The 57671-nt window shown below is 33.6% G+C and carries 48 protein-coding genes (2 of these 48 only partly in view); 30 read left to right on the top strand and 18 right to left on the bottom strand.

The features are described from left to right. Positions 1 to 2541 carry the 5' portion of a putative LPS assembly protein LptD gene (locus tag MST30_RS14400; protein WP_243472107.1) on the bottom strand. Its footprint begins 261 nt before the window's first position, so only the first 2541 of its 2802 coding nucleotides appear in the window; it begins with the start codon at positions 2539 to 2541; its stop codon lies off the left edge, out of view. A 109-nt stretch (positions 2542 to 2650) separates the two neighbouring features. On the opposite strand from MST30_RS14400, the gene MST30_RS14395 reads away from it, so the two are divergent. The 10 genes from MST30_RS14395 to bshA all read left to right on the top strand — a co-directional run bounded on the left by MST30_RS14395 (position 2651) and on the right by bshA (position 14062). Continuing rightward, positions 2651 to 3781, top strand: coding sequence for an N-acetylmuramoyl-L-alanine amidase family protein (locus tag MST30_RS14395; RefSeq protein ID WP_243472106.1), 1131 nt, complete (start codon positions 2651 to 2653; stop codon positions 3779 to 3781). Positions 3782 to 3835: 54 nt separating this feature from the next. Next, complete coding sequence (locus MST30_RS14390) at positions 3836 to 4777, top strand: MlaD family protein (protein WP_243472105.1); 942 nt, start codon at positions 3836 to 3838, stop codon at positions 4775 to 4777. Between the two features lie 5 nt (positions 4778 to 4782). Then, entirely contained in the window at positions 4783 to 6096 is a 1314-nt protein-coding gene (locus MST30_RS14385; RefSeq protein ID WP_243472104.1) for a 4Fe-4S dicluster domain-containing protein, read from the top strand. A 7-nt stretch (positions 6097 to 6103) separates the two neighbouring features. Continuing rightward, positions 6104 to 6886, top strand: coding sequence for a (Fe-S)-binding protein (locus MST30_RS14380; protein ID WP_243472103.1), 783 nt, complete (start codon positions 6104 to 6106; stop codon positions 6884 to 6886). A 10-nt stretch (positions 6887 to 6896) separates the two neighbouring features. Next, positions 6897 to 7103, top strand: a complete 207-nt coding sequence (locus MST30_RS14375; protein WP_243472102.1) for a hypothetical protein — start codon at positions 6897 to 6899, stop codon at positions 7101 to 7103. Between the two features lie 89 nt (positions 7104 to 7192). Beyond that, a complete protein-coding gene (locus MST30_RS14370; RefSeq protein ID WP_243472101.1) occupies positions 7193 to 7831 on the top strand; it encodes a hypothetical protein in 639 nt (212 codons plus the stop codon). Position 7832: 1 nt separating this feature from the next. Beyond that, positions 7833 to 8318, top strand: a complete 486-nt coding sequence (locus MST30_RS14365; RefSeq protein ID WP_243472100.1) for an ABC transporter ATPase — start codon at positions 7833 to 7835, stop codon at positions 8316 to 8318. Positions 8319 to 8457: 139 nt separating this feature from the next. Beyond that, complete coding sequence (gene serB / locus MST30_RS14360; RefSeq protein ID WP_243472099.1) at positions 8458 to 9678, top strand: phosphoserine phosphatase SerB; 1221 nt, start codon at positions 8458 to 8460, stop codon at positions 9676 to 9678. Positions 9679 to 9799: 121 nt separating this feature from the next. After that, complete coding sequence (locus MST30_RS14355; RefSeq protein WP_243472098.1) at positions 9800 to 12757, top strand: serine hydrolase domain-containing protein; 2958 nt, start codon at positions 9800 to 9802, stop codon at positions 12755 to 12757. 165 nt (positions 12758 to 12922) lie between these two features. After that, positions 12923 to 14062 carry an N-acetyl-alpha-D-glucosaminyl L-malate synthase BshA gene (bshA, locus tag MST30_RS14350; protein ID WP_243472097.1) on the top strand — a complete coding sequence of 380 codons (1140 nt, stop codon included), beginning with the start codon at positions 12923 to 12925 and terminating at the stop codon, positions 14060 to 14062. On the opposite strand, the gene MST30_RS14345 is transcribed toward bshA, so the two are convergent. The 8 genes from MST30_RS14345 to MST30_RS14310 all read right to left on the bottom strand — a co-directional run bounded on the left by MST30_RS14345 (position 14055) and on the right by MST30_RS14310 (position 20751). Further along, positions 14055 to 14405, bottom strand: a complete 351-nt coding sequence (locus MST30_RS14345; RefSeq protein WP_243472096.1) for a ribose-5-phosphate isomerase — start codon at positions 14403 to 14405, stop codon at positions 14055 to 14057. The two genes, bshA and MST30_RS14345, sit on opposite strands and share 8 nt — an antisense overlap. Before the next feature lie 17 nt (positions 14406 to 14422). Then, positions 14423 to 14794: a DUF2200 domain-containing protein gene (locus tag MST30_RS14340; RefSeq protein ID WP_243472095.1), complete on the bottom strand. Its 372-nt coding sequence runs from the start codon at positions 14792 to 14794 to the stop codon at positions 14423 to 14425. A 69-nt stretch (positions 14795 to 14863) separates the two neighbouring features. After that, positions 14864 to 15970: a hypothetical protein gene (locus tag MST30_RS14335; RefSeq protein WP_243472094.1), complete on the bottom strand. Its 1107-nt coding sequence runs from the start codon at positions 15968 to 15970 to the stop codon at positions 14864 to 14866. A gap of 28 nt (positions 15971 to 15998) precedes the next feature. Then, entirely contained in the window at positions 15999 to 17213 is a 1215-nt protein-coding gene (locus MST30_RS14330) for a hypothetical protein (RefSeq protein ID WP_243472093.1), read from the bottom strand. A gap of 10 nt (positions 17214 to 17223) precedes the next feature. Then, a complete protein-coding gene (locus tag MST30_RS14325) occupies positions 17224 to 17754 on the bottom strand; it encodes a hypothetical protein (protein ID WP_243472092.1) in 531 nt (176 codons plus the stop codon). Positions 17755 to 18180: 426 nt separating this feature from the next. Next, on the bottom strand, positions 18181 to 18777 hold the full coding sequence (locus MST30_RS14320) for a TIR domain-containing protein (protein ID WP_243472091.1): 597 nt from the start codon (positions 18775 to 18777) through the stop codon (positions 18181 to 18183). Positions 18778 to 18796: 19 nt separating this feature from the next. Further along, positions 18797 to 19288, bottom strand: coding sequence for a TIR domain-containing protein (locus tag MST30_RS14315; RefSeq protein ID WP_243472090.1), 492 nt, complete (start codon positions 19286 to 19288; stop codon positions 18797 to 18799). A gap of 2 nt (positions 19289 to 19290) precedes the next feature. Then, entirely contained in the window at positions 19291 to 20751 is a 1461-nt protein-coding gene (locus MST30_RS14310; RefSeq protein WP_243472089.1) for an SIR2 family protein, read from the bottom strand. Positions 20752 to 21186: 435 nt separating this feature from the next. Here MST30_RS14310 and MST30_RS14305 point away from each other — a divergent pair, with 435 nt between their 5' ends. Then, complete coding sequence (locus MST30_RS14305; protein ID WP_243472088.1) at positions 21187 to 22566, top strand: alanine/glycine:cation symporter family protein; 1380 nt, start codon at positions 21187 to 21189, stop codon at positions 22564 to 22566. Here MST30_RS14305 and MST30_RS14300 read toward each other — a convergent pair. Next, entirely contained in the window at positions 22556 to 23476 is a 921-nt protein-coding gene (locus tag MST30_RS14300) for an AraC family transcriptional regulator (RefSeq protein ID WP_243472087.1), read from the bottom strand. The genes MST30_RS14305 and MST30_RS14300 overlap by 11 nt on opposite strands. A 172-nt stretch (positions 23477 to 23648) precedes the next feature. Here MST30_RS14300 and MST30_RS14295 point away from each other — a divergent pair, with 172 nt between their 5' ends. The 13 genes from MST30_RS14295 (at position 23649) to MST30_RS14235 (ending at position 37870) form a co-directional block, all read left to right on the top strand. Next, positions 23649 to 25145 (top strand): aldehyde dehydrogenase family protein, encoded by a 1497-nt coding sequence (locus MST30_RS14295; protein WP_243472086.1) that lies wholly within the window; start codon positions 23649 to 23651, stop codon positions 25143 to 25145. Between the two features lie 69 nt (positions 25146 to 25214). Continuing rightward, on the top strand, positions 25215 to 25577 hold the full coding sequence (locus MST30_RS14290; protein WP_243472085.1) for a DUF779 domain-containing protein: 363 nt from the start codon (positions 25215 to 25217) through the stop codon (positions 25575 to 25577). A gap of 192 nt (positions 25578 to 25769) precedes the next feature. Further along, complete coding sequence (locus MST30_RS14285) at positions 25770 to 26189, top strand: IS1/IS1595 family N-terminal zinc-binding domain-containing protein (RefSeq protein ID WP_243472084.1); 420 nt, start codon at positions 25770 to 25772, stop codon at positions 26187 to 26189. 108 nt (positions 26190 to 26297) lie between these two features. Further along, positions 26298 to 27521 (top strand): hypothetical protein, encoded by a 1224-nt coding sequence (locus MST30_RS14280; RefSeq protein WP_243472083.1) that lies wholly within the window; start codon positions 26298 to 26300, stop codon positions 27519 to 27521. Positions 27522 to 27561: 40 nt separating this feature from the next. Further along, positions 27562 to 27822 (top strand): DUF4212 domain-containing protein, encoded by a 261-nt coding sequence (locus tag MST30_RS14275; protein WP_243472082.1) that lies wholly within the window; start codon positions 27562 to 27564, stop codon positions 27820 to 27822. Positions 27823 to 27856: 34 nt separating this feature from the next. Next, the gene (locus tag MST30_RS14270) at positions 27857 to 29647 is read left to right on the top strand and encodes a sodium:solute symporter family protein (RefSeq protein ID WP_243472081.1); all 1791 of its coding nucleotides are present in this window, start codon (positions 27857 to 27859) and stop codon (positions 29645 to 29647) included. 70 nt (positions 29648 to 29717) lie between these two features. Further along, on the top strand, positions 29718 to 29912 hold the full coding sequence (locus MST30_RS14265) for a hypothetical protein (RefSeq protein WP_243472080.1): 195 nt from the start codon (positions 29718 to 29720) through the stop codon (positions 29910 to 29912). Further along, the gene (locus MST30_RS14260) at positions 29905 to 32595 is read left to right on the top strand and encodes a sensor histidine kinase (RefSeq protein ID WP_243472079.1); all 2691 of its coding nucleotides are present in this window, start codon (positions 29905 to 29907) and stop codon (positions 32593 to 32595) included. Before MST30_RS14265 ends, MST30_RS14260 begins: the two co-directional genes overlap by 8 nt. Before the next feature lie 20 nt (positions 32596 to 32615). Further along, the gene (locus MST30_RS14255; protein WP_243472078.1) at positions 32616 to 32978 is read left to right on the top strand and encodes a response regulator transcription factor; all 363 of its coding nucleotides are present in this window, start codon (positions 32616 to 32618) and stop codon (positions 32976 to 32978) included. A gap of 67 nt (positions 32979 to 33045) precedes the next feature. Beyond that, positions 33046 to 33267 carry a hypothetical protein gene (locus tag MST30_RS14250; protein ID WP_243472077.1) on the top strand — a complete coding sequence of 74 codons (222 nt, stop codon included), beginning with the start codon at positions 33046 to 33048 and terminating at the stop codon, positions 33265 to 33267. Positions 33268 to 33270: 3 nt separating this feature from the next. Beyond that, on the top strand, positions 33271 to 35172 hold the full coding sequence (locus MST30_RS14245) for an acetate--CoA ligase (protein WP_243472076.1): 1902 nt from the start codon (positions 33271 to 33273) through the stop codon (positions 35170 to 35172). Between the two features lie 6 nt (positions 35173 to 35178). Beyond that, positions 35179 to 37086, top strand: a complete 1908-nt coding sequence (gene acs, locus MST30_RS14240; protein WP_243472075.1) for an acetate--CoA ligase — start codon at positions 35179 to 35181, stop codon at positions 37084 to 37086. A gap of 130 nt (positions 37087 to 37216) precedes the next feature. Beyond that, positions 37217 to 37870: an HAD family hydrolase gene (locus tag MST30_RS14235; protein ID WP_243472074.1), complete on the top strand. Its 654-nt coding sequence runs from the start codon at positions 37217 to 37219 to the stop codon at positions 37868 to 37870. Here the strand turns inward: MST30_RS14235 and MST30_RS14230 are convergent. Continuing rightward, positions 37867 to 39342, bottom strand: coding sequence for a helix-turn-helix domain-containing protein (locus MST30_RS14230; protein WP_243472073.1), 1476 nt, complete (start codon positions 39340 to 39342; stop codon positions 37867 to 37869). The genes MST30_RS14235 and MST30_RS14230 overlap by 4 nt on opposite strands. A 120-nt stretch (positions 39343 to 39462) precedes the next feature. Between MST30_RS14230 and aceB the strand changes: the two genes are divergently transcribed. From aceB to MST30_RS14210, 4 genes are all read left to right on the top strand, one after another. Further along, positions 39463 to 41061 (top strand): malate synthase A, encoded by a 1599-nt coding sequence (gene aceB, locus MST30_RS14225; protein WP_243472072.1) that lies wholly within the window; start codon positions 39463 to 39465, stop codon positions 41059 to 41061. Positions 41062 to 41140: 79 nt separating this feature from the next. Continuing rightward, the gene (locus MST30_RS14220) at positions 41141 to 42772 is read left to right on the top strand and encodes an isocitrate lyase (RefSeq protein WP_243472071.1); all 1632 of its coding nucleotides are present in this window, start codon (positions 41141 to 41143) and stop codon (positions 42770 to 42772) included. 257 nt (positions 42773 to 43029) lie between these two features. Further along, on the top strand, positions 43030 to 43857 hold the full coding sequence (locus tag MST30_RS14215) for a tetratricopeptide repeat protein (protein WP_243472070.1): 828 nt from the start codon (positions 43030 to 43032) through the stop codon (positions 43855 to 43857). Between the two features lie 4 nt (positions 43858 to 43861). After that, on the top strand, positions 43862 to 46789 hold the full coding sequence (locus MST30_RS14210) for a T9SS type A sorting domain-containing protein (RefSeq protein ID WP_243472069.1): 2928 nt from the start codon (positions 43862 to 43864) through the stop codon (positions 46787 to 46789). An 86-nt stretch (positions 46790 to 46875) separates the two neighbouring features. Here MST30_RS14210 and MST30_RS14205 read toward each other — a convergent pair whose 3' ends face one another. The 7 genes from MST30_RS14205 to MST30_RS14175 all read right to left on the bottom strand — a co-directional run bounded on the left by MST30_RS14205 (position 46876) and on the right by MST30_RS14175 (position 55432). Beyond that, positions 46876 to 47538: a 3'-5' exonuclease gene (locus tag MST30_RS14205; protein WP_243472068.1), complete on the bottom strand. Its 663-nt coding sequence runs from the start codon at positions 47536 to 47538 to the stop codon at positions 46876 to 46878. A 2-nt stretch (positions 47539 to 47540) separates the two neighbouring features. Beyond that, positions 47541 to 49430: a DUF294 nucleotidyltransferase-like domain-containing protein gene (locus MST30_RS14200; RefSeq protein WP_243472067.1), complete on the bottom strand. Its 1890-nt coding sequence runs from the start codon at positions 49428 to 49430 to the stop codon at positions 47541 to 47543. A gap of 80 nt (positions 49431 to 49510) precedes the next feature. Continuing rightward, a complete protein-coding gene (locus tag MST30_RS14195) occupies positions 49511 to 51997 on the bottom strand; it encodes a TonB-dependent receptor (protein WP_243472066.1) in 2487 nt (828 codons plus the stop codon). Positions 51998 to 52116: 119 nt separating this feature from the next. Then, complete coding sequence (locus MST30_RS14190; RefSeq protein ID WP_243472065.1) at positions 52117 to 52581, bottom strand: hypothetical protein; 465 nt, start codon at positions 52579 to 52581, stop codon at positions 52117 to 52119. Positions 52582 to 52583: 2 nt separating this feature from the next. Continuing rightward, positions 52584 to 52925 (bottom strand): arsenate reductase (glutaredoxin), encoded by a 342-nt coding sequence (gene arsC / locus MST30_RS14185; RefSeq protein ID WP_243472064.1) that lies wholly within the window; start codon positions 52923 to 52925, stop codon positions 52584 to 52586. Between the two features lie 53 nt (positions 52926 to 52978). Continuing rightward, positions 52979 to 54077 (bottom strand): peptide chain release factor 2 gene (prfB, locus tag MST30_RS14180; RefSeq protein WP_243472063.1). Its coding sequence is split into 2 segments (ribosomal slippage): positions 52979 to 54013 and positions 54015 to 54077, totalling 1098 coding nucleotides; the frame shifts between segments, so codons are not numbered across the junction. Between the two features lie 149 nt (positions 54078 to 54226). Further along, positions 54227 to 55432, bottom strand: a complete 1206-nt coding sequence (locus MST30_RS14175; RefSeq protein ID WP_243472062.1) for a hypothetical protein — start codon at positions 55430 to 55432, stop codon at positions 54227 to 54229. A gap of 297 nt (positions 55433 to 55729) precedes the next feature. Here MST30_RS14175 and MST30_RS14170 point away from each other — a divergent pair, with 297 nt between their 5' ends. Beyond that, positions 55730 to 56902: an ATP-grasp domain-containing protein gene (locus MST30_RS14170; RefSeq protein ID WP_243472061.1), complete on the top strand. Its 1173-nt coding sequence runs from the start codon at positions 55730 to 55732 to the stop codon at positions 56900 to 56902. Between the two features lie 31 nt (positions 56903 to 56933). Continuing rightward, a protein-coding gene (locus MST30_RS14165) for a threonine aldolase family protein (protein WP_243472060.1) crosses the window boundary here: on the top strand, positions 56934 to 57671 show its 5' portion. Its footprint extends 282 nt past the window's final position; only the first 738 of its 1020 coding nucleotides appear in the window; it begins with the start codon at positions 56934 to 56936; its stop codon lies beyond the right edge, outside the window.

Below are 57671 nucleotides of genomic sequence, written 5' to 3'. Positions count from 1 at the left end.
GTGCGAGGTTATTTCGTCTTGTCGTCTATTGTTGTTATAGTTGGCAGCATAAGACAATCTCAGACTCCAAGGCATTTTATAGTTGTAGAACTCATTATTTTCTTCATCTTCTTTGCTTTTGTCTTTTTTCTGGTCACCGAGTCGCTGATCTGCAAAATCTTGAGATACACCAAAGAGGTCGTCTGCTCTTGCATTGGCGGTTGCAGAACGACGGTCTGCTTCTTCGTCTCTTTCTTCCTCTTTATCCTTTCCAGAAAATGTATCGTTATTTAAGCTGTAGCTAAGATTTAAATTAGCTGATGTCATACGGAATAAACTTCCACCATTATTAATATTGAACTTATTGATGAGATTATTGTTGCTGTCTAAAGCATACGGATTTAAGGTCATGCCAAAGTTAATATTCATCTTCTTATTAAGAATTTGGGTTCCTCCGGTAACTCTTAGTGGACTCCAGTTTAAGGAATCTGCTGCTAAATCGTAAGATGTAGTTAAGTTAAGGTTATTTAATAGAAAGATTTTTTTAGGCTCTGTTTCGGTTGAATCTTTAGCACGTATTTTGGCTTCAAAATTATTACCAACTGTAAGACCGATACTACTAGAGTAGCGGTTACCAGGTCTTCCGAAGAGTGAATTCTCAAAGCGCGTGTATTCTACTTGATCGCTTGTGGTGCCATCGGCATCTATAACATCGTAAGTTTCATAGTATTGATCAAAAGCAGGAGAAACATTATAGCTTATAGACGGACGCATAACATGTCTAATAGCTTGTATTTTTGGATCTTTTCCCTTTTTCTGAAAGTTGTACATACCATACAAAGTTGTACCAATACTTGCACCAAAGTTGTAGGTTAAATAACGGTCAAAACCATTTTTTACAATTTCAATTTCTTCCTGATTGACAATGTCCCAAGACTTGTTTACCGTTTTTAGGGTCCAGTTTTCTTCAAAATTAGCATTAACACTTGCGCTAAAATGATCAAAAACCTTAAAGTTTGTGGTTACTGGTATAGAGTAACGCATACCAGCACGAGCATCATCAAACATTTCACTTTTTCCGAATAGGGAATCGGTAGTGTTAATACGGTATTCACCTCTGGCATTTACCTGAAAGTTAACGTTTTGAATTATCCCTTTTTTAGTACCAGATTTAGGTGCAAACGGATACACTCTGGTCATGGACGCTTGCATGGTTGGCAAGGTTAAATTGATGGCTTCGGTATTGGTGTTTTGGTTGTGCGTAGCAGATAAACTTAGATTTACCTGAGGTTCTCCCTGAAATGTCTTAGAATACGATACCGAAGAGGCTAGGGTATTGGTTAAAAAATTTGACTGATTAATTTGATTGATAGACTGTGTAAAATACTGGCTACTACCTAAGTTTACCGATGCTGAAAATCTTGAATTCGGATTGGCTTTGGCGTCTTGGCTATGCGACCATCTAATATTGTAAATGGTACTTTTTGAAAAATCTGGGAAACCACGCTCGCTATTAATCAGGTTCTCGTATCTAAAGCTAAAATTACCTCTAAATTTATAACGTACAGCATAGTTGCTTTGTAGCCTTAAGCCATAACTACCATTGGTATAATAATCTCCTAATACTGCTAAATCTAGATAATCACTTATAGCAAAATAGTAACCTCCGTTTTGTAAAAAATAGCCTCTGTCGTTACCAGTATCTTCACCAAACGAAGGAAAAATAATACCAGAAGTTTGCTTTTTAGACATTGGAAAATATGCAAAAGGAATGGCAATAGGTGTAGGTACATCATAAATGTACATTTGGCTCATACCAGTTACAATCTTTTTGTTTGGTACTATTTTAGCCCTATTCATTTTAATATAATACTCAGGGTCTTCAATGTTTTCTGAGGTGGTAAATTTACCTTGCGAAATAAAATATACAGAGTCGTTTTCTCTCTTTGTTCGCTCGGCAATTACCGTTCCACCACTTTGTTCGGTTACAGAGTTAAAAATTAATGCTTTTCTAGAGTCGGTATTGAAAATAATAGAATCTGGTTCTATAACATTAGCACCTTGTGTAAATACAGGTTTTTGCGAATAGCCTGTAGAGTCTTTAATTCTACCAGCATATACAAGGTTTTTGCTGTAATCAATGACTATAACACCAGCAGTAATCTCCATGTCTTCGTACTTTACTTCAGCCTTATTGTATAACCTAATTTGCTGTTTCTTTTGGTTTACAGCCACATAATCTTGTGCCTTGTAGGTTACGATATCTTTTAAGAAGCCTTCCTTTTTTACGGAGTCATTTTTGGTAGAGTCAACTACTTTTGTGTTTGGTGGTGGGTTTAATAGCGAATCGGCATTAATTTCAATCTTATCCTTAGCAACAACAGTAGAATCTGTTTTTTGCTCAGAAAGAATTGCTTCGTTCTTTTTTGGTAATTCTTGAGCCAAGCTAAAAGTGTTGATAAACACTGTAAAACTCAAGGCAAAAAGTATGTGTAAGCTATTTGTACGCAATCCTTTTAAATGTATTTTTGTAAAAGTATGGCTCGGTTTTTGAAACGCCAAAAGTACAGATATTTTTTTGTGATTATCTTATTAAATTTCTAAAGTTTAAAAATAGATATTACTAACTATACTGCGTAATAATTCGAGTTTATAAACCGTTAGATTAAATATGCAAACGAAACGAAAATATATAATAGTATTCATAGTTCTCACTTTTATCACTTCTTTAACATGCTTTACATCATTACATGCACAAGACGATAAGTTTGTTGTGGTTTTAGATGCAGGTCATGGTGGTCATGATCCTGGGAGACCTACAGAGAATGGTTACAAAGAAAAAGATATAGCATTAAAAATAACATTATTATTAGGAGCAGAACTAGAGAAGAATAATGATTTCAAGGTTATATATACGCGAAAAACAGATGTATTTGTAACGTTAAAAAACAGAGCAAAAATAGCTAATAAGGCAGATGCTGATCTTTTTGTGTCTATACATTGTAATGCTCATCATTCTCAAGCTTCTGGAACTGAAACTTTTGTTTTAGGAGCTAAGAATTCAGAACGAAATATGGCAGTAGCTAAAGCTGAAAACGAAGTAATCTTTTTAGAGGATAACTATGAACAGCATTATGAGGGCTTTGATCCAAGCTCGGCAGAATCTACCATTGCTTTAACTATTGAGCAAGAAGTTTACGTTGAACAGAGTATTGTATTGGCACGAAAAATTGAAGATAATTTTAAAGGTAAAGCCAAGCGAAAAAGTAGAGGTTTAAAACAAGCTAGTTTATGGGTTATGCATAATACATATATGCCAAGTGTTTTAATAGAGACAGGTTTTATTACCAACAAAACTGAAGGGGCTTTTTTAAATTCAAAAAGTGGTCAGGTAAAAGTTGCCAATGCAATAAAAGATGCTATTATAGATTACAAGAAAGAGCTAGATGATAATGTAGGCAGCAGTATTTTAGGCACCGAAAAACTAGATACCGAAACGGTAGAGACTTTAGAGAATTTACCATTGGTGTATGAAGGCATTACCTTTAAAGTACAGATTGCTGCGAGTTCTAAAGACTTAGAAACGAAATCTTATAATTTTAATGGGTTATCAGATATTAGTAAACTCAAAGTAGGCAAACTCTATAAGTATTTTTACGGAAGCACTTCAGATTACAATAAGGTAAAGCAACTACAAGAAGAAGCAAAGTCTAAAGGGTATACCTCTAGCTTTGTGGTTGCCTATAATAAAAAAGGTGAGCAAATAGAGCTAGACGAGGCTTTAAAATCTGCCACTAATTAGAATTATTATTTATAATTTTATTCCTAATTTTGTTTTCAATCAAATCTAAGCCCATTGAAAATTTCTAGAGAAGTTAAAACAGCAGTATTAGTATTATCTGGTATTGCCCTTTTCGTTTATTTATTTACGTTTTTAAAAGGAGATGATCTTTTCTCCAATACCAATACGTATTATACCGAGTTTGATTATAATGCGCTCAGTCCATCATCTTCTGTAACCGTTAAAGGTAATAAGGTAGGTAAGGTAGAAGAGATTAAATACGATTTTGAGACTGGTAAAACTAGGGTGTATTTTTCCGTAAATCCTAAATTAAAGTTTTCTAAAAGTAGTGTTATTAGACTCTATGAAACAGGTTTAATGGGAGGTAATGCGCTTGCTATTGTAAATTCAAACCAAGGAGAATTAGCTAAACCAGGTGATTTTATTCCATCTGAAGTACAACCAGGCTTAATCACCTCATTAAAAAGTAATTTTTCAGGTCTAAGTACAGATTTAGACAGTACTCTTCGTTCAGCAGATACATTAATGACCAATCTTAATAAGATGGTAGTTGATGACTCAGAAGCTGGATTAAAAAGTACTATTGAAGAATTAAATGCTACGCTTAAATCCTTTAAGTCTTTATCTTATTCTGTTCAAGGTGTTATAAAAGAAAATGACAATAAAATTGCAGAGATTCTGAGTAGCTTCAGTGTAACAAGTGAAAACTTATCGAAGCTTTCAGATGATATAAAAGATATAGAGTTGGCTAAAACCATTTCAAAGTTTGATGAGTCTTTAACTTCAATAAATACATTATTGGCAAGTGTAAACAGTAATGATGGTACACTTGGTAAACTACTTAATGACGATGCCCTTTATAATAATCTTGAAGCAGCGTCTAAAGAAATGGAGGAGTTATTACTCGATATAAAATTACATCCTGCACGATACAGAAGGATTTTATCTAAGAAAGAAATTCCGTATCAACCACCAACAGAAGACCAAAAGAATTAATTTTTATGGAATATATACCAAATATACTTTTTGCAGTTATCCTGGTTTTGGGTATCGGTTATTTTGCAAAAAATATTAAGACACTTATTCGCAACATTAAGCTTGGTAGAGAAGTCGATGCTAGTGATCATAAGAGCGAACGCTGGCGAAATATGGCCAGAATAGCTTTAGGGCAAAGCAAAATGGTAAAACGACCAATAGCAGGCTTTCTGCATATTGTAGTTTATATTGGTTTTATCATTATTAATATTGAAGTTTTAGAAATCATTATAGATGGTCTTTTCGGTACACATCGTATAGGACTTAAAGTTTTACCAGAGTCTGTTTACGGTTTTCTAATTGGTGCCTTCGAAATTTTAGCGGTATTGGTACTCGTTGCTGTAGTTGTGTTTTGGTTACGACGTAATGTCATTAAACTAAAACGCTTCCTTAGTTCAGAAATGAAAGGTTGGCCAAAGAATGATGGTAACATTATTTTGTATTTTGAAGTGGTATTAATGTGTTTATTTCTAGTAATGAATGCCACAGACACAACGTTTCAAAATTTAGGGCATGGTAATGTTATTTCGCAGTTTATAGCACCATGGTTTGGAGATAATACTGATACGTTACATATTATAGAACGTTCAGCTTGGTGGTTACATATTGTGGGTATATTAATCTTTTTAAATTACCTCTATTTTTCTAAACACTTGCATATCCTTTTGGCGTTTCCAAATACTTATTTCGGAAGTGTAGAACCAAAAGGAAAGTTCAACAACTTAGAAGCCGTTACTAATGAAGTAAAGCTAATGATGGATCCTAATGCAGATCCGTTTGCAGCAGCACCTGAGGGAGCTGAGGAAGAGGTGCCAGCCAAGTTTGGTGCCAGTGATGTTATGGATTTAAACCAAATTCAGCTTCTCAATGCATACACTTGTACAGAGTGTGGTCGTTGTACATCCTCATGTCCTGCTAACTTAACAGGCAAGAAATTGTCGCCACGTAAGATTATGATGGATACGCGTGATCGTTTGGAAGAAGTAGGTAAGAACATCGATGCAAATGGTGGAGAATTTAAAGATGACGGAAAACAACTTCTTGGAGATTACATAACTAATGAAGAACTTTGGGCATGTACCACGTGTAATGCTTGTGTAGAAGAATGTCCTGTAAGTATTAATCCATTGTCTATAATTTTAGAAATGCGTCGTTATTTAGTCATGGAAAAGAGTGCTGCACCAATGGAGCTGAATAATATGATGACTAATATTGAAAACAACGGTGCACCTTGGCCTTATAACCAAATGGATCGTTTAAATTGGGTTAACGAAGATTAATAGAACTATGAGCGAACAACTAAAAGTGCCAACAATGGCAGAGCTTATGGCAGAAGGGAAGCAACCCGAAATTTTATTTTGGGTAGGTTCTGCTGGTAGTTATGATGATAGAGCAAAAAAAATATCAAAGGCTTTTGTTAAAATTTTAAACAAGGCCAATGTAGATTTTGCTGTATTAGGTGAAGAAGAAAGCAATACAGGTGATGTTGCAAAACGTGCTGGTAATGAGTTTTTATTTCAGATGCAAGCCATGATGAATATTGAGGTTTTAAATGCCTACGAAGTAAAACGCATCGTTACTTGCGATCCGCATTCTTTCAATTGCTTAAAAAACGAATATCCAAGTCTCGGTGGTAATTACGACGTGGTGCACCATACACAATTTATAAAAGAGCTTATAAGTTCTGGTCGTTTAACCTTAGAAGGTAATACCTATAAAGGCAAACGTATAACATTTCACGACCCTTGTTATTTAGGTCGTGCCAATAGTGAATATGATGCTCCAAGAGAAGTGCTAAAAAATACCAATGCCAATTTAGTAGAAATGAAGCGTCATAAAAACACGGCATTATGTTGTGGAGCTGGTGGCGCGCAAATGTTTAAAGAACCAGAAAAAGGTAATATGGACATTAACGTTTTAAGAACCGAAGATGCTCTAGAAACAAAACCAGATATTATTGCTACGGGTTGTCCGTACTGTAATACCATGATGACCGATGGTGTAAAAGCTAAGGAGAAAGAAAACGAAATCTCGGTATTGGATATAGCAGAGTTAATTGCTAATTCTTAGAGGTAATACTATGAAAAAACAACCTGTTCCCTTAAAAAAAGTGATTATAAATGGCTTATTAAATGGGTTGATTTTTACCCTTTTAATGGAGGTGTATTATCACTATTTTACAGATGATAAGTTTTCTCTTCTAAGAGTATTTTATTATTTTTTTGCTTTTGGTGTTTTTTCTGCGCTAACCTATAGGTATCAGTACCAATACAGAAACAAGAAATAATGTTAAGAAATTTTATACCCAACAAAAATCACAAGGAGTATTGATTTTTTTGATAATCTATTTGATTGTAAATTCCCAATAAAAAATATATGATAAAGAAAACAGCACTTTTAATACTAGTTATACTTTTTGGTGTAAATAGTTATGCTCAAAAGAAGTCAAAAGAAGAAGTTGTAGAGCTAATGGCAGAAGACACATGCGAATGTATTGCTAAGAAAAAAATAAGCAAAACAGATAAAATGGAAGATAAGGAAGTGGCTTTAGGACTTTGTTTAATTGAAAGTTTTAATGCACACAAGTCTAAATCTAGATATTACAGTAAAAAAACATTAGAAGACATAGAAGAAGTTGGTGAGGATGTAGGTGTTGCTATGGCTGGTATTTGTGTAGAAGATTTTTTATCTATTTTTTCGTCAGAAGAGTTGGTAGATATTGTGTCTGATGACGATGATGACGTTGGCTTGGACGATTCTACTGATATAGGATTAACCATAGAGGTAGAACTAATCTCTATGAACAATGATGCTATTTCCTATTTTGAAGCTAAAGACGATTTTGACAAAACACATATTTTTTTAATCACTGAAGAGTTTGAAGGGTATGAGCTTCTTAAGAAATCTAACTTTGGTAAATCGTATACAGTGACATTTAAAGAGGTAGAATTGTTTGATTTAAGTGAGAAGCAATACATAACCAAAAAAGTAATTACCAAGCTAGAAGCCCTTTAATATGTTAGTAGACTTTGATACATTACCAGAAGAATCACGAGTTTGGATTTACCAAGCCAATCGAAGCTTTTCTGAAGAAGAAATAACCGAGTTATCCTCTAAACTTGAAACCTTTATTGAAGCTTGGACTGCACATGGTAAAGACCTGCAAGCTGCATTTAAGATTGTTTATAAACGCTTTATTGTTATTGCCTTAAATCAAAATCTTAATATGGCAACAGGTTGCTCTATAGACGCTTCTGTTCATTTTATTCAAGAGTTAGAGAAAGATTATAATGTAGACTTAATGGATAAGATGAATGTGTCCTTCAAACAAGGAGAATTCATTGCATATAAGCCATTAATGGATTTCAAAAAAATGGCTAAAAACAATTCCGTATCTAAAAACACCATAGTCTTTAATAATCTGGTAACTAATATCGCAGAGTTTAAGGAGAACTGGGAAGTTCCTGCAAGTGAGAGTTGGCATAGCAGATTTATTAAGTAGTTTTTACTTATTGAATTCTCAGTAAATACGCCTAAAAATTACGGTATTTGTATGTTTAATAATTTTCATTTCTTAGAAAGAATGTTGATTTTTACAGTACCAAATTCGTCATTCTAAAATTGTAAATCTTCAATAGAAAGTGGGTACTGATATTTTCTTATTAAACATCTCAGGGCAAGATAAACCAGGCTTAACATCGTCTTTAACTAGTGTTTTAGCAGCATATGATGCTAAAATTTTAGATATAGGTCAGGCTAATATTCACGATACCTTATCGCTTGGGATGCTATTTGAAATAAAGTCTGGAAAGAAATCAGCAGCTGTACTAAAGGATTTATTATTCAAGGCTTATGAATTGGGTATTACAGCCAAGTTCACTCCAATTTCCTTAGAAAACTATGAGCATTGGGTAAGTATGCAAGGTAAGGATCGCTATATCGTTACCATTTTAGGCGAAAAGCTAAAAGCCGAACAAATTTCTGAAGTCACTAAAGTTATTTCAGAAAAAAACCTGAATATAGATTCTATTAAACGATTAACGGGTCGTACTTCTTTAATCAAAGAAGAGGAATATCCAAGAGCATCCATTCAGTTATCCATCAGAGGAAAGCTGAATGATAAATCTGAGTTTACATCAAGATTTATGGAGATTTCACAAGATTTAGATGTAGACATTGCTTTTCAGGAAGATAGTATGTTTAGACGTAATCGTCGTTTGGTGTGCTTTGATATGGATTCTACATTAATTCAGACTGAAGTTATAGACGAACTTGCAGAACGCGCAGGAGTAGGAGAAAAGGTTAAAGCCATTACGGAATCTGCCATGCAAGGCGAAATCGATTTTCAGGAAAGTTTCAAAAAACGAATGAAGCTTTTAGAAGGTCTTAGCGAAGATGTTTTAAAAGATATCGCAGAGAATTTGCCAATTACTCAAGGCGCAAGACGACTAATAGATACGCTACATAATTACGGTTATAAAACCGCTATTCTTTCAGGTGGTTTTACCTATTTTGGTAGATATCTTCAGGAAAAATTAGATATAGATTTTGTTTTTGCAAATGAGTTAGAGATTAAAGATGGAGTATTGACTGGCGGTTATATTGGTGATATTGTAGATGGTAATAAAAAAGCAGAGTATCTTCAGTTATTGGCGGATAATATGGGTATTGATATTCAACAAACCATAGCTATTGGTGATGGTGCTAACGATTTGCAAATGCTTAATCTTGCTGGTTTGGGCATTGCCTTTCATGCCAAACCAAAAGTTAAGGATAATGCTCAAAATTCAATATCAAGTATTGGTCTAGATGGTGTTCTTTATTTGTTGGGCTATCACGATCGCCATATAGATTTGGTATAACGACCTTTAACTGTTAATTATACGGTTTATAAAACTATCCTAAAGTCTTTTTTACTTCTTATTAAATATGCTATTTTGGCATGGTATTCGTTATTTAATTTAGAAACGATAAAAGATTTTCATGCGATATTTGTCCCTTATTCTTATAGCTTTTTGTGTTCAGCTTAATTTTGCCCAAGAAGCAACACCCAATCCATTGTTAACTAAAGATGCTGCTCAACAACAAAAATGGGTAGATAGTATTTATAAATCTATGACCTTAAAAGAGCGTGTAGGTCAGCTTTTTATGGTTCAGGTGTTTTCTAAAGATAATGATAAAGCTAACAATAAGATTGTTAATTTAATTAAAGATCAACACATAGGAGGTGTTATTTACTCAACAGGAGGACCACATAGACAAGCTAAATTAAACAACCTTTTACAAGCAGCATCAAAAGTACCATTATTAGTAGGTATGGATGCTGAATGGGGTTTGAGTATGCGCTTAGATTCTACCTACGCTTTTCCTTGGAATATGACACTTGGAGCCATTACAAATGATAGTTTGGTAGAACAAACCGGAAGACAAATAGGAGAACACTGCAAGCGCTTAGGTGTACACTTTAATTTTGCTCCTGTGGTTGATATTAATACCAATCCAAAAAACCCTATCATTGGCAACCGATCTTTTGGAGAAGACAGAGATAATGTTACTGCTAAAGGTTTAGCCTTTATGAATGGTATGCAAAGTGCTGGTGTATTAGCCAATGCTAAGCATTTTCCTGGTCATGGTGATACCGAAGATGATTCGCACAAAACCTTACCAACTGTGTCTTTTAGCGAAAAACGAATAGATTCTATTGAGTTGTATCCTTATAGAAAACTCATAAACGAGGGTTTGTCTAGCGTTATGGTTGCGCACCTTAATATTCCAAGTTTAGAAAAGCAAAGAGGGTTTCCGTCATCTTTATCAAAACATATTGTAACAGATATTCTAAAAGGCGAATTAGGCTTTAAAGGCTTAATTTTTACAGATGCTTTAACCATGAAAGGTGCAGCGGATTATGTAGCAAAAAACGTTGATGGCATTACTACCGGAACACTTTCTACTGGTGGAGAAATAGATTTAATGGCATTTCTTGCAGGGAATGATGTTTTATTAATGTCTGAAAATCCTGAAAAAGGCATCAATAGGATTATAGATGCTTATGAAAATAAAAAAATAACCGAAGAGCGCTTATCTCATTCGGTTAAGAAAATCCTTATGGCAAAGTACAAGGTTGGTTTGCATAACTACTCTCCAATTGGTTTGTATGGTTTAGATAATGATTTAAACAGAATTAAAGACGATGTGCTTTACGAAAGCCTTATGGAGAATGCAATTACGGTGGTGAAGAATAAAAATAATTTGTTGCCACTTAGAGATTTGCAGACCAAAAATGTGGCTTATGTAGAATTAGGAGATGTTAGTGGTTCGGCATTTTATAACGAACTAAAAAAGTACACTAAAGTCCATCATATAAAAGGTGAAAAGCTAGACGAAATTATTACCAAACTACAGAATTATAATACTGTGGTGATCGGTTTTCATAAGTCTAATGACAACCCTTGGAAAGCTTACGAGTTCTCACAAAAAGAATTGGCTTGGTTGTATGAAATTTCTAGAAAGACTACCGTAATTTTAGATGTATTTGCCAGACCATATGCGTTAAATGATTTGCTTTCTGTAGAAAATATAGAAGCCATTGTAATGAGCTATCAGAATAGTGATATTGCACAACAAAAATCTGCACAACTTATTTTTGGTGGTATAGATGCTAAAGGTAAACTGCCTGTAAGTGCAGGAGCGTTTTTTCCGGTAGGCACTGGTATTACCTACAATTCATTATCGAGTCTTAGTTATGGGTTACCAGAACGTGTTGGTATGGACTCTGAGCGTTTAAGTAGAATAGACTCTGTAGCTAATCATGCCGTTAAAAACAGAATGACTCCAGGTATTCAGCTTTTGGTGGCTAGGCGAGGAAAAGTCATTTACAGCAAGAATTTTGGGTATCATACCTATTCAAAAAAGAACAAGGTAGATTTTGATGATATTTATGATGTGGCATCTTTAACAAAGATTCTCGCTACTCTTCCTGTGCTTATGGAACTAGAGCAGCAAGGTTCTGTGTCTTTAGATTCTAAGTTGGGCGACTTGCTTCCTGAGTATAAAAAGTCTAATAAGAAGAACATCACATTAAAAAAGATGTTGTCGCACTATGCGCAGTTAAAACCTTGGATTCCTTTTTATTATGCAACTTTAGATTCTGTAACCAAAAAACCAGACCCTAAATACTACAGAACCAAACCTACAAAAGGTTTTGAGGTAGAAGTTACCAATACGCTTTTTATGCGCAATGATTACAAGGATTCTATTCAAGAAATTATAAAAGAAAGTGATTTGTTATCTAGTCTTCGTTATCGTTACAGCGATTTACCATATTATATTTTGAAGAAATATCTAGAAGGCTTCTATGATAAATCTTTACATGAAATCACTCAAGATCGGTTTTACAAATCACTAGGTGCTAACTACACAACATACAATCCAAGACAAACATTCAGTCTTAAAGATATTGTACCAACAGAAGTAGATAACTATTATAGATACAAAAAAGTACATGGTTATGTGCACGATATGGGAGCAGCAATGCAAGGAGGAATTGGTGGTCATGCAGGTATTTTTAGCAATGCCAACGATGTGGCTAAAATTATGCAGATGTATTTACAAAAAGGTTTTTATGGTGGCAAACGCTACTTTAAATCCGAAACAATAGATAAGTTCAACACCTGTTATTATTGCGAAAGTGATAATAGGAGAGGTATAGGTTTTGACAAACCACAATTAGGAGAAGAAGGTCCAACCTGTGGATGTATTTCTATGACTAGTTTCGGGCATTCAGGATTCACAGGTACCTATGCTTGGGCAGATCCTGAAGAAGAAATCGTTTATGTCTTTTTGGCTAATAGAACCTATCCAGAAGCTGGTAAAAATCTATTACTCAGAGAAAACATAAGAACAGAGATTCAGCGCCTAATTTACGAAGCTATAATTGACTAATCGTATAAGTTAAAAAGTGCTAAAAATTAGCCTTTGGGCTGTAAAAAAGATAACTTTATCCTTTGATTTTATTGTCAGGTTGAGCGCAGTCGAAACCTTTTACTAAAAACTCAGTTTGACCTTTCGACTGCGCTCAAGGTGACATGGATTATTGCTTTTTAAAATATGAAAATAGGAATTGTTTGTTACCCAACATTTGGCGGTAGTGGTGTAGTAGCTACAGAATTAGGTTTAGAACTCTCTAAGCGAGGGCACGAAATTCATTTTATAACCTATAGTCAGCCAGTACGTTTAGAATTGTTGAGTAATAACGTACATTTTCACGAAGTACACGTGCCAGAATATCCTTTGTTTCATTATCAACCTTATGAACTGGCGCTTTCCAGTAAGTTGGTAGATATGGTACAACTTTATGGTATAGAGTTGTTGCATGTTCATTATGCAATTCCTCATGCTTATGCTGCTTATATGGCGCAACAAATGCTCTTAGAAAAAGGCATTCTAGTACCAATTGTTACAACACTTCACGGTACAGATATTACACTAGTTGGTAGTCATCCGTTTTATAAACCAGCTGTAAGCTTTAGCATCAATAAATCTGATGCAGTGACTTCAGTTTCAGAAAGTTTAAAAAAGGACACCATGCGTCTTTTTGATATTAAAAAGGACATTTATGTGGTTCCTAATTTTATAGATTTAGACAAGCATGTCAATAATTTTACCGATTGTCAACGTGCTATGATGGCAAAAGATGATGAGTTTATTATTACACATATCAGTAATATGCGAGAAGTAAAGCAAATACCAGATGTGATTAAGGTTTTTTATAATGTTCAGAAAGAATTACCAGCTAAACTTATGATGGTAGGTGAAGGTCCAGAGAAGGAAACTGCTGAAAATTTGGTTGAAGAATTAGGCATTAGCGATAAGGTTATTTTCTTTGGAAATAGTAATGAAATAGATCGCATCCTTTGTTTTAGCGATTTATTTTTGCTACCATCGCAAACCGAAAGTTTTGGTTTAGCTGCACTAGAAGCTATGGCAAGTGGAGTGCCAGTAATATCTACTAACACAGGCGGATTACCAGAAGTGAATATTGATGGCTATTCAGGGTATTTAAGTGATGTCAACGCTGTTGCGGACATGTCTGCCAATGCTATTAAAATCCTTAAAGACGCTGATACTTTAAAAACCTTTAAAGCAAATGCGAAAGCCCAATCCAAGAAGTTTGATATTCATGCTATTGTGCCACAATACGAAGCTATTTACGAAGAAACTTTAGATAAGCTATTAGTATCTAATTAAACCAAACAGCATAACGTTCTCTACGCAACTCTAGAGCAATTGCTTTTTCGGCAATTAAGGCCTCTTTTCGGGTTAAAAAAGGATCTATGTGATTATAAAGACTTGGCCTAAGATACAAGCCGTATTTTTCTACAATATTAGAAGATAGTTTATGTCCTTTTTTATTTCTGTAGCCTGTTTTATGTTGTTCAAAGCGTTCTTTAGGACTTTTGCTTGTCATACCAACATACAAGCACTCCAGCACACCATTGTATTGTGGGTTAGCAGTTCTGAATTTTGTGTTCTCAGTAAAGACACGTTTAGAGAGTTCTACAACATAAATGCGATATAAGGTTTTTGGCATGTTTTGAATTGGAAAATTTAAGCTTGACGCAAGATTTTTTCCATTTTCTTACCCTTAGCCAACTCGTCAACCAATTTGTCTAAATACCTACACTGACGTGTTGTATTGTTAGCTATCTCCTCAACTCTATAACCGCAGATAACGCCTTTTATAAGATGAGCATTCTCGTTAAGATTAGCATTTTCAAAAAAGGCTTTAAAGTTAGTTTTCTGCTCAATAATTTCTTTAAGTTTATGCGCATCATAACCCGTTAACCATTCTATCACTTCGTGAAGTTCTTCTTGGGTTCTACCTTTCTTTTCAACTTTGGTAACGTAATGCGGATACACAGACGCAAAGCTCATATTAGCAATACGCTCATCGTGGTGGCTGGTGTCAGATTTATTCATTCGTTTATTTGCTTTTATGAAGATATTGATTTTGAGAACTACGCTTTAACGTCATTAATAATACCGCTATTATATTTTTAATTCATCTTTTCTTCTTTTTATTTCGTTTAAAAGAGCTTCTTTAAAATTTAAAAACCTTTTTTTATCCTCAGTGTCATCAAAATAATCATAGTATATATATTTAGCTTTGTCATCAAAATTTAGATACTCTGTCTCAATATATTTCAGTTGGTATTTGGTTCTAGATTTATTTATGCGTTTAAGGATTTCGTTTTTATTGGCAATTAAAACCTCAAGATGTTGTTTTTTATAAAGCGTTATAATTTCTTCAAACAAATCAACTCCAAGACGATAATCAAAATATTTGACAAAAAAAGCAGAAGACTCTGCATCTATTACTTTTATATCTTGATAAAGTGAATACTGTTTACTTTTTTGAGTTTTTAATATAGCCGTAAGTTCTACTTCTAAAACTTTATTTGTTTGGTCTTGAATAGCTTGGTTTACAATGTTTTTTTGTTCGTTACTTAACTTGGATAGAAACCATTCATTGCCGCTCTTTATAGTTGAAATTTTATCTAAAGTAGAGGCGTTGTTTATGCTCAGAATTATTGAATTTATTCTTGATGCTTCTGTATTAGATTTTCTTTTTTCTTGTTCTCTAGTTAGTAAATTTATTAGAGAATCTGTTTTTGAGGGAAATAATAATTTGTACTTAAACCTTAAAGGATTTAAAAATTTGTTTAAGTCTAATGTGCTTATGTCACTTTGCAATATCTCATTTTTTAACTCATTATACTCATTATTTAGTTTTCGTGCTTCTAAGACCATTTTTGTAGTCTCTCCAAAATTATCTCTAAAATAACTTAATAATGAGTTGTTGGCCTGCCAAGTTAATCCGTCTTTATTTTTACATTTTTCAAATCTTTTTTCAAAACCTGTTTGTTGCATTTTATATAGTTTATCAAATGGTTTTTTGAAGTAAGGTTCAAAATATTCGTCTGAAAACAAATTAAAAGCTACTCTTTTTACAAAAGCGTAATCGTGTTTATCTAAATTTCTTTCTGGAAATTCCTTTAATACTACATTGGTCCATTCTTTTAGTTTATTACACTTTTGTGCAGGTGACAGATTACATGCTAGCAAAATGGCAAAAATGATTATATGCTTTATCATGTTGATTGTATTGATTTTTGTTTTGAACTTAATCGAAATAACATTCTTCTCCTTTAGGAAGTTTGTTCAATGTTTGTATAGATTCTTTGTTTTGTGATAACTGATAAAGATTTTCTTCTATTTGGTTTATTTCTTTACAATCGCACCCCAATTTTTTAATCATATCTTCCATATCCTTTAGGCATAAATCAACATAAGAATAGCTAGAGTAGTTACTGTTAAAATATTCTTTAAAACGAATAGGTACTTTAATTGAGCCCAAATCCTCAGTCCACGAACCTCTAACAGCACCATAGTTGTTAACTTTAGTAACTGTATTGGTAAGCTTAAAATGTTCATAGTCCCCTAAATAGTCCTCGCAATTTTTTGAATATGTAAAAAGAAATGCAATGATGTATTCTTTAATATTGTGTCGTTTTTGGATTTTCTCAAAGTTTCCATGAAATATATGTTTTAATATATTTGTTCTATAATCTATTGCAGCTTCATTTGCCATAGCACTTAAAATACCTTTGTTGGGGTAATCCCATAGCCAGGACTTTTCCCAAAACGTATTGTCGTGATAAATGAAACCTTCTTTTTGAAAATCTTCTGCTACATCACCATTTTTTACAAATTCAGCAGTGGCCATTTCTAATTTTATCCTTTCTTCGCCAGAAATTGGATTTTTCTCTAACCGTTCTCTTAAAGCTTTTGCTTCATTTACGGTCATAGCATATTCTGTGTCCATGTGATAATGTGCTAAAGTTTCATGGCCATTTCCATAACTAGCAATGGTTAGCTTAATTAATTCTCCTTCATATTTATTCATCCAGTCTATTGGGTTGATTCCGGTTAAATGTACTCCTTTAACATAATTCCTAATTATCAATCCGTAAGTATCTGGCTTTCTTTCTTTTACCTCAGGGAGTAGAGAGTTACATATATAATCTACGGCCTGTTTTTCAATAACAATACCATGCTTCACTTTTTTATAAGGGTATAATGGTGTGTCATCGTCTTTTACAGTGTGTATGGCTATTAGGTATGCCATACGACCAAAATCTGAAGCCCGAGTATTTAACCGCAGGTAATATTCAGTTTGTGTGTCTTTAAAAATCAGTTCCCATTTAGAGTCTTTATAGTAATCCCAATTTTTTATGTTTTCTTGAAAATAATTGTCTTGGGAAAAAAGCTTGTTTGAAGATAGGATTGATGCAAATACTATAAAAGCTAAACAATAAAACAGTTTGAAATTTTTCATGTTGTTAGTTTTAGGATATTTTATAATCTAAAACCTTGCTAATATCACTCAGCAAAGCATATGCCGTTGGTTCGTTTATTCCACCAGCTAGTGTAGTGGGATATCCTCCACATTCTATATCTACTCTGTAAGAAACATTTATTAGCTGCTGTCTTAGTTTTAAAGCACCAGCAGTAGAAGCAGGATTATGATAACTCTGATAATTAGATATAAATACATATTCCTCATCTACATGGTTTCGTATTATTATACGATGAATATCCTCTTTGTTATAATCATTACCTTGTTTTGTTATTTTATCCGAGGTTACAGTAAATGAGCTTGGCTGTCTGTGTAAAGTATACTTGGTGCTTTTTTGCATAAAATAAATAATTGCACCTATTATTACAGTAGAAGTTATAACAACTATTGGTCCTGAGCACATTATTAATAACAAGGGTATTATCAATAAAGGTAGAAGTATTTTTGCAATTGAGGGTGCTTTTTCGGGTTGTACATTAAACTCATACCCATTATCGATGTTTCTTTTGGTGTAAGGCATATTAGTTTGATTAGGATTAATATAAATAAAGCAAAGCTAATTTAAGGTTTTATTTTTTGATAATCAATGGCTTAAATAAGTTGCATGTATTTGTTTTAATACTAATGAATGTTCATTTTGAAGTAAATGACCGTTTAGATAGCACATTCCGATATCCACAGATAAGGGAATTTATTTTTTGAAAACATTGTTTTAAACAGATACACTTGCACCAAGTGTTGAATGCAATATGTTTCATCTTGGGTGGTTTTTGGAAGTTACGCTTATCGTTGAGTATATGAAAAGTAGGCGATTTCGAAGCACCAAATTTTCGGTTATGCACAAAGTTTGATACGAGCCACAACCCTCGAATTTACTACTGTTTCGCCTATTTTTTATATGTATTATTGTGTTTTCGTACTTCTTTTTCTTTTGTTCTTTCTTGAATTATCTGTTTGCATTTATTGCCGCTTCTTCAATCCAATTTTGAAAATTTTCTTTACCGTTATTCCATTCATAGCTATAACGATTATAGATTTCATCTAAGGTATATTCTTTACCAAAATCATTCTCTTTGAAGTGTGAATTCTTAATTCTAGGTAAATCTTTATATTTAATCCAATTGTCTTCTTTGTATTCAAACAAATCAATGAATTTTCCGTCTGCCGTTACTCTTAGAGAAAGGTAGCTGAAAGGATTTTCTCCTCTCCAAAATTTGGTTTTGCCGTACTTATCTTTTATCCAATTTATTCCTACACCCACTTGCCCTTTTTTCATTTGGAAGCTTTTGAATATTTCATATCTCACCCAACGTCTAGAATAGGTTTCTGAGCCAATTAAAACGCAGGTTACGCTTGAGCCTTTCAATTCAGAATCTATAAGAGATTTAATCTTAAGGACTTGTTTTTCTTTTGCTTCTTCCCAAATTGAAGAATCACGGAAAACATCACCGCTTTTTCTAAACCTTCCACTATTGCGAACAACATTTGCTCGAAAGTCAACCACATCTTGATAGTGAAATGAAAAATAAACGTTTCTTGCCATTCAAATGTAACTAATCCAACTAGTTATTAGCTCTTATGTCTATAGCTTCTTCTATCCAATCTTCTATGTTGTCTTCAATATGTGAATACACATTTGTACTGGTTGAGTAAGGCGGATTATAACACTTGACAATAGAAGAAAGAGATTTACCATTTACGGTAAAATCTTCAAAAGGATTTCTGCCCTTTTCAGCTTGGTTGCCATCACTATCTTTCAAATTGTGAACGTGTATCCCAACTAAACCCTTACCATCTTTCCAAGCCTTTTTTATTTCGTGTTTTATCCATTTTCTACCTGCAGTTTTTTCTCCGACAAACACTACTACACAAGATTTACCATACATATTGTTGTCAATCCATTTTTCAATAGCAGAATCACCGCCATTAGTGACTTCTTCCCATTTGTTAGAGGTTACTATACTGTTACCTTCAATTTTACCCATATTTCTAACTTGGTTAGCCCTCCAATTATCAGGAACGTAATGAAAACTTGTAAATACTTTTCTTGCCATAATTATATTTTTTGTAAAATGTTAATTGCTTTTATTGTGTTATTTATTATTTCTTTTTTTGTGGAATTATCTTTTCCAAGCTCCCTTATGGCATTATACAAATCTGTGTTATGCGGATAATAATTATGTAATTTGCTCGTAACTTCAGCCCAAAATGTCTTCGAAACCGAGCCTGTTGCACCGATTGGGATTGGGATAACATTATGTTTGAGGCAGATTTGGAATTCTTCTTCCATACCATTTGAGCTAACTAATTCACCGTTAACCATTTTATTACCAAAGACAAAAATTGCAATACCTGCTTTTGAAATCATATCATTTCTATATTCCGTCCATATTTCGGGAATGCTTTTTGTGCCTGATTGCATTTGAGGAAATGGTCTTAGAATTAATAAGTCATCTAGATTTCTGTAATTAGAGTTTAACTTAAAATCAAGAGCACCATTAATAACTATACTTCCTATTCCTAATCCATATCCTGAAACTATTTTATATTCATCTTGAGCCAACCTATAACTTAAAGAATGGATTAAATCTTTTGCATCTGACTCTGTATATGGTGAATAGTCGTGTGCAGCACCTGAAACAAATATATTTCGTCTTTTGATTCTCTTCTCTATCTCGGATAAAATTTCGGTTATTTCCGAATATTCCTTAATCATTACAGCGTGAATACCGTATCTAATTAAATCATCAATTTTTAACTCTTGTTTGATTTTGGCGTAAAGAAAATCTTCCTTGTTCTCCTCGTCAGACTTATCAGAATCATTGAAATCTGTTTGACTTAGCTCCTTAAAAAAACAATAATGTGTTGGTGTATTGTCTTTTAAAAGCACTTTGATTCTACTTAAAATGTATTCTAAATTTGGGTCATCAAAACTGAAGCCAATAAATAAGAAAGTTTGAGATAACAAATCTCCTCTAAGTGCAGTCGAAAAAAATTCTCTTTTATCACCATATGTTTCGTAATCGTCTTTAGTTAGAATTGCGTCATCAGGGGAATCTTTATCTCCGTGCATTTTATAAACAATAGCATCTTTTTTCTTAATGTTTCTTGAAAAATCAAGATTTCTAATTTTAGTCTCTACTGTTTTGCCTTCCGCTTCTAAACTTCGTTCAATAAGTTTGTCATAGTTTGTTGTCCAATAGGTGTCAATGTCAAGTCTAGATAGGATTTTGTGATTTTCATTTCCCGTTGTCAGACTAGTAAATTCGTTAATAATTTTATTGTTTATTTTTCCTCTTTTGAATTTGTTAAAATGGTATTGAGCAAGCGATATTAAGTCGTGTTCTTTTTCTATATCTAAATCTAGTTCTTCTGCTAAATCCCTTAATAATTCTTTCCAATTAACAAAACCCGAAGCGGCAGATAGTCCTGCACCTGCGAAGATTGCTGCATCTCCACTATTAATTTCAGTTATGAAATCATTCATAAACTTCATTTGGCTTTGTGTGAACTTCATTTTATTTTATGTTTTCAGTTTGTTCTTAGCTTTTTCTGTATGAAACACAACGCTAAGATATAGTTCCGTTTCAATGAACTATAGCGTTTAATACCTGTCTGCCGACAGGCAGAAGCAAAGTTCGCACTTTTAAAGCAACAAGTCAATACGTAACTTTACGTAGTTTTTATATATTACATAGCATCAACACCAAACACCCAACACCAATATCCTTAACCTCAAAAAACACAATCCCTTTCTGCATAGCTATAACACACATAGTTTCACTAGTATAATCATATAAATATCCTATTACTAAGCTACATTTATACCATATATATACCGACTATATGCCGACTTTATACCGTAGTAAAGGTAGGTTTCCTTGGGATATCATTAAGGTGAGAGACCAAAAAACCCCAAACCATAAGCTTAAGATTCATTATTTTTAACCTCATGAAAGCTTTAGAAGATTTTACAGCAGCCTTTTCATCCTTTGCTTGGGGTTTACCATTGCTTATCTTACTAGTTGGTGGTGGCTTGTATTTATTAATCCGTTCGCAGTTTTTACCATTTCGGTATTTAGGGCATGCAATTAGCGTGTTGAGAGGTAAGTATGATAATCCCAATGATGCTGGCGAAATATCGCATTTTAAAGCCTTAACAACAGCGTTGTCCTCTACAATAGGTATGGGAAATATAGCTGGTGTGGCTTTAGCAATTTCGGTTGGTGGACCTGGTGCTATGTTCTGGATGTGGGTAAGTGCCATTGTTGGTATGAGTACCAAATACTTTACATCGACTTTAGCGATTTTATACAGAGGTAAAGACAGTGATGGAAATATACAAGGTGGACCAATGTATTTTATTACTGAAGGCCTTGGCAAAAACTGGAAATTCTTAGCCGTGTTATTTAGTGTGTTTGGGATGCTGGGCGCATTGCCAGTGGTAAATGTTAATCAGCTAAAACAGGCTATTAATGATATTATATTAAGACCTAATGGAGTAGAGGTGTCTTTTGGTAGTAACCTTATTATTGCTATTGTTTTGGTAATTCTTACAAGCATTGTAATTCTTGGCGGTATACAACGTATTAGTCGTTGGGCTTCTAAAATGGTACCTGCTATGGTAGTGTTGTATTTTGTGTTGGTCATGATTATACTAGGCATCTATATTGAAGAAGTTCCTAAGTATTTGTCTATGATTGTAACAGATGCTTTTGCTGCGGATTACTTCCCTAAAGACAAACCTTTTTTAGGAGGTGTTTTGGGAGCATTGATATTGCATGGTATAAAACGAGGAGCATTTTCTAACGAAGCTGGTTTGGGTACAGCACCAATGGCACACGGAGCAGCAAAAACCGATGAACCAGTAAGAGAAGGTTTGGTAGCAATGCTTGGTCCTGTGATTGATACTTTAATTGTGTGTACATTAACGGCTTTAGCGATTTTGGTTACAGGTGTTTGGCAAACCACATCAGACAATGGTGTAAGTTTAACGGCTTCTGCTTTTGAGCAAGCCTTGCCTTATGGTCAGTATTTATTAATGGTTTGTGTGTTTTTCTTTAGTGTGTCGTCGTTGTTTAGCTATTCGTACTATGGTACAAAATGCTTATCGTTTTTAATTGGTGCAGATAAAAAGCACTATTACAATTATTTCTATATTCTGAGCATCGTTCTTGCGGCAACTACACCTTTTGAGGCGATGATTAACTTTATAGATGGTGTGTTTGCATTTATGGCATTTCCAACAATGATTGCCACAATTCTATTAGCGCCAAAAGTGCTGAAGGAATCTAAACGCTACTTTGCGAGTTTAAAAAAAACTAAGAGTTAGTAATGGAGGACTTAAACTGAGCAGGAGTCATCATTTCCATTTTTTTGAATTGCCTGTTGAAGTAACTCGTATTATTAAAGCCAGATTTAAAAGCGATTTCAGACATTCTCACATCTTTAGATTCTTTTATCAATTTCTTTGCGAATTTAATTTTTTCAGAATTGATATAGTCAATAGGTGACACACCAAGCGTGTTTTTAAATTGCTTATGAAAGTGAGATGTGCTCATATAAGCTTTCTTCGCTAGCTGATCTACTGTAATGTCTTTATTGGTGAGATTATCCTTGATGAATTTTATGACTGTGCCAATACGTGTATCATTAAAGATATTGTTGGTATCATTAATAATAAGAGACTTTGCTTTAGTTTGAAGTAGTCTAACGATCAATTCCTGAATCATCAAATCTAATAATACATCTTTAGATTTATTGTTGTTGGTAAACGTGTAAGTTAGACGTTCAATAAGATGGTTAACATCTACATTATTAATAAGGTGCGATGCAGTATTGTCTAAATCCCAATTATTGTTTTCGTTTTCAATAGCTACATTTTGATTGAATTTTTGAACAACTTCTTCAATCTTAAACGCATCAATGCCTAGAGCTAAGCATTGTGTTGGTTTTTCTTCCGTTGCAAGAGGAAAATCAATAACCATTTCTTTATTAGTAGGCATAACAACAGATTCACCTGGGAAAAAATCAAAAGTTTCAAAACCGTCAATATGCATCACTTTCTTACCAGTCAGCATACTTGCAATGATTGGAAAACCAAAAGTCAACGAAACTTTTTCAGCATAAGCATGTGTTTCATAGATATTCAACTCGGCATACTCAGCATTATAAGTGGTTCTGTTCTCAACCAAAGTGGTGAGTTTTCTGTTGTTTCTATGTTGATTTAATAAGGATGTCATATTCAATAATACGAAAATTAAATGCTAAAATGTCTTAAAAAGAGATATGTTCAAAAATATGATAAATATGTTCAATTATTTTAGAATATGACAAAATAACTTTACGAAAAGTAAAAAATAGTCAATTTTTTGGCTTAAAAAATCAAGAACTAATAAGTAATCTAAATTTAAGATGAGTTATTCTAAACCACAATTTAAAGCATCCTATGGGAACTTTATAAACGGAAAGTTTGTAGAGCCAATAGGAGGAGAGTATTTTGAAAATACCTCACCAATAGACAAGTCGTTAATTGCAAAATATCCAAGATCACAAAAAGAAGATGTAGAGTTAGCCTTAGATGCAGCTAATGCAGCAAAGGAAGCTTGGGGAAATACTTCGGTAACTGAGCGTGCAACATTATTAAATAAAGTAGCAGATATTATTGAAGCTAACTTAGAAGAGTTTGCTTTAGTTGAAACTTGCGATAATGGTAAACCTATTAGAGAAACATTAAATGCCGATGTACCATTATCTGTAGACCACTGGAGATACTTTGCATCTTGTATTAGAGCAGAAGAAGGTAGTGCAACAGAGTTAGATGCCAATACCTTATCAATGAATATAAAAGAGCCACTTGGTGTTGTTGGTCAAATTATTCCTTGGAACTTCCCTTTATTAATGTTGTCTTGGAAGTTACCACCAGCCCTAGCAACAGGTAACTGTGTTGTGTTAAAACCAGCAGAACAAACACCATCTTCGGCAACTTTGTTAATGGAAAAAATAGCAGATGTGTTTCCTCCAGGAGTTGTAAATGTGGTTCATGGCTTTGGGCCAGAAGCTGGTAAACCATTAGCATCGAGTTCTCGTGTAGATAAAGTGGCTTTTACAGGAGAAACGACAACAGGACAGTTAATTATGCAGTATGCGTCTAAGAACTTAAATCCTGTAACTATGGAATTAGGTGGTAAGTCACCAAACATTTTCTTTAATTCTGTAATGGATGAAGATGATGCGTTCTTAGATAAAGCTATTGAAGGAGCAGTGTTATTTGCGTTTAATCAAGGTGAAGTTTGTACATGTCCTTCTCGTATTTTAGTTCAGGAAGATATTTATGATAAATTTATGGAGCGTGTTGTTGAACGTACAAAAGCTATTGTGCAAAACAGTCCATATGATACGAGTTGTATGGTAGGAGCGCAAGCCTCTAATGACCAATACGAAAAAATTCAGTCTTACATTAAAATAGGTATGGATGAAGGTGCTAAAGTACTTTGTGGTGGTGATGCTAACAAAGAAGGAGACTTAGCAAACGGATTCTTTATTCAGCCAACGATTTTAGAAGGTCATAACAAAATGCGAGTGTTTCAGGAAGAAATCTTTGGACCAGTAGTCTGTGTGACTAAGTTTAAAGATGAAGCAGAAGCATTAGAGATTGCTAACGATACACTCTATGGACTTGGAGCAGGAGTTTGGACACGAGATGCACATCAGTTATATCAAATACCACGTGCTATTAAAGCCGGTCGTGTTTGGGTTAATTGCTACCATGCCTATCCAGCGCATGCGCCATTTGGTGGATATAAGAAGTCTGGTTTTGGTAGAGAAACGCATCAAATGATGATGAGTCATTACAGACAAACTAAAAACATGTTAATCTCTTACGATAAAAACAAATTAGGTTTCTTCTAGAAACATTTGATTAATAGCTCGTAAAGGCTGAATGGTTAGGGATTCAGCCTTTTTTAATATATTAAAGTCATGAAACGTGTAGAGATTACAGAAAATGCCAAAAAAGTTGTCAGACAATTAAAAGAAAAGCATGGAGAGTTAATTTTTCATCAAAGTGGAGGTTGTTGTGATGGTTCAGCACCCATGATTTTTGAAAAAGATGATATGTACTTGGATGAGAGTGACATTTTTCTAGGAGAAGTAGAAGGTGTTCCGTTTTATATGAACCAAGATCAATTTGAGTACTGGAAACATACACACCTTACTATAGATACAACTGAAGGAAGAGGAGCAAGTTTCTCGCTAGAGATTCCTTTGGGATTACGATTTATTATTCATTCTAGAATTTTAACTGAAGAAGAGGATTCTTATTTCAATCCAAAGTCTAGCTAAAAATAAGTTTCAACAATATAGCAAACCCTGAAAAATCTAATTTTTCAGGGTTTTGTTATATGTATAATTATTGGTTAAAAAAGATGATGATTCTTTAAAATATTAATAGTCATAATTAATAATTATTAAAAAATTTAGGTTTGAATTGTATATATATTGCTAAATTAATATATTTATGCTAAATTACTATATATGAAAATTGACCTGTGTCCTAATTGTGGTTCTGATAGTTACGTAAAAAGTGGAATTGTAAACGACAGACAGCGCTATAGATGTAAATCCTGTAACTATTATTTTACAGTCAATAAGTTAGGTAAAAAAATAGATGACTATTACGTTAATAAGGCTTTACAGTTATACTTAGAAGGATTAACCTATCGTGAAATTGAGCGTATATTAGGAATCTCACACGTTAGTATTATGAATTGGGTTAAGAAATACAATATTAAACGACCGTACAATTCAAAGTATCATCCTACTTACAAAATTCTCAACGCTCAAGAGCTTGCTACATTCTTCTCAAATGCTAAAAATTTGTCTGGTGCAGGTGCATTAGTAACTGAGCTAGGAGATAAATTCATGCTCATAAAATGGGAGCGTTTCAGAGATTAGATATATAATTAGCAAAAAGATATATTAACTTTTTTTTTAGAGATTGTTTTTTAGAGTTTAGTGGTGCACACAAAATCAATGTTTAACTAACTAAACAACTAATCTTTTATGAAAAAACTTAATTGTATCGTAGTGGTTCTTACACTATGCTTTTTTTCTGGGTTTTCTCAATCAGAACCTGAAATGGGTTATGGGAAGGGCTACAGGATTAATTTTAACGATGATGGTACCAAGTACATGAGATTCATTTCTTGGGGACAATTTTGGGCACAATACAATGATGATGCACCAGATGGTACCGAAAAACTCTCTATGAGTGTAAGAAGAGCCAGAATCCTGAGTTGGATAAAATTCAGTGATAGGTTCTCCTTGGTTGCACATTTTGGACTTAACAGTTTAAATGCTGGTAATGCTGGACCAGTAGGTAAAGATGATAGCGCACAATTATTCTTCCATGATTTTTGGGGAGAATACAAAGTGGCTAAAGATTTCTACGCTGGTGCCGGACTTCATTACTGGAATGGAGTTTCTCGTTTAAACAATCAAAGTACACTAAACATGTTGACTTTAGACAATAATAGATCGTCTTGGTCAACTCTTGGGCTGTCAGATCAGTTTGCGCGTCATATAGGTGTATATGTTAAGGGTAAATTTGGTAAACTTCAATATCGTTTTGCCTTAAATGAAGCTAACACAAATACTTTAGATAACGACGGTACACCAAGAGATGTAGGTACTGCAACTGTATATCGAGGTAGAGAAGTGCTTGGTTCTGCAGACGCTGGAAAGGTAATTCAAGGTTATGTAGATTATAATTTTTTAGATCAAGAATCTAATGCTTTGCCTTATAAAGTTGGTACATACATGGGAAGTAAAAAGGTTTTCAACATTGGAGCCGGATTCTTTAGCCATCCTAGTGGTGTTGTACTACCAAATGGTGAAGGTGACGATGTTCTGTTATTTGCTGCAGATGCTTTTTATGATGCACCAATAGGCGATAATGGTTCGGCTATAACAGCCTATGCTACATACCAAAACAATGATTATGGTGAGGATTTTTATTTAGGACCTTACGCAACAGGTAATATGATTTATGGTCATGTAGGTTATGTGCTTCCAGGCGATAAAACAAAAACTAGATTTCAGCCTTATGTAGCATATTCTACAAGAAGTATTGATGCTATAGATGATAATGCAAATCAATTTAAATTGGGAGCTAACATATTCTTCACTGGTCATCATTCAAAATTAAGTTTCGATTACACCAATGATAAAGTTGGAGATGGTGATGCAACAGGAGTCTTTACTGTTCAGGCTATGATATTTTTATAAGAATCATCTGATTTAACTATAACGAATAAACAAATCAATTATGACAGAAAAACAAAAAAACGCATCGGCTTATTGGAAGGAAAATGTAAAATACCTTTCAATATTACTGGTTATTTGGTTCTTGGTTTCTTATGGCTGTGGAATCTTATTTAAAGATGCTTTAAACGAAATAAAGCTTGGTGGGTTTAAGCTAGGCTTTTGGTTTGCTCAGCAAGGATCAATATATGTGTTCGTAATATTAATTTTTGTGTACGTACGCATAATGAATAAACTAGATAAAAAATACGGTTACGACGAATAGTCCTAACTAATAACCAATAAAAATTAAAAAAATTATGAGTGTACAAACTTGGACATGGATATTAGTAGGAATCACATTCGCACTATATTTCGGAATTGCAATTTGGGCTAGAGCTGGCTCAACAAAAGATTTTTATGTTGCTGGTGGTGGTGTATCACCACTTGCAAATGGTATGGCAACAGCTGCAGACTGGATGTCTGCCGCATCATTCATCTCAATGGCAGGACTTATTTCATTTATGGGATATGATGGTTCTGTGTTTTTAATGGGATGGACAGGTGGCTATGTGTTATTAGCACTACTTTTGGCACCTTATCTTAGGAAATTTGGAAAATTTACGGTGCCAGATTTTATAGGTGATCGTTATTATTCTAATACTGCGAGAACAGTAGCTGTAATATGTGCTTTAATTGTATCATTTACTTATGTAGCTGGACAAATGCGTGGTGTAGGTATTGTGTTTTCGCAATTCTTACAAGTAGATATTAACCTTGGAGTTATCATAGGGATGGCAATTGTTTTGGTATTTGCTTTCTTAGGAGGTATGAAGGGGATTACCTATACGCAAGTTGCTCAATATTGTGTATTGATTTTTGCTTTTATGGTGCCAGCATTTTTCATTTCAATGCAGATGACAGGAAATATCATTCCACAATTAGGAATGGGAGGATCAGTAGAAGGAGGAGAATTTCTTTTAGATAAATTAGATAAATTACACACACAATTAGGGTTTAATGAATATACAAGCGGAACAAAATCAACTTGGGATGTGTTTGCTATTACATTGGCTCTTATGGTTGGTACAGCTGGTTTACCTCATGTAATCGTACGTTTCTTTACAGTACCTAAAGTAAAAGATGCTCGTAAATCTGCAGGTTTAGCGTTATTGTTCATAGCTATTCTTTATACAACTGCACCAGCTATTGCTGTTTTTGCAAGAACTAACTTAATCGAAACAGTAAGTAATACCGAATACAATGAAGTTCCTCAATGGTTTAAAAATTGGGAAGACACTGGCTTAATAGCTTGGTCTGATAAAAATGGTGACGGTAAAATTCAATATGTAGCAGGTAATGCCTTAGACGGAAAGCCTAAATATACAGGTGAAGCTACTGATACTAGTGCTAGAGGAGCATTTGGGGAACGTATGGTCTCTAATGCAAATGCAGAAGAAAATGAGCTTTACGTAGATAGAGATATTATGGTGTTGGCAAACCCTGAAATAGCAAACCTCCCTAATTGGGTAATAGCACTTGTTGCTGCTGGTGGATTAGCCGCTGCACTTTCTACAGCGGCAGGTTTATTGCTGGTAATTTCTACATCAATTTCTCATGATTTGATTAAAAAGCAAATTAAACCAGATATTTCTGAGAAGGGTGAGTTAATGGCTGCTCGTATAGCTATTCTTGTAGCGATTATAATTGCTGGTCTTTTTGGAATTTATCCGCCGGGATTTGTAGCTGCGGTAGTCGCCTTAGCCTTTGGTTTGGCTGCTGCTTCATTCTTCCCAGCGATTATACTAGGAATCTTTGATAAACGTATGAATAGACAAGGAGCTGTAGCAGGTATGATTGTAGGTATAGTTTTAATGCTTTATTATATGATTGTATACAAAACAGGATTAATTGGAGTAATGGATCCAAGACCATCAAGCGAATGGTGGTTTGGTACTTCACCAGAAGGTTTTGGTACTGTTGCTATGCTTGTTAATGTTGTTGTATCGGTTGTAGTGTCTCGTTTAACGCCTGCGCCACCACAACACGTACAAGAAATTGTAGAAAACATTAGAATACCTTCAGGTGCAGGTGAAGCACAGAGTCATTAATTGACAAGTTTTATTAGTTGATAAAAACAGTGTTGCAATTGCAGCACTGTTTTTTGTATTTTAGTTAACTATGAAAAAACGACACGAACAAAAGTTGATTATACTTTCAATTACAGCTTTGGCAATACTAAATGTGCCATTTCTATTGATTTTTAATAATGATGGTCATGTATTCGGTGTTCCCACATTTTATTTTTCAATTTTTTCAATTTGGCTAGTGGTTATTTTGGTGTCTTACATTGTAATAAAGCGTCATTATGAGTAACTACGTTTTATTTTTTATAATAGTAACCTATTTGGCGGCTTTGTTTTTCATTGCGTATATAGCAGAGAAAAATTCTAAGAGCAAATGGGTAAATAATTCTGTGGTTTATACCTTGTCTTTAGCAGTATATTGTACAGCATGGACCTACTATGGTAGTATAGGTATTGCAGCCAATTCAGGTGTAGACTTTTTGCCAATTTATTTAGGGCCTGTGATTGCAGCACCACTCTGGATAGTCTTAATGCGAAAAATTGTAAGGATATCTAAGCAGCATAAGATTAGTTCTATTGCAGATTTTATTTCGCTACGTTATGGTAATCATAGATTTTTAGGTGCGTTGGTAACAATAGTATGTCTATTGGCAATTGTGCCTTATATTTCACTGCAACTTAAGGCTGTTTCAGAAACATTTCAAATTTTATCAGATGATACGAGTTATGTGTCAACGTCTGTTTATGACGACTCAACCTTTTATATTGCTTTACTATTAGCGGTTTTTGCAACTTTTTTCGGAACACAAACAACAGATGCTTCAGAAAAGCATAAAGGTATAGTGGTGTCTGTGGCTTTTGAATCTATTCTAAAACTGGTTTTCTTTTTGTTTGTTGGTGTATATGTAACCTACATTTTGTTTGATGGTACAGAAGATATTTATGCTAAAATGTCTACAGCCGATAATTTTGAATCGTTAACAACAATCAATGGTTTTGAAGGTGGTTTCAATTGGTTGTATACTATTATGTTGTCTTTTATGGCTATATTTTTATTGCCGAGACAATTTCAAGTTTCTGTGGTTGAAAATGTGAGAGAAAAGCATTTAAAAAATGCTATTTGGATGTTTCCATTATATCTTCTCTTCTTTAATGTTTTTGTAATTTTTGTTGCTTGGGCGGGCAATTTAACGATAGGTAATACAGGTCAAGCGGAGTATTATGCATTGCTATTGCCATTACAAAACGGTAATAATTTTATAGCAGTTTTGGTGTTTTTAGGAGGTTTTTCGGCAGTAATTTCAATGGTTGTTGTGGCGACATTAGCATTATCTACAATGGTGAGTAACAACCTGGTAATACCTTATGGCTTTTTAGATTATTTCATAAAAAGTCATCCTGAACGAAATGCTAAATACATTAAAAACATCAGACGTATTTCAATTTTCTTAATCATTATTAGTGCCTATGCATTTTATGTTAATTTTTCTTTTGAATTATCATTGTATTCTATTGGTTTAATGGCGTTTGTAATAATATCTCAACTGGCTCCATCTTTTTTTATTGGCTTGTTTTGGAATAGAGGTTCATCAAACGCAACCATAATTGGAATAGTCGCAGGTATTGCAGTGGTATTTTATACATTAATCTTACCTTTTTCTCTGCATGCCTTAAATGGTTCAGATGATTTGGTGCAATATGGTTTAGCTGGTATTGAGGTTTTAAAACCTCATGCTTTGTTTGGTATAGATTTCTTAAGTCCGCCAGCACATGCGTTTTTCTGGAGTATGTTGGTAAATATCTTTTGTTACATGACATTTTCTGTGATTAAAAAAGGGAATTACAGAGAGCGTAACTATGCAGAGATGTTTGTGGACAGCAAAAACTATACAGATTTGCAAGACGGAGCATTAGTTTGGAAAGGAGAGGCTTACGTTGCAGATATCAAGAAGGTTTTGGTTAAGTTTTTAGGAGATGATAGAACAGAGCGTGCGTTAAATCTTTTCTTTAGAAAATATGATTTACCATTAGACACACAAATGGCAGATGCAAGGTTGATTAACTTTTCTGAAAAATTGTTGACAGGAAGTATAGGTAGCGCTTCGGCTAAAATATTGATATCAAGTGTGGTAAAAGAAGATGAAGTAAGTTTGGTAGAAGTACTTAAGATTCTCGAAGAATCTAAAGAAACCATAGCCAGAAATAAATTACTCAGAGAAAAATCTAACGAACTCACAAAGCTTACTAATCAACTTAAGGATGCTAATGAAGAACTTATTGAAAAAGACAAGCAGAAAGATGAATTTCTAGATACAGTTGCGCACGAGTTAAAAACACCTATTACAGGTATAAGAGCAACAACGGAATTATTAATGGATGATGACGATGATATGCCTTCAGAAATAAAAACACAATTTCTAAAAAATATGCTTCAGGATAGCGATAGATTATCAAGACTGATACATAATATTTTAGATTTTGAAAAACTCTCTAAAGGACGTACACAGCTTAATATCAATAAGTACAATATTAGAAATACAATTCAAAAAACCATTGATAGTCTAAAACATATAGCAGATAAGAAGCAGGTAAAAATAGTTTGTTCAAATAAAAGTGATCTTAATGCGGAATACGATGAAGATCGTATTGTACAGGTATTAACGAATCTTATTTCTAATGCCATAAAATTTTGTGATGTTAAAAAAGGTGAGATTATAGTAGATTATAAATTTGATTTAGGATATTTGGAGGTAAGTATAAAGGATAATGGTAAAGGTGTGCCAGAGCAAGATTTACCATATATTTTTAATAAATTTTATCAATCAAAAAATCAAAATATCCAAAAACCAGAAGGAAGTGGTTTAGGTTTAGCAATTTGCAAACAAATAGTAGAAAACCACAATGGAAAAATCTGGGCAAAAAACAATCAAAAAAGTGGTGCAACCTTTGGTTTTAAGCTACCTTTTAAGTAAATTGTCAACGTGTTCGAAGAATGAAGAAAATTGTTATCGTCGATGACGAACCAAATATTGTAATGACATTAGAATACACTTTTAAAAAACACGATTTTGAAGTGTATATAGCAAGAGATGGAAGCGAAGCTTTAGAAATCTTACAAAGTGTAATTCCAGATGTTATTATGTTAGATGTTATGATGCCAAAAGTAGATGGATATCAAACACTTAAGTTAATTAAAGAAAATGACCAGTTAAAAGATACCAAAGTAGTGTTTTTAACTGCAAAAAATAAAGCTTCAGATATTGAAAAAGGCTTAAAACTTGGAGCAGATAAATATTTAACAAAGCCCTTTTCAGTAAAAAAAATAGTTTCAGAAATTAATGAGCTCATAGCTTAGCGGTTTCACTTTATTAAACATTGGTTTTGTGTGCAAAAGAAACTAAGTTTAATAAAAGTAAAACAAAATGAAACGTCTACGTATCAATGCTTTAACGTCTGATATTATTATCAGTATTTACGTTATAGTAACATTATATCTCCGTTTTAAATTAGAAAGTGAGACAGCAACAGGTGTATTTGAGTCAATAATAATGGGTGTCTGTTTTGTTGTGATTATATGGGCTTTAATAAAGTTGAAAGTATTAAATCCTGGTTGGTTTGGTTTGTTTAATTCTAAAAAAAGCTAAGCCATGAACTATCAAGAGATATATAAAGAAAGTATAAATCACCCTAAATCCTTCTGGAAAAAACAGGCAGAACAACTAGAGTGGTATAAGCAGCCAACTGATATTTTGGGTGCTGATGAATATAGTTATCCACAATGGTTTCAAGATGGAACGCTCAATCTAAGCTACTTGTGTATAGATAAGCATATAAAGGATGGTTTTGGAGATCAAAATGCTATCATATATGATTCGCCTGTAACCGACAGAAAACAGCACATAACTTTTAACGAACTGCACAAAGAAGTCTCTAAATTGGCAGGTGGTTTGCAATCACTAGGTTTGCAAAAAGGAGATACCTGTGTTATATATATGCCAATGATTCCACAAGCCTTATTTGCTATGTTGGCATGTGCGCGTTTGGGAGTAATTCATTCCGTAGTTTTTGGTGGTTTTGCACCTCACGAATTAGCAATACGAATAGACGATTGTAAACCAAAAGCTATCATTACAGCATCAAATGGAGTAGAGATAAAACGTATTATTCCGTACAAACCATTTGTAGATGAAGCTATTTCTCTGGCAGAACACAAACCAGACCATGTTGTTGTTTTTGATAGGGAATTAGGTGTTGAAATTCCATATCACGAAAGAGATGTAGACTATACTAAATTAGTTTCAAAATCAGAAGTAATAGAGCCAGTGGAGGTAGAATCTAATCATCCATCATATATACTCTATACTTCTGGAACAACAGGAAAACCAAAAGGGATTATCAGAGATACAGGTGGTTATGCGACTGCGCTTAAATTCTCAATGAAGTATATTTATGGTGTCGAAGAAGGAGATGTGTACTGGGCTGCAAGTGATGTGGGTTGGGTAGTTGGCCATAGTTATATTGTTTATGGGCCTTTGCTTAATAGAAATACCACTATTTTATTTGAAGGAAAACCAATTAAAACACCAGATGCTTCAACGTTTTGGCGCGTCATTAGTGAGCATAAGGTAAAAGTAATGTTTACAGCGCCTACAGCAATTAGAGCCATAAAAAAAGAAGATCCTAATGGAGATTTTATTAAAAAATACGATTTAAGTTCTCTTAAATTTCAATTCCTCGCAGGAGAACGTTGTGACGTCGCAACTTTACGTTGGACAGAGCAACACTTGCATGTTCCGGTAATTGATCATTGGTGGCAGACCGAAAGTGGTTGGCCAATGTTGGCTAATATGGCAGGAGTAGAGCTCATGGAAGTAAAACCAGGCTCAGCGTCATTACCAGTTTGTGGTTATGATATTCAGGTATTAAATGAGGAAGGAAAAGAAGTAGCGGCAGGAGTAGAAGGCTATGTAGCAGTAAAACTCCCATTACCTCCGGGAACACTCTTAAATCTTTGGGGAAATCCAGAGCGATTTAAAAACGGTTATCTTAGTAAGTTTCCAGGTTATTATTTTTCGGGTGATGGAGGCTATAAAGATGAAGATGGTTATGTCTTTATTACAGGTCGTGTAGATGACATTATTAATGTCGCAGGCCATCGTTTGTCTACAGCAGAAATGGAAGAGATTGTAGCATCTCACAAATCGGTGGCAGAATGTGCTGTTTTTGGAGTGCATTGCGATATTAAAGGGCAAAAACCTTTAGGACTTATCGTTTTAAAGTCTGGAGAGCATGCTGATGAAAGCGATATTTCAAAAGAAATCATTCAAGATGTTCGCCACGAAATAGGTGCGGTAGCTGCATTTAAAGATGTCTTTGTGGTAAAGCGTTTGCCAAAAACAAGATCTGGGAAAATTCTTCGTAAATTGTTGAGACATATTTCAGACGATTTAGAGTACAATGTGCCATCAACTATAGATGATGTTGCAATAATTTCAGAAATAGAATCAGTTTATAAAAAAAATCAAATAGGAATACATAAAAATATATAATCAATTATGAGTAATTATCATATTAAACACTTTGAAGAGTATTTTCAAGTTTATAGAAAGTCTGTAAGAAATCCAGAGGCCTTTTGGGAAGAAATCGCTGAAGAGCACTTTGTGTGGCGAAAAAAATGGGACAATGTATTGAGTTGGGATTTTAAAAAACCAGAAATAAAATGGTTTGAAGGTGCAAAGTTGAATATTACAGAAAACTGTATCGATAGACATTTGCATACAAGGGGAGATAAAACAGCAATTTTGTTTGAGCCCAATGATCCTAATGAGCCGGCAGAACACATTACTTACAAGCAATTACACGAACGCGTCTGTAAGTTTGCTAATGTATTATTAGACAAGGGTATAAAAAAAGGGGATCGTGTATGTATTTATTTACCAATGATACCAGAATTAGCAATTTCTGTATTGGCATGTGCTCGTATTGGAGCAGTACACTCGGTTGTTTTTGCAGGATTTTCAGCTACAGCATTATCAACACGTATAAATGACTGTGATGCAAAAATGGTGATAACATCAGATGGATCGTACAGAGGTTCAAAAACTATAGATTTAAAAGGTATTGTAGATGAAGCTTTAGAAGATTGTCCAGGAGTAGAAAGTGTTTTGGTGGCTAAGCGCATCAATTCAGAAATAAATATGAAAGAAGGACGCGATGAGTGGTTACAACCATTGCTAGATGAAGCATATAACGATTTAACAGCAACTGTTATGGATGCTGAAGATCCATTGTTCATTCTGTATACATCAGGTTCTACAGGTATGCCAAAAGGTATGTTGCATACCACTGGAGGATATATGGTGTATTCTGCTTACACGTTCAAAAATGTGTTTCAATATCGCGAAGATGATGTGTATTGGTGTACGGCTGATATAGGTTGGATTACGGGACACAGCTACATTGTTTACGGACCATTATGTAATGGTGCAACAACCGTAATGTTTGAAGGTGTACCAAGTTATCCAGATTTTGGACGTTTTTGGGATATTGTAGAAAAACATAAAGTAAACCAATTTTACACCGCACCAACAGCAATTAGAGCGTTAGCAAAACACGGTACTGAACTGGTTGATAAATACGATCTATCATCATTAAAAGTACTAGGTTCAGTTGGTGAGCCAATTAATGAAGAAGCTTGGCACTGGTACAATGATAATGTTGGTAAAAAGAAAAGCCCTATTGTGGATACATGGTGGCAAACCGAAACAGGTGGAATTATGATTACACCAATTCCATTCTCAACACCAACAAAACCAACCTATGCAACTTTGCCTTTTATAGGAATTCAACCTGCATTAATGAATGAAGAAGGCAAGGAAATAAAAGGCAACCAAGTTGATGGTAGACTTTGTATAAAATTCCCTTGGCCATCTATGGCAAGAACCATTTGGGGAAATCATCAACGTTATAAGGATACTTATTTTTCTGCGTTTGAAGACATGTATTTTACAGGTGATGGTGCGCTTAGAGATGAAGTAGGTTATTACAGAATTACAGGAAGAGTAGATGATGTTATCATCGTGTCTGGCCATAACTTAGGTACAGCACCAATTGAGGATGCTATTAATGAGCATCAGGCAGTAGCAGAATCTGCTATTGTTGGTTTCCCTCACGACGTTAAAGGAAATGCACTTTATGGTTATATAACCTTAAAAGATACAGGTGAAAGTAGAAATCATGAAAACGTAAGAAAGGAAATTAATCAATTAATAACAGATCGTATTGGTCCTATTGCTAAGTTGGATAAAATTCAGTTTACAACAGGATTGCCTAAAACACGATCTGGCAAGATTATGCGACGTATCTTAAGAAAAATTGCGTCTAATGATACTAGTAATCTTGGTGATACAAGTACATTGCTAAATCCAGAAGTTGTTCAAGAGATTATGGATAATGTATTGTAACAACACTAAAAGTTAATTTTCAAATCCCAGATTCCAGAAAAATATGTGTGCAATGGAATTTGGGATTTTTGTTTTCTGCTATGGTGCTTTTCTTGGCTTCTTTTCTAACTTAGCAAAAAATTAAATTGTTATGTTAAAAGCTGTGCTGTTTGATATGGATGGAGTTATTGTAGATACAGAGCCATTGCACCGAAAAGCCTACCATCAAATGTTTGATGATGTTAATATTAACGTAGATGAAGATTTGTATGCTTCTTTTACAGGGCAGTCCACAATTAATATTTGTAAGCGATTGGTAGATCACTTCAATTTAAATGAAACACCAGAAGAATTAGTAAGTTTAAAGCGTAAGCATTATAAAATCTTTTTTGAAAATGATGATTTAGAGCTTATTGATGGTGTGTTAGATAGAATACAGGATTATCATAGCAATGATGTAAAGTTGGTTGTAGCATCTTCGGCTTCAATGCTAGGTATTAAACAGATTTTTGAACGCTTTGACCTTAATCAGTATTTCAGTGCAAAATTTAGTGGAGCAGATTTAAAAAAATCAAAACCACATCCAGAAATTTTTATTAAAGCAGCCGAATCTACAGGCTTTAGTAAGTCTGAGTGTTTGGTAATTGAAGATTCAACCAACGGAATAAAAGCAGCACATTCTGCTGGTATTTATTGTGTGGGTTTTAAAAGTCCACATTCATCACATCAAGATTACTCTTTGGCCAACAAGATTATAACTAGTTTTGAGGAAATCAGTTATAGTGAAATTGCGAATATCATTTAGCTATATTTATTAGTAATCTCTTGTACAACCTCAGCTGTTTTAGCCTCTTTGTTTATGGATTCTAATACGGTTGGTGGTGATTTTCTAACGTTACAGTTAATTACTCCACAGCCCTCGCAAGTAACACCAACATGAGGTGTTTCTATGTCTTTATGGTTTAGAAAATTGACTTTTCGTTGTAATTGAGCATTTAACTGAATACCAATAGAGATACTGCGGTATCGGTTTTGCTTAAAAGGGTCTTTGGTTGCAGATGCCAGTACCAAATATTTCTTGTTTTCGGTGACATAATCAGAAATTTGAATTGAGAATTCATGATCTGTATTGTTGGCACTAATGGCTTGTAATACTTTAATAGAAGCCCATTTTCTACAATAGTGTTCATTGGTTTCTCTTGCTCTTGGTGATTGTTGTTTTTCTAAATGTAATTCTTTGTTAAGGTAAAAGTTGTCCGTTCCTTTTTTGTGCGAGAATCTTAAAAAGAACAAATTTTTCAACTTAAATTCTTTTGGAAGTATGTTCGTTAATCTTTGGTATATACTTTCTGGTGACGCATTATACTTTTGTAATAAGTCTTCAAAATCTTCGGTTTTAAATTCCTGTTGTTCAAACAGAATTTTTAGGTTTTCAACTATACTTTCTTTAGGTATGATTAGTGCTCCAGCAAAATAGGAAGCATAAAAATTATTTAAAACTTCATCAAAATTGTCAAACTTAATCCAAGAAAAAGTATACAAACGATCTTTTATATTTAAGTAATTATAAGCTAATTCCTTTGCGTAAATAAAAGCACGCTGTGCATCATCGATACTTTTGGTAATTAGTAATGTTTTTGTTTTTGGAACAAATATAGATCTAAGGTTGTCTAACTCGCTATGTGCTTCTAACTCGTCGTTGTTGATGTTGTAGCCAAACTCTTCTATTAAAATATCTTCTAATTCTTTTGAAGTAATTTTTTTTGAAAGATCTACATGGTAAGTTTTTGCAAACTTAAGAACCTGTTGTTCTAAATCTTCAAAATAATTATAGTTGGCTTCTTGAAAAGATCGAACCGAAGCCAAGAAAAAGTTTTCTCTACTAAAGTTATAGTTCTTAGCAATCTCAATAATGGTGCTAATAAAAGCGGTAACTTTTACAGGAGCATTAGATATAATATCTATAAGTGTACTTTCTTGAATACCGAATAGCTCTAAAGGTATTTCCTTTAGTAGTTTAGATTGTAAGATTTCACCAATTGGAGCTAGGTTTTTATCTAGTTTTAAGGATACCAATTCGTCATAACTTACTTCTAAATGTTCAGATAAGGCAGCAATTTTATCTGGTTTTGGATATTTTTTTCCTTTTTCAATCTCATTTAAATAAGACTTTGATAATCCTGAAAGCTTAGAGAGTCCAAATAATGAAAGCCCACGATCTGTGCGGATTTGCTTTAGTTTTAATCCAAAAATTAGTTTGATATAATCTTGTTCCATAGTTACAAATATAGTACTATTTGCGAATATATGTTTTTAGCGAAAAATAAAAAATAGCGAACGTTCGCTTGTTTTTTTAAAAAATACGTTGTAACATTGTTTCATCAAAATCAAAAGGTTATGGAAATTTCAACAACAAATCAACAAAACGTAAAATTTGCTCCAGCAGTAAAAAATGTTTATCCAGAAATATTAACAGAAGAGGCGTTAGTGTTTTTAAATGCATTGCACGAAAAATTCAATGATAAAAGACTTGCTTTATTAGAACGTCGCGAAAAGCAGCAGTCCGTTTTTGATTCAGGTAAGTTTCCTTCATTTCCTGTTGAAACTAAAGAAATTAGAGAATCTGATTGGACAGCAGCTCCAATTCCTGATGATTTATTAGATAGACGTGTAGAAATCACAGGTCCTGTAGACCGTAAAATGGTGATTAATGCACTTAACTCTGGTGCAAAAACCTTTATGGCAGATTTTGAGGATAGTAATGCTCCGAGTTGGGCAAACAATATAGAAGGTCAAATCAATCTAAGAGATGCCAATACTAAAACCATAGAACTTAGAGATGAAGCAAGAGGTAAGTATTATAAGCTTAAAGAAGAAACAGCAGTGCTTTTGGTGAGACCACGAGGTTTGCATCTCAACGAGCGTCATTTATTGGTAAATGAAGAAGAAATGTCTGGCAGTTTGGTAGATTTTGGTTTGTATGTGTTTCACAATACCAAGACATTAATGAAAAAAGGGTCTGCTCCATATTTTTATTTACCAAAACTAGAACACTATTTGGAGGCACGTTGGTGGAACGAAGTTTTTGAATATGCTCAAGCTTATCTTGGTGTACCTCAGGGCAAGTTTAAAGCAACATTGTTAGTAGAGACTATAACAGCAAGTTTTCAGTTAGATGAATTTATATACGAATTGAAAGACCATATTGTTGGTTTAAACTGTGGTCGCTGGGATTATATTTTTTCTTATATCAAAAAGTTCAGAAACCACGAAGGCTTTGTAGTTCCAAATCGCGATCAGGTAACAATGACAACTCCTTTTATGGCTGCGTATTCTAATTTGGTAATTCAGCGTTGCCACAAAAGAGGTATTCATGCTATGGGAGGAATGGCAGCACAAATTCCGATTAAAAATAATCCAACCGCAAATGCACAAGCTTTAGAAAAAGTAAGAATCGACAAAGAGCGTGAAGCTAAAAATGGTCACGATGGTACTTGGGTGGCGCATCCTGCATTAGTTGAAGTAGCTATGAAAGAATTTGATAAGTATATGCCAACACCAAATCAAATCTTTAGAAAGCGAGAAGATATAACTGTAACAGAAGCCGATTTGGTAGAAATACCACAAGGCACTATAACCGAGGCTGGCATTAGAAAAAACATTAATGTTGGTATACTATATATGGAAGCTTGGTTAAGAGGATTTGGAGCAGTTGCACTTTACAATTTAATGGAAGATGCGGCAACAGCAGAAATTTCTAGAACACAAGTATGGCAATGGTTAAAGAATGAAGCATTTCTTGAAGATGGTAGACAATTTAATCGAGAGTTGTTCGATACAATTTTTGATGATGAAGTTGAAAAAATTATCAGAGAAGTAGGAGAAGGTAAGATTAAGAATACTAAGTTTTGTGATGCTATAAACTTGTTTAAAAGATTAGTAACACAACCAGAGTTTGAAGAGTTCTTAACCCTTTCGGCATATAAACAATTATAATCAAAAAAATCCCGCTAATGCGGCAACATTATACGGGATTCATATTAAATCTAATATATCATTAATACACTTCAAAATTATGAAAAATTTACCACAATCTAACTATGCTTCTGCCTTGCAGACTGTTAAAGATTTAAAGAAAAAATTTGGAAACAACTGGGCAGCTATTAACCCAGAGAACGCTGCCAGAATGGCAACCCAAAACCGTTTTAAAACAGGTTTAGATATTGCTAAATATACAGCTGCAATAATGCGTCAAGATATGGCGGATTACGATGCAGATGCATCTAATTACACACAATCTTTAGGTTGCTGGCACGGTTTTGTAGCGCAGCAAAAAATGATTGCTGTTAAGAAGCATCATAAGACAACAAGCAAGCGCTACCTATATTTATCTGGTTGGATGGTTGCTGCATTACGTTCAGAATTTGGACCATTACCAGACCAATCTATGCACGAAAAAACAGCTGTGCCTGCATTAATCGCAGAGATTTACGATTTCTTACGCCAAGCAGATGCCATTGAGCTTAACGATTTGTTTAGAAGGCAAGCTAGTGGTGAAGATGTTCAAAATGAATTAGACAATTTTGAAACACATGTTGTGCCAATCATAGCAGATATCGATGCTGGTTTTGGTAATGAGGAAGCTACATATTTATTGGCAAAAAAGATGATTCAAGCTGGTGCTTGCGCTATTCAGATTGAAAATCAGGTGTCTGATGCAAAGCAATGTGGACATCAAGATGGAAAAGTAACCGTTCCGCATGAAGATTTTATAGCAAAATTGAATGCTGTACGTTATGCCTTTTTAGAACTTGGTGTAGATGATGGTATCATTGTAGCACGTACCGATTCCGAGGGTGCTGGATTAACACAAAAATTACCTGTAAGTAAGGAACCAGGTGATTTGGCTTCAAAATATTTAGCTTTTGTTGATGTTGAAGAAGTAACTATGGATGAAGTAAAAGAAGATGAGGTTTTATTAAAGCGTAATGGTAAGTTGGTAAGACCAATAAGATTACCAAATGGTTTATATAAGTTCAAAGATGGTTCTAACATTGATAGAGTAGTGCTAGATTGTATTACAAGTCTTCAAAATGGTGCCGATTTATTATGGATTGAAACACCAACACCAAATGTGAAGCAAATTGCACATATGGTGAATAGAGTGAGAGAAGTTGTGCCTAATGCTAAATTGGTGTATAATAACTCGCCTTCATTCAATTGGACTTTAAATTTCCGTAAACAAGTATTTGAAGAAATGCTAGCTGAAGGTGAAAATATGACAGCTTACGACAGAAACAACCTTATGAATGCTGAGTATGATGGTACAGAACTATGCCATAGAGCAGATGAAAAAATTAAGACATTCCAAATAGATGGAGCTAGAGAAGCTGGTATTTTCCACCATTTAATTACATTACCAACATACCATACCACAGCATTACATATGAATAATCTAACAGAAGGCTACTTTGGTAAAGATGGTATGTTAGCTTATGTTAGAGATGTGCAGCGTCAAGAAATTAGAAAAGGTGTGTCTTGCGTAAAACACCAAAGAATGGCAGGCTCTGACCTTGGTGATGACCATAAAACATTCTTTGCTGGTGATAATGCTTTAAAAGCAGGTGGTGAAAAAAACACCTCTAATCAATTTGAAGCAAAAGACAATGAAATTAAAACAAAAAAGAAATTAAGTGTAGTAGCTTAAAAATATGATGAAGCAGTTAATGTAACAATAATCTGTTGTTTAATTAATTTTAGTTAGGAGAAAACACATCCAATATTGGATGTGTTTTTTTATTTTAACATTTTGAGGGTTAGTAGTTTAATTTGCTTTTATGCGTTTGTTTGTCTAGCTCATTGTATTTAAACAAGTAATATTACACTTGGTCTAAATTATTCAAATTCTGTTTGAATTTTGATTTCTTTTGATATGCTATTAATTACCCCAAACAATTATAAACTTTGCGATTTAGATTACTCTACATATTATCTTTTGTGCTCTCAAGTACAGCTCTTAATGCACATGGTGATTTACACAAACGAATACAGGAAGTTACCGAAGAGATTCATAAGAATCCAGACAGTGCCAATTTATATTTCAAAAGAGGTAAACTTTATTATCAACACAGTAATTACATTAATAGTTTAAAAGATTTTAAGTCTTCAAGTAAATTGGGATTAGAATCTGTTGAGCAGGATTTCTATATAGCAAAAAGTAATTATCATCTTGAAAATTTTTCAAAGAGCATAAGAACTATCAAAAGAATCCTAAAAGAAGATTCTGGTAATGTTGGTGCTCTAAAGTTATTGGCAGATATATACTTCAAAAAAAGTAAATATGAAAAGGCCGCGAACTTATATGATGAAGCTATATTAAACTCTGAAGCAGCTCTTCCAGAGGATTACCTATACGCTTCAAAAGCATGGTATGCAATAGGTACTGAGTATGGTCATAAACGATCACAGTCTATATTGATTGAAGGTATTGAAAAATTAGGAGATATTATTGTTTTGTATAACGAACTTATTTCAAATTATATTGAGATGCAAGACCTAGATTCTGCTGTGAAATTCCAAAATAAAGTAATTAAAATAAGTAATAGAAAAGAACGGGCTTATCTAGAACTCGCTAATATTCAAATTCAACAAGAAAAATTTGAAGAGGCAAAGATTTCAATAGATAAGGCAGAAGATAGTTATAAAAAATTGCCTCATAGAATACGGAACGCCAAATTTATGAGAGAATTTTATTCAGAACTAAAGACAAAAAAAATTGAGCTTAAAAAATAAATATATGAAAAGAAATTACACATTATTGTTTTTATTACTAGTATCATTGTCTTCATTCGGACAAGCTATAGTAAGGGGACCATATCTCCAGAAAGGGACTGAGACAGGTGTTACTATAAAATGGAGAACAGATGTAGATGATACATCGGTTGTTGAATATAGTACAGATGTAACATTTACAACCTACTCAACGTTAAGCGACGCTACCCTAAAAGTAGATCATGAGCTTGAAATTACTGGTTTAGCTTCGGGAACTGTATATTATTACAGAATAGGAACTGGTGGTAGTATCATGTCAAATAACACAGATATTTATTTTAAGACTCATCCTACAATTGGTACAGCAGACCCTTATACGTTTTGGATTCTTGGAGGTATAGGTAAAGCTGGTTTTAGTTCTAATTCAGCTGCAGCAGCTGAGGTGAGAGATGCATATTATTCTTATATAGGGAGTAATATCACAGATGGCATTATTTTGACTGGTGATAATGCAGATTCAAAGGGAACTGATGCTCAATTTCAAAATAGTTTGTTTAATACATACTTTTATAAATTGCAAAGTTCAATTGTTTGGTCTACCATCGGGAACATAGATGGACAATACGTTAATAATACGACCGCTCCAATAGGAGCTTATTATGATATTTTTACATTTCCAACATTAGGTGAGTCTGGTGGTGTAGCATCTGGTACTGAATCGTATTATTCATTTGATTATGGGAATGTTCACTTCATAGTATTAAATTCTTTTGATGAAGACAGATCTGTAGGTGGTACTATGTATAATTGGGCTCTAAATGATATTCAAAACACGACACAGCAATGGGTTGTTGGAATCTGGCACCATCCACCATATTCAAAAGGATACCATACTTCTGAAGGCGTGCAATATAATGGTGATCCAGCAGAAATACAGCTAATAGAAATGCGAGAGAATATTATACCAATGCTAGAAGCAAATGGAATAGATTTAATTATTGCAGGTCACACCGAGGTCTATGAAAGATCTTATTTTATTAATGGACATTATGGAGAATCTGCATCTTTTGATTTTGCAACACACGCCGTTGGTCCAAATGGTGATGGTGATGGAAGATCTACTAATGATGGTGCATACAGTAAAAGTAATGTTGGAGAAAATGCTGGACTAGGAACAGTATATTCGGTAAATGCAACTGCATCTCGTGTTGCTAATGGAGAACTTGATCATAACGCTATGTTTTATGCTGTGAAACAGTATGGTACAGGTATTTTAGAAGTTGATGGCAATAATCTTTCGATGAAGTTTTTAAATAGATATGGAGTTGTTGAAGATAATTTCACCATCCATAAAGGTCCAGATTATGTATATGATAATGGTTGGCAAGATGGTAATGATCCTAATGGTGTAGCCACAGATCTAGAAGATTTAGTTGTGGTTTCTGGTGATGCCAACATAACTACAAACACAACATTTAATACTGTTACTGTAAATCCTGATGGAAACCTAATCGTAGATTCGGGTGTGAGTTTAACAGCGAATAGTATCGTTTTAGAGTCAGATTCTGATGCTTACTCTAGTTTAAATCCTTCATCTACAAGTACTGTAACTGGTAGAGCGAGGTATAAGAGATATGTTAACCAAATCGGTACATCTTCAGGAGGTGGAAATGATTTAATATCCTCTCCCGTAACAGATGGAACTATGGAGGCTTTTAGTGACTTCGCTGATTGGAATAAAAACATAGCAGCCCTTAACAATATTAGAGCTTTTGCACCATTTAATAATGTTTCTGGTAATTATGAGAATTATGATATCGTTGTGAACGAAACCACACCGCTTGAAGCTGGTAAAGGCTATCGTGGAGCAACAGTAGACGGAAGTCCTGTGGTATTCACAGGTGCTGTTAATGTTGGTAATGTTAACACAACAATTTCTGCTGGAGCTTCTAGTTCGTGGAATTTAGTAGGTAATCCTTATACTAGTTATATAGATGCTCAAATGTTTATAAGTGAAAATGGATCAACTGGTAATGATGTTCTAGATTCTAATTATAATGCGGTTTATGGTTATAATTCAGGTACGGACGGTTCAGGTATATGGACAATTATAAACAATATTCAGAATGTTGGTAAAAATATTGCACCAGGACAAGGATTTTTTGTATTCTCTAATGGTACTGGAGGAACAAATAACTTATCTTTTACGTCAGCAATGAGAACTACTAATGGTAATGATGATTTTATTTTAGGAAGAAATAATTCAATTTCTCACCTTAGTTTGAGAGTTGAAAGTAACGCAAATAACTACGATACAGATTTTTATTTTTCCGATAATTGTTCGTCTGGTTTAGATGTTGGATACGATGCAGGATCTTTAGATGCTAGTGACGCTGATTTTTCATTGTATTCTCATTTAGTTACTGATAATGTTGGTGTTGATCTTGCTATTCAATGTTTGTCTTTTGAGGACATGGAAAGTGTAGTGGTTCCTTTAGGAATGAATGCTTCTGTTGGTGACAATATTATTATTAATATCCATGAGAACGATTTATCAGAAGACATTAATATTTATCTTGAGGATAATTTAGATAATACTTTTACATTACTGAATTCTAATACCTATAGCTTTACAGCAATAGAAGATTTGGAAGGTACTGGTAGATTCTTTCTGCACTTTTCACCTTCAACTTTATCTAACGATTCTAACGCTCTTAATGGACTTGAAATCTATACAAGTACCAATCCAGATTTACTTAATATTAACGGTATGTTGGTTGGAAAAACACAATTAGATCTTTATGATGTACAAGGTAGATTAGTATTGTCTAGAGTATTGGAAAGTGGAAGTAATACCAATTCAATAAATGTTGAGGCTCTACAATCTGGTGTTTATATTGTAAAACTAGATGTTTCAGGTGCTATAAGAACAGAAAAAGTGATTATTAATTAATAAATTTCATAACTTTCATAAACAAAAAGCACATTCAATTTAGGATGTGTTTTTTTGTTTATTAATAAATCTTAAAAGAACTCAAACTATAGCAACCCAATACGTTTTTGTGTCTTTTCTAAATCTTTTAAGTTGAATTTTGAATTTGTATTTAATTTAGAAACAAGCTTTAAAAATAACAACGCTGTAATATATGCATCACCAGAAGCTGTATGTCTATCGTGAAGTGGGATTTTAAACCTGTCAGATAATTCGTCTAAGCTGTAATGTGTTTTACTTGTGTCTATTTTTGTTTTCTGAAAAATATGTCCAGTATCAAGAACTTTGTTCCTTAGTTTTGGTAATCCCAATCTTGTAAGAGCAGCATTAATCATTGCAACATCAAAAGCGGCATGATGAGCCACTAAAACGGCATTATTTATATAGTCTAAAAAGAGTTCTATTGCTTTAGATTCTTCAACTTTTGTGAGTTTACCTTCTTTTAATAAACCGTGTATTTTTACAGTATCAGCATTAAATTTATCTTGTTTTAAGTACAACTCTAATTGGTCTGATATTTTAATTTTTAAATCTTCAACGGCAACGCAACCTATAGATAAAATCCTATCATTTTTAGTGTCTAGACCTGTGGTTTCAGTATCAAAAACGACAAATCTAATCTGTTCAATATTCTGTTCTTGAGTTTTTGAGAAGTAACTTTTGTATGCTCCCCAAAATTCGTGATAAGATTTGCGTGTAAACCAATTCATTATTAAAGTAATTGAGAAAGTTTAAAACGCATTTTTATTAATTCCTGAACCTCTTTTACAGCCTTAAAACTACGTTTTAGTTGTAGACGATTTCCTTTATCTAAAGATTCTAAGTCTATAAACCTACCTGAGTCACCATGTTTTAACCCTTGTGTTGTTCTGAAGGTTAAGAGGTTTTTATAAGCTTCAATACAAAATAGATATGTGTCTTTGTTTTGTGGTTCTAATTCTGTTAGTTTTTCATAACGTTCTATTGTGTTGTTAATAGCCTTAATGTTATGGGATAGAATTAATAATCGTGCAGCATCTACTAGAGGCATCATAGCGCGAGCTTTAATATCAAATTGATCTTTATGCTCTCCATTATCTTCTACTAAAAATTGTCTAAAAAAGCTTAATGGAGGTGGATTTTGCAACGCATTTCTTCCTAAATAGGTTAAAAAAATATCATAACTGTCAATACTTTTAAATATACTTTCAGATAATTGACTTACAAGTTCTTTGTCTCCGTAGACATGTTCATAATCAAAGAAAATAGTGCATAGCATAAGGTTATCTTGATCTGGCGTTGTAATCCAACTATTAAATTGTTGCGACCATTCCGAAACCGATTTGCACCACTTAGGATTATTGGCCATCATTTTGGCTGGACATAATTCAAAACCTACTGATTCTAAGTCTTTATTGATGTAATCTGATAGTTTTAAAAAGTATGATTTTGTAGTATTCAAGTTTTCTGAATTTCCATCTTCAAAAACAAGAGCATTGTCTTGGTCTGTCATTAACAATTGTTCTTGTCTGCCTTGACTACCAATGGCTAACCATGTAAATTTAGCAGGTGGTTTACCATTCATTTTAGCCATAGAAAACTCAATAATTTTTTGTGTTATGGTATCATTTATAGCAGATACTAATCTTGATATAAAATCTATGGGAATATCCTGTTCTAGGTAGCGCGCTAATAGTTTTTCGGTACGCTGTCTTATATTTTTTAGTTGCTCTGCAGAACGACTTCGTTTTATTTCTTTTATTAATGCTGAGGCATTATTTTCTCTTAAAACAATTATGTCGTGTTCAGATAAAATACCTGTTAGTTCAGAATTGTTTGTGCCATCCTTTGTAATACATAAGTGCGTTATCTTATGCTTTAGCATTGCAATTTGAGCTTCTGCAACCGTAATGGTTTCAGGATAGGTAATAACAGGTGAAGACATAATTGTAGAAACAGTATTGTCTATTTGGTACTTTCCTGTTGCAATTTTTGTGCGTAAATCCTTATCTGTAATAATACCAATTGGTTTGAGATTATCTACAATTATGATAGAGCCTACATGCTTATCTGTCATAATATTAGCAGCTTCTTTTATGCTCGTATCAATTCTGCATGTTACGGGATTTTTAGAATAGTCTGCTGTTTGTAAATAGGTGTATTCGGTTGAGTTTTGAAGCGTTTTTACAAAATCATCATCACTTGCATTTTTTCCTCTTGTGTTAGATACAAAACTCGCCATAAGAAACTGGCTGGCATTAATATTGGCGGTAATGTAAGCTTCAAGACTTTCTAGAGAAATACTGTAAACTATACTTTCCTCAATAGCTTTAGCGTAGAGTTTATATTCGCCTTTGCGGAGTAGGGCACGAAGACCAAAAATATCACCCTCGTCGCATTTGTCTACCAGATTATTATTGGCTCTAAACAAGCCAACAGCGCCATCTCTAACAACATAAAAATGATTAGCTACAGGTTGTCCAATCTCAAAGAGAAATTGATTATTCTCTAAATAAATAACATCTACCGATTTTGAAACCGATAAAAGCTGTTCTTTAGTTAATAAATTAAATGGAGGAAAGCCTTTAAGATAATCATATATGCGTTCTGCAATAGTATTCATGTAAGCAATTTAACTAAAAAATGACCTTTTGTACATGAGAAAGGTCATTTTTGTTGCTAAAATGCTATAGGTAAGTTTGTCTATCCTTCAAAATCAAAATTATCTCCACCACCTTCTCCACCACGATCACCTCGTTCGCGTTTATTTTGCTGATTAAAACGGTAGGTAAACGCTAAGTTAAATGAGCGTACTCGCCATTGAAATTCGCTGTAGTTATTAAAGGTGTCTGTAAAGTTGTCACTACGACGTTTACGAGAATTAAAAAGATCTCTCACATTAAATGCTATAGAGGCTTTGTCTTTAAATAAATCTTTACTAAAAGCTAAGTCTGTAGAAAAAATACCTTTGTTTTTACTTTGAGCAGTTTCACTTGGCCCTCTATAGAATAAGCGAGTTTGCCAATCTATGTTACCAGGAAGCGTATATTTATTATTCAATCTTATGAACCAACTAATATTGTCTGCATCAAAGTTCTGACCTTCATAATCACCTCTGGTACTTGAGTTAAATAAGTTGAAGTTACCATTAAGATTCCATTTTTTTGTTGGTCTGTATGTTAATGTAAACTCTAAACCAAAACGATCGTTTGTGGCTAAATTAATTGGAGTACGTTTTATTACAGGTACAAGATCATAATCTTCGTTTAATTGTTCAAAGTTTGGATCGTTGATATTAATAGTTTGATTGGTTTCATAGATGTAAAAATTATCAGTTTCTAATGCTACAAAATTAAAAGCATCTTTGGCACGTTGAAAGTAGATAGAACTTGTTAGTGATAATTTTCCAAACTTTTTAAAATATCCTACATCAAAGGCATTTGAAGTACTTGGATCTAAATCTGGATTACCTTGAAATAGGTTAGTGGCACTACTTCTTGAAGGGAAAGGATTTATAAATCTAGAACGTGGTCTTCTAATACGTCTATTATAACCTAAAGTTATGTTTTCGTTTTCAGATAACTCAAAAGCTAAATTTACAGTTGGAAATAGTTGATGGTAATCTTTTTTGTTAAAATCACTACTAGTGACTTGGTCTATTGTTATTCTGGTACCTTCGTAACGTAATCCTAGCAGATAAGAAAATTTCTCACCTATTTTATTTCCGTATTGTGTATAGAAAGCATTAACATACTGTTTAAAGTTAAGGGCGTTACTAAGATTGGTATTGACCTGAAAAGTATCACCATTATCAAAACTGGATTCTACGAGATAATCTGTGTATAAATCGAAAAATTCACCTCGATAACCTAACTCAAACTGTCCTGTTTCATTTATAGGTTTTACATAATCAGCCTGTAGCAAAATACGATCTTGGTTTTCGTCGGTTTCTACAAATTCTACATCAAAACCATTTTGATTAATAATTGACTGCTCTATCTCTCTACTATCCTCGTATTGAAAGTCGAACGTTAATTTATGTTGACTATCTCCATTAAATTGTTTGTCGAAACTTAGTGCGTATTGTGTGGTTTTATCATCTTCTAGCTCTGGGTCTCTACGAATGGTTGTATTAATAAGTGTGTTGTTAGAATCAAACTCTCGGGTAAGGTTAAACGTATTACTTTCGTTATCACTATCTCTATAAACTAAAGAGGCTGTAATAGAACTGGTTTCATTAATATACCATTCTATACCAGTATTGGTACTGTACCCTTTACGAATACGGTCAAAATCTCGATCTTCAGTTAAGAATGTACTTGGCTCATCTCCGTTAAAGTATTCTGTTTCATTAGTTGCATTACCAGGAGATTCTCTGTAGTCGTAACTTGTGGTGTTGAAAATATTTACATCTCCAGTTCTATAGTTTACGTTTCCAGAAATGCCAGCTTGCCATGGGTAACCACCATTAACTGTAATAGCTCCATTTAAACCTTCTAATTTGCTACGTCTTAATATGATATTTAATATACCTGCTGAGCCTTCAGCATCATACCTTGCTGATGGAGAAGTGATAACTTCAACGCGTTCAATGGATTCTGCAGGTAACTGTCTTAAAGCATCTGTTGAATTTAGACCAACTAATCCAGAGGGTTTACCATTAATAAGAATTCTAACATCATCATTTCCTCTTAAGGATACAGCACCTTCTACATCTACAGAAACAGAAGGTACATTGTCTAGTACGTCACTTACAGTGCCACCTCTTACAGTTAGATCTTTACCAACATTATAGATTTTTTTATCAAGCTTAATCTCTACAGTAGTTCGTTCTGCAACAACAGTAACTTCATCTAAGGAGGCAATATCTAATGCTAAGCTAACAGTACCTAGGTCTATAGATGCTGTTAAAGTTTTATTTAGGTATTCTTTTGTAATGTAGGAAATGTATTCTACATAAATGTTGTAGGTGCCTGAAGGGATTTCTATACTAAATTTTCCATCAGTGTCAGTGATTCCACCGGTTACTACTTTGTTATCTGAGGTAGATTTTAGTGTTATGGTGGCGTATTCAAGAGGTATGTTTGTGCCTTCTTCAATAACTTTTCCCTCAATTTTTATGTCTTTTTGTGCAAAAGATAATGAGAGATTAAACAATAGGATTACTAATAAAGTTAAGTTTAATTTCATTACAAGTGGTTAGTGGTTTTGCTTTTTTAGATGAGCAAAAATACTTTTACTTGCGGTGCATTTGGTTAATCTTATGTTAAAGGAAAAATATGGGTTTTCAATTTTTGAATAGTTGCAGACTATTCATCTTTGTCTTTCTTTTTCTTTTTGCGTTTTTTCTTCTTTTTCTTTTTTACATCTTTTTCATCGAAATCTCCTTTGATCATGTCTTTTATCTTTGTCATATCATTTTCTGATATTAATTCTTCAAGATCTTTAAAGTGTGTTTCGTTAAGTTTTTTTATGGCTTCTTTTCTGTCTATTGAATGTTCGTACTTTATTTTTAACACCTCTTTTTTTGCTTCAAAGTAGGAGTTTAGGTATTGTTTAATGATTTCTTTTTGAAAATCATCAGCTTCTAGTGTAGTTAAAAAATTGGCAATAAATTCATCTTTTCGGTCTTCTAGCTTTTGTTCATATTTTTCAATTTCTTCTTTTGTTGGTTCTCTGCTAATTACCGGGTTTCCCATGCGATCTCTACGAGACTGAGCATATGTGCTAAATGCTAAGAGTAGTATAAAGGTTAAAAGTGCTGCTTTCTTCATAATTAAACAATGTCTAAAATTAATTCTTTAGGTCTTCCTATTACGGCTTTGTTGCCATTAACAATTATTGGTCGCTCTATAAGTTTGGGGTTATTAATCATAGCTTTAATAATTTGCTCGTCTGATAATTCTTTGCCTTTGTAATCTGATTTCCAAATAGCTTCATTCTTTCTAATTAAATCCATAGGTTCAATACCTAATTTAGAAATAATTGTCTTAAGTTCTTTCTCGCTAATTAGATCCTCAATGTATTTTATTACTTCAAATTTTTTTCCAGATTGTTCTAATAGTGCTAGTCCTTCTCTAGACTTTGAGCATCTTGGGTTGTGGTAAATCGTTATCATGTTGTTTTATTGTTCAATTTTTATGCCAATAGTTTTGATAAATTTTATATTCGTCATTCATCATTTTTTTGTCCCATCATCATTAGGTACGCTTTTAAGAAAGGCTCTAAATCTCCATCCATAACTGCATCTACATTACCAGTTTCATGAGTAGTACGTACATCTTTTACTAATTTATAGGGATGCATTACATAGTTTCTAATCTGGCTTCCCCATTCAATTTTCATTTTGCTAGCTTCAATATCTTCACGTTGTGCCATTTGTTTTTGTAGCTCAATCTCATAAAGCTGAGATTTTAACATTTGCATGGCTCTGGCTCTGTTATCGTGCTGTGAACGTGTTTCGGAACATTGAATTTGTATACCTGTTGGCTTATGCAATAATTGTACTTTGGTTTCTACCTTGTTAACGTTTTGTCCGCCAGCACCACTTGAACGTGCGGTTGTGATTTCTATATCGGCAGGATTTATTTCGATCTCAATAGAATCATCAACTAAAGGATAAACGTATACAGAAGCAAAACTTGTATGACGTTTGGCATTACTGTCAAAAGGCGATATTCGTACCAAGCGATGAACTCCATTTTCGCCTTTTAACCATCCAAAAGCATAATCTCCTTCAATTTCTAAAGTTACTGTTTTTATACCAGCAACATCTCCTTCTTGGTGGTTAAGTTCTTTCACTTTAAAGCCACTTTTTTCTGCATACATTAAATACATACGCATTAGCATACTAGCCCAATCACAAGATTCAGTTCCTCCTGCGCCAGCTGTAATTTGTAAAACAGCACTAAGACTATCTCCTTCTTCAGAAAGCATGTTTTTAAACTCTAGTTTTTCTATAGCATTTATAGCTTTTTCAAACCTAGATTCTACATCGTCTAACGATGCTTCCTCTTCTTTGTAGAATTCGTAAATAACTTCTAAATCTTCAAAAAGTGTTTTGGCAGTATTATAATCATTAACCCAACTCTTTTTTTCTCTAAGAGAACGCATTACCAATTCTGCTTTTTTAGAATCGTTCCAGAAATTAGGGTCGAAAGTTTGCTCTTCCTCGTTAGCAATTTCTATAAGTTTGGTATCTAAGTCAAAGATATTGTCTAAGTATATCTAGACGGGAATTAAGATCTTTTATTTGATCTGATGTTATCATAATAATTTGAAATTTTCACAAATATAATAGGCATTGATAAAGTGCCATAATTTTGAAAAGCTTTTTTGCTTTAGAACTTTTTTATGCATAAAAAAACCGTCTAAAGTAAAATTTAGACGGTTCTTTTATTTAAAGGTATCTATTAATGATTACCACCACCAACACCAATTGTAAGAAGGCTCGTAGTCACATAATTCTCCACCAGAAGTACTTGTTCCACTAACAACTTCCACAACTCCACGTTTGTAACCAGGACCAATGTTTAAGTTACAATCAACTTGGAATTTAGTATAATAACAGTTACCTACATAAACGTAAATCCACTTTCCAAATGTACCGTCGGCATTAGTACCGCTTACAGCCATTTCTTCGTTCTGACCTACAACATCATCAAATATTTTAACTGCATAACAGGTGTTTTCGTAACGTTGGTATAATCTAACTCTGTAATCGTGATGCCAATCCCACTTAAATGTAATTTGGTTTACATCACCAATACAATCGTTACACTCAGCTTCAGGTAAATCTTTAACTATTAATAGTGATTGTACATTGTCATAATCTGCAGGAATAAGAAGTAACCCTATTTTACCACCACATTCAGGTGTATATCCTTCTCCATTTGCTACTGCTGCATCATAGATTTCATCACCTAAAGCATTATCAACTGCGTCATTCCAATCACCAGGAGTAAGAGTTAAGAAGTCAGTGTAATCATTGTCGAAAGGACCTTCAATAAGTTTCCAAATAGCATACTGTACATGACCATAAGCATATTGAGATCCTGCACTGTAATCAATATTGTTTAATATCCAGTTAACCTTATCAAAATTTTGAGAATTTGTAAAAACATCTTCAAATGTTCCACCTGCTAAAATAGCAGAGTCATAAGTAGATATTACAGTAAAATCAATAAAATCATCATCAGCTCCAAGGTGAGGTAATCTATCAGAACAAAAAGCTTGCATTACATCTCCACCATCTATTGCGATATCAAAGTAAGCGTTAGTTCCAGGCTTATCTACAACTTCAATGTTTACTGTTGTATTATAACCAGTTTCAAGCAAGTCTGGAGTACAATCTGTGTAGTCGTTATCATCTCCGTTGTTGTTACCTCCATAGTTACCCCATGAGCCCCATGTTTTTGCATTGGTTAAAGTTGGGGTAGCAAGGTTTTCACTTCTTTCATTAAATGTTAATTCCTTGTCTTCTTCACCATCAGATACAACCATGCCCTTTTCATCAAATCTTAAAGCGGCTTGTTGTTGATTTTCAATTTCTTGAGTACTTTCGTTTTGACATGAGGCAAAAACTACAAGAACCACAAGTAATACTAATTTAGTAATGTGTTTCATAATTATTAATTTAGGTTAATAGCATTAAAAATTTATGTAAAAGTATTTGTTAAAACTATTAACACGCTAAAAAGTTGATGAAATTGAATATTTATTAGTTAAATAGTTGAACTTCAAATTTAATCGACGAATTAACATTTATTATAGATAACAGAATAAGTATTCAATTTATCGAAGAAAATTTTAAATAGGGTTTAATTACTTACTTTTGGCTCGTTTTAGAGATGTAGTTTGTAATTAATAAATGCTATTGTTTATTTAGGTTTTTTTGTAAATAAAAGATTTAAAATCAATTGAATGAGAAATAATCCTAATACTTTTTCTATTTTAATTCCAGATGGTGAAACCACTTTGCTTTCTAATGTGGTTCATAGTCTTTCTTTAGTAAGAAACGTAAAGATTTATGTGCTGTCTTCTCATAAAAAGAGATACTTTAAATATTCAATTGATAATAGCTGTTTTAAACACTCTAGATTTATAGAAAAGTTTATCTATTATAAAAATACCACAACCGAAGAATGGATAAATAAAATAGATGCTACAGTAAAGGCTTATGATATAGATCTCGTTATGCCGATTTTTGATGTGAGTACAAAGAGAATTTTAGAGCATTACCATAAGCTTAAAAGTAAGTCTAAACTTTGTTATTTATCTAGTCTTGCTAATTTTGAAACAGCATTACGCAAAGATTTGCTATATCTGTTTTTAAAATCTAATAATTTACCATGCCCTGACAGTATTATTGTTGATTCAAAATTTGAATACGATGCCATTAGTATGGACTTCCCTTTAGTAGCAAAACCAACATATGGTTTTAATGGAGGAATGGGAGTAAGACTAGTTAAAAATAGGAAGGAGTTATTAGAATACGTTAAAACAAGCAAAGCAGATAATCCTATTTTGCTTCAAAAATTTATAGAAGGCTTTGATGTAACTTGTAGTGTGTTGTGTAAAAATGGTGAGATACAAGCTTATACAATGCAAAAAGCAGTATTGGTTGAGAGCATTAAAGTTACTCCTCAATTTGAATTTAGCTTTTTCCATAATGAGACTTTATTAGAACTAATGAAAGATTTGATGAAGGCATTGAATTGGTCTGGTGTTGCTAACATAGATTTTAGATTAGACAAAACAGATAACACTTATAAAGTGATTGAGATTAACCCTAGATTTTGGCTTAATACAGAAGCTTCTGCTTTAGCTGGTGTCAACTTTCCTTATTTATATTGTTTATCTACTTTAAACGAAAAAGTAGAGTTTACACCTGTTAAAAACGGTACTTTTTTACACCTAAAAGCTTTGGTAAAACATCTCAAGCGTAATCCATTATTAATTTTTAAAACTAAGTTTTTATTAAATAATACACCTGTTAGGTTTGTGATTAAAGACCCCTTTGTATTGTTGTGTAAGTTTATATGGAGAACCAATAATATTATATCTTCAAAAATTCTTAAAAGGAAAACATCTTAGAGTATTATCTTTACATCATAGAAATAAGATTATGATAATAGATTTAAGAAGCGATACGGTTACCAAGCCAACCAAAGGTATGTTAGAAGCTATGATGTCTGCAAAAGTTGGTGACGATGTTTATAAAGAAGATCCATCTGTAAATGCACTAGAAAAACAATTAGCAGAACTATTTGGGATGGATGAAGCTTTGTTTTTTCCAACAGGTACAATGGCAAATCAAACCGCATTAAAGCTACACACCAATCCTGGTGAGCAGGTGATTTGCGATAAATATGCTCATATTTATAATTACGAAGGAGGTGGAGCATCTTTTAATAGCGGTATTTCATGTAAACTAATAGATGGGCATCGTGGTATGTTTACAGCAGAACAAGCTGAAGCAGCAATAAATCCACCAGATTTTTATCATAGCCCTCTTACCTCGTTAATAGAGATTGAAAACACCACAAATAAAGGAGGTGGAGCGTGTTGGGACTTTGAGGAATTAAAAAAAATAGGACGAGTAGCAGATAAGCATAATCTTGGTTATCATTTAGATGGCGCAAGACTTTGGAATGCTATGGTAACTAAAGGAGAAAATCCTAAGCAATATGGAGAATTATTCGATACCATTTCGGTTTGCTTAAGCAAAGGTTTGGGTTGCCCTGTAGGTTCTGTTCTTTTAGGGAAAAAAGAGCTTATGAAAGGAGTATTGCGTGTTCGAAAAATTCTTGGTGGTGGAATGCGACAAGTTGGGTATTTAGCTGCTGCCGGACTTTATGCTTTA

Source organism: Winogradskyella sp. MH6, from assembly GCF_022810765.1.
Taxonomy (GTDB): Bacteria; Bacteroidota; Bacteroidia; order Flavobacteriales; family Flavobacteriaceae; genus Winogradskyella.
Note: the sequence above shows the minus strand (reverse complement) of the source record. Positions and strands in the feature narration are given on the sequence as shown.

What these genes read in the sequence shown, in the direction of transcription:
- MST30_RS14250 (WP_243472077.1), top strand. Translation starts at nt 33,046, where the DNA reads ATGAAACGTCTACGTATCAATGCTTTAACGTCTGATATTATTATCAGT.
- MST30_RS14280 (WP_243472083.1), top strand. Translation starts at nt 26,298, where the DNA reads ATGAAAAAACTTAATTGTATCGTAGTGGTTCTTACACTATGCTTTTTT.
- MST30_RS14300 (WP_243472087.1), bottom strand. Translation starts at nt 23,476, where the DNA reads ATGACATCCTTATTAAATCAACATAGAAACAACAGAAAACTCACCACT.
- MST30_RS14290 (WP_243472085.1), top strand. Translation starts at nt 25,215, where the DNA reads ATGAAACGTGTAGAGATTACAGAAAATGCCAAAAAAGTTGTCAGACAA.
- MST30_RS14270 (WP_243472081.1), top strand. Translation starts at nt 27,857, where the DNA reads ATGAGTGTACAAACTTGGACATGGATATTAGTAGGAATCACATTCGCA.
- MST30_RS14320 (WP_243472091.1), bottom strand. Translation starts at nt 18,777, where the DNA reads ATGGCAAGAAACGTTTATTTTTCATTTCACTATCAAGATGTGGTTGAC.
- arsC (WP_243472064.1), bottom strand. Translation starts at nt 52,925, where the DNA reads ATGATAACGATTTACCACAACCCAAGATGCTCAAAGTCTAGAGAAGGA.
- MST30_RS14365 (WP_243472100.1), top strand. Translation starts at nt 7,833, where the DNA reads ATGTTAGTAGACTTTGATACATTACCAGAAGAATCACGAGTTTGGATT.
- MST30_RS14235 (WP_243472074.1), top strand. Translation starts at nt 37,217, where the DNA reads ATGTTAAAAGCTGTGCTGTTTGATATGGATGGAGTTATTGTAGATACA.
- MST30_RS14285 (WP_243472084.1), top strand. Translation starts at nt 25,770, where the DNA reads ATGAAAATTGACCTGTGTCCTAATTGTGGTTCTGATAGTTACGTAAAA.
- MST30_RS14175 (WP_243472062.1), bottom strand. Translation starts at nt 55,432, where the DNA reads ATGAAACACATTACTAAATTAGTATTACTTGTGGTTCTTGTAGTTTTT.
- MST30_RS14200 (WP_243472067.1), bottom strand. Translation starts at nt 49,430, where the DNA reads ATGAATACTATTGCAGAACGCATATATGATTATCTTAAAGGCTTTCCT.
- MST30_RS14315 (WP_243472090.1), bottom strand. Translation starts at nt 19,288, where the DNA reads ATGGCAAGAAAAGTATTTACAAGTTTTCATTACGTTCCTGATAATTGG.
- MST30_RS14305 (WP_243472088.1), top strand. Translation starts at nt 21,187, where the DNA reads ATGAAAGCTTTAGAAGATTTTACAGCAGCCTTTTCATCCTTTGCTTGG.
- MST30_RS14295 (WP_243472086.1), top strand. Translation starts at nt 23,649, where the DNA reads ATGAGTTATTCTAAACCACAATTTAAAGCATCCTATGGGAACTTTATA.
- MST30_RS14190 (WP_243472065.1), bottom strand. Translation starts at nt 52,581, where the DNA reads ATGAAGAAAGCAGCACTTTTAACCTTTATACTACTCTTAGCATTTAGC.
- aceB (WP_243472072.1), top strand. Translation starts at nt 39,463, where the DNA reads ATGGAAATTTCAACAACAAATCAACAAAACGTAAAATTTGCTCCAGCA.
- MST30_RS14170 (WP_243472061.1), top strand. Translation starts at nt 55,730, where the DNA reads ATGAGAAATAATCCTAATACTTTTTCTATTTTAATTCCAGATGGTGAA.
- MST30_RS14330 (WP_243472093.1), bottom strand. Translation starts at nt 17,213, where the DNA reads ATGAAAAATTTCAAACTGTTTTATTGTTTAGCTTTTATAGTATTTGCA.
- bshA (WP_243472097.1), top strand. Translation starts at nt 12,923, where the DNA reads ATGAAAATAGGAATTGTTTGTTACCCAACATTTGGCGGTAGTGGTGTA.
- MST30_RS14205 (WP_243472068.1), bottom strand. Translation starts at nt 47,538, where the DNA reads ATGAATTGGTTTACACGCAAATCTTATCACGAATTTTGGGGAGCATAC.
- MST30_RS14340 (WP_243472095.1), bottom strand. Translation starts at nt 14,794, where the DNA reads ATGAATAAATCTGACACCAGCCACCACGATGAGCGTATTGCTAATATG.
- MST30_RS14210 (WP_243472069.1), top strand. Translation starts at nt 43,862, where the DNA reads ATGAAAAGAAATTACACATTATTGTTTTTATTACTAGTATCATTGTCT.
- MST30_RS14255 (WP_243472078.1), top strand. Translation starts at nt 32,616, where the DNA reads ATGAAGAAAATTGTTATCGTCGATGACGAACCAAATATTGTAATGACA.
- MST30_RS14265 (WP_243472080.1), top strand. Translation starts at nt 29,718, where the DNA reads ATGAAAAAACGACACGAACAAAAGTTGATTATACTTTCAATTACAGCT.
- MST30_RS14355 (WP_243472098.1), top strand. Translation starts at nt 9,800, where the DNA reads ATGCGATATTTGTCCCTTATTCTTATAGCTTTTTGTGTTCAGCTTAAT.
- MST30_RS14275 (WP_243472082.1), top strand. Translation starts at nt 27,562, where the DNA reads ATGACAGAAAAACAAAAAAACGCATCGGCTTATTGGAAGGAAAATGTA.
- MST30_RS14230 (WP_243472073.1), bottom strand. Translation starts at nt 39,342, where the DNA reads ATGGAACAAGATTATATCAAACTAATTTTTGGATTAAAACTAAAGCAA.
- MST30_RS14380 (WP_243472103.1), top strand. Translation starts at nt 6,104, where the DNA reads ATGAGCGAACAACTAAAAGTGCCAACAATGGCAGAGCTTATGGCAGAA.
- MST30_RS14310 (WP_243472089.1), bottom strand. Translation starts at nt 20,751, where the DNA reads ATGAAGTTCACACAAAGCCAAATGAAGTTTATGAATGATTTCATAACT.
- MST30_RS14220 (WP_243472071.1), top strand. Translation starts at nt 41,141, where the DNA reads ATGAAAAATTTACCACAATCTAACTATGCTTCTGCCTTGCAGACTGTT.
- MST30_RS14245 (WP_243472076.1), top strand. Translation starts at nt 33,271, where the DNA reads ATGAACTATCAAGAGATATATAAAGAAAGTATAAATCACCCTAAATCC.
- MST30_RS14395 (WP_243472106.1), top strand. Translation starts at nt 2,651, where the DNA reads ATGCAAACGAAACGAAAATATATAATAGTATTCATAGTTCTCACTTTT.
- MST30_RS14370 (WP_243472101.1), top strand. Translation starts at nt 7,193, where the DNA reads ATGATAAAGAAAACAGCACTTTTAATACTAGTTATACTTTTTGGTGTA.
- MST30_RS14375 (WP_243472102.1), top strand. Translation starts at nt 6,897, where the DNA reads ATGAAAAAACAACCTGTTCCCTTAAAAAAAGTGATTATAAATGGCTTA.
- MST30_RS14325 (WP_243472092.1), bottom strand. Translation starts at nt 17,754, where the DNA reads ATGCCTTACACCAAAAGAAACATCGATAATGGGTATGAGTTTAATGTA.
- acs (WP_243472075.1), top strand. Translation starts at nt 35,179, where the DNA reads ATGAGTAATTATCATATTAAACACTTTGAAGAGTATTTTCAAGTTTAT.
- MST30_RS14345 (WP_243472096.1), bottom strand. Translation starts at nt 14,405, where the DNA reads ATGCCAAAAACCTTATATCGCATTTATGTTGTAGAACTCTCTAAACGT.
- MST30_RS14385 (WP_243472104.1), top strand. Translation starts at nt 4,783, where the DNA reads ATGGAATATATACCAAATATACTTTTTGCAGTTATCCTGGTTTTGGGT.
- MST30_RS14335 (WP_243472094.1), bottom strand. Translation starts at nt 15,970, where the DNA reads ATGATAAAGCATATAATCATTTTTGCCATTTTGCTAGCATGTAATCTG.
- MST30_RS14260 (WP_243472079.1), top strand. Translation starts at nt 29,905, where the DNA reads ATGAGTAACTACGTTTTATTTTTTATAATAGTAACCTATTTGGCGGCT.
- MST30_RS14195 (WP_243472066.1), bottom strand. Translation starts at nt 51,997, where the DNA reads ATGAAATTAAACTTAACTTTATTAGTAATCCTATTGTTTAATCTCTCA.